Origin of the sequence: Acinetobacter gandensis, from assembly GCF_001678755.1 — a bacterium.
GTDB classification, from domain to species: Bacteria; Pseudomonadota; Gammaproteobacteria; order Pseudomonadales; family Moraxellaceae; genus Acinetobacter; species Acinetobacter gandensis.
Map to the genome: position 1 here is coordinate 115,344 of NZ_LZDS01000023.1, position 57,671 is coordinate 173,014.

At 40.3% G+C, this 57,671-nt stretch carries 59 protein-coding genes (2 of these 59 cut by a window edge); 38 read left to right on the top strand and 21 right to left on the bottom strand.

Translation table 11 applies throughout. The features are described from left to right. Positions 1-655: the 3' portion of a beta-N-acetylhexosaminidase gene (gene nagZ, locus A9J31_RS07675; RefSeq protein WP_067763628.1), read on the top strand. It extends 368 nt beyond the left edge of the window; only the last 655 of its 1,023 coding nucleotides appear in the window; its start codon lies off the left edge, out of view; its stop codon occupies positions 653-655. Between the two features lie 140 nt (positions 656-795). Next, the gene (locus A9J31_RS07680; RefSeq protein ID WP_067763631.1) at positions 796-1,665 is read left to right on the top strand and encodes a class I SAM-dependent methyltransferase; all 870 of its coding nucleotides are present in this window, start codon (positions 796-798) and stop codon (positions 1,663-1,665) included. Between the two features lie 30 nt (positions 1,666-1,695). Here the strand turns inward: A9J31_RS07680 and A9J31_RS07685 are convergent, their stop codons facing one another. Next, positions 1,696-3,024, bottom strand: coding sequence for an alpha/beta fold hydrolase (locus tag A9J31_RS07685; protein WP_067763634.1), 1,329 nt, complete (start codon positions 3,022-3,024; stop codon positions 1,696-1,698). A gap of 304 nt (positions 3,025-3,328) precedes the next feature. On the opposite strand from A9J31_RS07685, the gene A9J31_RS07690 reads away from it, so the two are divergent. From A9J31_RS07690 to A9J31_RS07720, 7 genes are all read left to right on the top strand, one after another. Then, positions 3,329-4,594 carry a glutamate-5-semialdehyde dehydrogenase gene (locus tag A9J31_RS07690; RefSeq protein WP_067764134.1) on the top strand — a complete coding sequence of 422 codons (1,266 nt, stop codon included), beginning with the start codon at positions 3,329-3,331 and terminating at the stop codon, positions 4,592-4,594. Between the two features lie 591 nt (positions 4,595-5,185). Continuing rightward, positions 5,186-6,400, top strand: coding sequence for an acetate/propionate family kinase (locus A9J31_RS07695; RefSeq protein ID WP_067763638.1), 1,215 nt, complete (start codon positions 5,186-5,188; stop codon positions 6,398-6,400). Positions 6,401-6,460: 60 nt separating this feature from the next. Continuing rightward, positions 6,461-8,602, top strand: a complete 2,142-nt coding sequence (gene pta / locus A9J31_RS07700) for a phosphate acetyltransferase (protein WP_067763641.1) — start codon at positions 6,461-6,463, stop codon at positions 8,600-8,602. A gap of 197 nt (positions 8,603-8,799) precedes the next feature. Then, a complete protein-coding gene (locus A9J31_RS07705) occupies positions 8,800-9,273 on the top strand; it encodes a hypothetical protein (protein ID WP_067763644.1) in 474 nt (157 codons plus the stop codon). Positions 9,274-9,278: 5 nt separating this feature from the next. After that, the gene (locus A9J31_RS07710; RefSeq protein WP_067763647.1) at positions 9,279-10,145 is read left to right on the top strand and encodes a hypothetical protein; all 867 of its coding nucleotides are present in this window, start codon (positions 9,279-9,281) and stop codon (positions 10,143-10,145) included. 13 nt (positions 10,146-10,158) lie between these two features. Then, a complete protein-coding gene (locus A9J31_RS07715) occupies positions 10,159-10,536 on the top strand; it encodes a surface-adhesin E family protein (RefSeq protein ID WP_067763650.1) in 378 nt (125 codons plus the stop codon). A gap of 487 nt (positions 10,537-11,023) precedes the next feature. Next, positions 11,024-12,550 (top strand): fumarate hydratase, encoded by a 1,527-nt coding sequence (locus A9J31_RS07720; protein ID WP_067763653.1) that lies wholly within the window; start codon positions 11,024-11,026, stop codon positions 12,548-12,550. Positions 12,551-12,655: 105 nt separating this feature from the next. Here the strand turns inward: A9J31_RS07720 and A9J31_RS07725 are convergent, their stop codons facing one another. From A9J31_RS07725 to tig, 4 genes are all read right to left on the bottom strand, one after another. Then, on the bottom strand, positions 12,656-13,372 hold the full coding sequence (locus A9J31_RS07725; RefSeq protein WP_067763656.1) for a DUF2846 domain-containing protein: 717 nt from the start codon (positions 13,370-13,372) through the stop codon (positions 12,656-12,658). Between the two features lie 161 nt (positions 13,373-13,533). Further along, a complete protein-coding gene (gene clpX, locus A9J31_RS07730; RefSeq protein WP_067763659.1) occupies positions 13,534-14,844 on the bottom strand; it encodes an ATP-dependent protease ATP-binding subunit ClpX in 1,311 nt (436 codons plus the stop codon). Between the two features lie 29 nt (positions 14,845-14,873). Then, positions 14,874-15,479, bottom strand: a complete 606-nt coding sequence (gene clpP / locus A9J31_RS07735) for an ATP-dependent Clp endopeptidase proteolytic subunit ClpP (protein WP_067763662.1) — start codon at positions 15,477-15,479, stop codon at positions 14,874-14,876. 195 nt (positions 15,480-15,674) lie between these two features. Continuing rightward, entirely contained in the window at positions 15,675-17,006 is a 1,332-nt protein-coding gene (gene tig / locus A9J31_RS07740) for a trigger factor (RefSeq protein ID WP_067763665.1), read from the bottom strand. Between the two features lie 267 nt (positions 17,007-17,273). Here tig and A9J31_RS07745 point away from each other — a divergent pair, with 267 nt between their 5' ends. From A9J31_RS07745 to A9J31_RS07790, 10 genes are all read left to right on the top strand, one after another. Next, positions 17,274-19,448, top strand: coding sequence for a TonB-dependent receptor domain-containing protein (locus tag A9J31_RS07745; RefSeq protein WP_067763668.1), 2,175 nt, complete (start codon positions 17,274-17,276; stop codon positions 19,446-19,448). Between the two features lie 328 nt (positions 19,449-19,776). Next, positions 19,777-22,089 (top strand): TonB-dependent receptor, encoded by a 2,313-nt coding sequence (locus A9J31_RS07750; protein WP_067764137.1) that lies wholly within the window; start codon positions 19,777-19,779, stop codon positions 22,087-22,089. 130 nt (positions 22,090-22,219) lie between these two features. Continuing rightward, positions 22,220-22,903, top strand: coding sequence for a Fe2+-dependent dioxygenase (locus A9J31_RS07755; RefSeq protein ID WP_067763671.1), 684 nt, complete (start codon positions 22,220-22,222; stop codon positions 22,901-22,903). 74 nt (positions 22,904-22,977) lie between these two features. Further along, positions 22,978-24,081: an alpha-hydroxy acid oxidase gene (locus A9J31_RS07760; RefSeq protein WP_067763674.1), complete on the top strand. Its 1,104-nt coding sequence runs from the start codon at positions 22,978-22,980 to the stop codon at positions 24,079-24,081. 268 nt (positions 24,082-24,349) lie between these two features. Next, the gene (leuA, locus tag A9J31_RS07765) at positions 24,350-26,047 is read left to right on the top strand and encodes a 2-isopropylmalate synthase (RefSeq protein ID WP_067763677.1); all 1,698 of its coding nucleotides are present in this window, start codon (positions 24,350-24,352) and stop codon (positions 26,045-26,047) included. A 100-nt stretch (positions 26,048-26,147) separates the two neighbouring features. Next, positions 26,148-27,308 (top strand): homoserine O-succinyltransferase MetX, encoded by a 1,161-nt coding sequence (metX, locus tag A9J31_RS07770; protein WP_067763680.1) that lies wholly within the window; start codon positions 26,148-26,150, stop codon positions 27,306-27,308. Continuing rightward, entirely contained in the window at positions 27,308-27,901 is a 594-nt protein-coding gene (gene metW, locus A9J31_RS07775) for a methionine biosynthesis protein MetW (RefSeq protein ID WP_067763682.1), read from the top strand. Before metX ends, metW begins: the two co-directional genes overlap by 1 nt. Further along, entirely contained in the window at positions 27,898-28,488 is a 591-nt protein-coding gene (locus A9J31_RS07780) for a tetratricopeptide repeat protein (protein ID WP_067763685.1), read from the top strand. The genes metW and A9J31_RS07780 overlap by 4 nt, the downstream gene beginning before the upstream one ends. A 103-nt stretch (positions 28,489-28,591) precedes the next feature. Further along, the gene (gene rdgB / locus A9J31_RS07785) at positions 28,592-29,215 is read left to right on the top strand and encodes an RdgB/HAM1 family non-canonical purine NTP pyrophosphatase (RefSeq protein ID WP_067763688.1); all 624 of its coding nucleotides are present in this window, start codon (positions 28,592-28,594) and stop codon (positions 29,213-29,215) included. 65 nt (positions 29,216-29,280) lie between these two features. Beyond that, positions 29,281-29,580 (top strand): hypothetical protein, encoded by a 300-nt coding sequence (locus A9J31_RS07790; RefSeq protein WP_067763691.1) that lies wholly within the window; start codon positions 29,281-29,283, stop codon positions 29,578-29,580. Positions 29,581-29,644: 64 nt separating this feature from the next. Here A9J31_RS07790 and A9J31_RS07795 read toward each other — a convergent pair whose 3' ends face one another. Continuing rightward, the gene (locus A9J31_RS07795; RefSeq protein WP_067763695.1) at positions 29,645-30,523 is read right to left on the bottom strand and encodes an AEC family transporter; all 879 of its coding nucleotides are present in this window, start codon (positions 30,521-30,523) and stop codon (positions 29,645-29,647) included. Positions 30,524-30,673: 150 nt separating this feature from the next. On the opposite strand from A9J31_RS07795, the gene tatA reads away from it, so the two are divergent. The 4 genes from tatA (at position 30,674) to A9J31_RS07815 (ending at position 34,556) form a co-directional block, all read left to right on the top strand. After that, positions 30,674-30,886, top strand: a complete 213-nt coding sequence (gene tatA / locus A9J31_RS07800) for a Sec-independent protein translocase subunit TatA (RefSeq protein WP_067763698.1) — start codon at positions 30,674-30,676, stop codon at positions 30,884-30,886. A gap of 17 nt (positions 30,887-30,903) precedes the next feature. After that, the gene (gene tatB, locus A9J31_RS07805; RefSeq protein ID WP_067763701.1) at positions 30,904-31,371 is read left to right on the top strand and encodes a Sec-independent protein translocase protein TatB; all 468 of its coding nucleotides are present in this window, start codon (positions 30,904-30,906) and stop codon (positions 31,369-31,371) included. Further along, complete coding sequence (gene tatC, locus A9J31_RS07810; RefSeq protein WP_067763704.1) at positions 31,368-32,156, top strand: twin-arginine translocase subunit TatC; 789 nt, start codon at positions 31,368-31,370, stop codon at positions 32,154-32,156. Before tatB ends, tatC begins: the two co-directional genes overlap by 4 nt. A gap of 195 nt (positions 32,157-32,351) precedes the next feature. Next, positions 32,352-34,556 (top strand): PhoX family protein, encoded by a 2,205-nt coding sequence (locus A9J31_RS07815; RefSeq protein ID WP_067763707.1) that lies wholly within the window; start codon positions 32,352-32,354, stop codon positions 34,554-34,556. A gap of 48 nt (positions 34,557-34,604) precedes the next feature. Here the strand turns inward: A9J31_RS07815 and A9J31_RS07820 are convergent, their stop codons facing one another. Beyond that, positions 34,605-35,384, bottom strand: a complete 780-nt coding sequence (locus A9J31_RS07820) for an NRDE family protein (RefSeq protein ID WP_067763710.1) — start codon at positions 35,382-35,384, stop codon at positions 34,605-34,607. Between the two features lie 93 nt (positions 35,385-35,477). On the opposite strand from A9J31_RS07820, the gene lgt reads away from it, so the two are divergent. The 3 genes from lgt (at position 35,478) to A9J31_RS15405 (ending at position 37,175) form a co-directional block, all read left to right on the top strand. Then, entirely contained in the window at positions 35,478-36,287 is an 810-nt protein-coding gene (gene lgt, locus A9J31_RS07825; protein ID WP_067763713.1) for a prolipoprotein diacylglyceryl transferase, read from the top strand. 129 nt (positions 36,288-36,416) lie between these two features. Beyond that, the gene (locus A9J31_RS07830) at positions 36,417-36,809 is read left to right on the top strand and encodes a hypothetical protein (RefSeq protein ID WP_067763716.1); all 393 of its coding nucleotides are present in this window, start codon (positions 36,417-36,419) and stop codon (positions 36,807-36,809) included. Then, positions 36,810-37,175, top strand: coding sequence for a hypothetical protein (locus A9J31_RS15405; RefSeq protein WP_081410294.1), 366 nt, complete (start codon positions 36,810-36,812; stop codon positions 37,173-37,175). A 77-nt stretch (positions 37,176-37,252) separates the two neighbouring features. On the opposite strand, the gene A9J31_RS07835 is transcribed toward A9J31_RS15405, so the two are convergent. Beyond that, positions 37,253-37,771 (bottom strand): peptidoglycan amidohydrolase family protein, encoded by a 519-nt coding sequence (locus A9J31_RS07835; RefSeq protein WP_067763719.1) that lies wholly within the window; start codon positions 37,769-37,771, stop codon positions 37,253-37,255. Between the two features lie 550 nt (positions 37,772-38,321). Here A9J31_RS07835 and thyA point away from each other — a divergent pair. The 5 genes from thyA (at position 38,322) to msrA (ending at position 42,095) form a co-directional block, all read left to right on the top strand. After that, complete coding sequence (gene thyA, locus A9J31_RS07840; protein WP_067763722.1) at positions 38,322-39,164, top strand: thymidylate synthase; 843 nt, start codon at positions 38,322-38,324, stop codon at positions 39,162-39,164. A 96-nt stretch (positions 39,165-39,260) separates the two neighbouring features. Next, on the top strand, positions 39,261-39,773 hold the full coding sequence (locus A9J31_RS07845) for a dihydrofolate reductase (protein ID WP_067764140.1): 513 nt from the start codon (positions 39,261-39,263) through the stop codon (positions 39,771-39,773). A 25-nt stretch (positions 39,774-39,798) separates the two neighbouring features. Then, positions 39,799-40,869 (top strand): Lnb N-terminal periplasmic domain-containing protein, encoded by a 1,071-nt coding sequence (locus tag A9J31_RS07850; RefSeq protein WP_067763741.1) that lies wholly within the window; start codon positions 39,799-39,801, stop codon positions 40,867-40,869. 84 nt (positions 40,870-40,953) lie between these two features. Continuing rightward, positions 40,954-41,409: an META domain-containing protein gene (locus A9J31_RS07855; protein WP_067763744.1), complete on the top strand. Its 456-nt coding sequence runs from the start codon at positions 40,954-40,956 to the stop codon at positions 41,407-41,409. Between the two features lie 161 nt (positions 41,410-41,570). Continuing rightward, positions 41,571-42,095: a peptide-methionine (S)-S-oxide reductase MsrA gene (gene msrA, locus A9J31_RS07860; protein ID WP_067763747.1), complete on the top strand. Its 525-nt coding sequence runs from the start codon at positions 41,571-41,573 to the stop codon at positions 42,093-42,095. Between the two features lie 53 nt (positions 42,096-42,148). Here the strand turns inward: msrA and A9J31_RS07865 are convergent, their stop codons facing one another. From A9J31_RS07865 to A9J31_RS07885, 5 genes are all read right to left on the bottom strand, one after another. Further along, entirely contained in the window at positions 42,149-42,553 is a 405-nt protein-coding gene (locus A9J31_RS07865; RefSeq protein WP_067763750.1) for an ExbD/TolR family protein, read from the bottom strand. Further along, positions 42,553-43,176: a MotA/TolQ/ExbB proton channel family protein gene (locus tag A9J31_RS07870; RefSeq protein WP_067763754.1), complete on the bottom strand. Its 624-nt coding sequence runs from the start codon at positions 43,174-43,176 to the stop codon at positions 42,553-42,555. Before A9J31_RS07870 ends, A9J31_RS07865 begins: the two co-directional genes overlap by 1 nt. A gap of 30 nt (positions 43,177-43,206) precedes the next feature. Beyond that, positions 43,207-43,971 carry a TonB family protein gene (locus A9J31_RS07875; RefSeq protein WP_067763757.1) on the bottom strand — a complete coding sequence of 255 codons (765 nt, stop codon included), beginning with the start codon at positions 43,969-43,971 and terminating at the stop codon, positions 43,207-43,209. Positions 43,972-44,182: 211 nt separating this feature from the next. Then, positions 44,183-45,049, bottom strand: a complete 867-nt coding sequence (gene purU / locus A9J31_RS07880; protein ID WP_067763760.1) for a formyltetrahydrofolate deformylase — start codon at positions 45,047-45,049, stop codon at positions 44,183-44,185. A gap of 79 nt (positions 45,050-45,128) precedes the next feature. Beyond that, positions 45,129-45,830 (bottom strand): TetR/AcrR family transcriptional regulator, encoded by a 702-nt coding sequence (locus A9J31_RS07885; protein WP_067763763.1) that lies wholly within the window; start codon positions 45,828-45,830, stop codon positions 45,129-45,131. Between the two features lie 117 nt (positions 45,831-45,947). Between A9J31_RS07885 and A9J31_RS07890 the strand changes: the two genes are divergently transcribed. The 5 genes from A9J31_RS07890 to A9J31_RS07910 all read left to right on the top strand — a co-directional run bounded on the left by A9J31_RS07890 (position 45,948) and on the right by A9J31_RS07910 (position 50,316). Further along, complete coding sequence (locus A9J31_RS07890; RefSeq protein WP_067763766.1) at positions 45,948-47,396, top strand: coniferyl aldehyde dehydrogenase; 1,449 nt, start codon at positions 45,948-45,950, stop codon at positions 47,394-47,396. A gap of 162 nt (positions 47,397-47,558) precedes the next feature. Beyond that, the gene (gene rpmB / locus A9J31_RS07895) at positions 47,559-47,795 is read left to right on the top strand and encodes a 50S ribosomal protein L28 (RefSeq protein WP_000048256.1); all 237 of its coding nucleotides are present in this window, start codon (positions 47,559-47,561) and stop codon (positions 47,793-47,795) included. Positions 47,796-47,807: 12 nt separating this feature from the next. After that, positions 47,808-47,963: a 50S ribosomal protein L33 gene (gene rpmG / locus A9J31_RS07900; protein ID WP_001205031.1), complete on the top strand. Its 156-nt coding sequence runs from the start codon at positions 47,808-47,810 to the stop codon at positions 47,961-47,963. A 142-nt stretch (positions 47,964-48,105) separates the two neighbouring features. Then, a complete protein-coding gene (locus A9J31_RS07905; protein WP_067763769.1) occupies positions 48,106-49,824 on the top strand; it encodes a cation:proton antiporter in 1,719 nt (572 codons plus the stop codon). 264 nt (positions 49,825-50,088) lie between these two features. Beyond that, the gene (locus A9J31_RS07910; RefSeq protein WP_067763772.1) at positions 50,089-50,316 is read left to right on the top strand and encodes a hypothetical protein; all 228 of its coding nucleotides are present in this window, start codon (positions 50,089-50,091) and stop codon (positions 50,314-50,316) included. Positions 50,317-50,385: 69 nt separating this feature from the next. On the opposite strand, the gene A9J31_RS07915 is transcribed toward A9J31_RS07910, so the two are convergent. The 4 genes from A9J31_RS07915 to A9J31_RS07930 form a co-directional block, all read right to left on the bottom strand. After that, positions 50,386-50,664, bottom strand: a complete 279-nt coding sequence (locus A9J31_RS07915) for a hypothetical protein (RefSeq protein ID WP_067763775.1) — start codon at positions 50,662-50,664, stop codon at positions 50,386-50,388. A 104-nt stretch (positions 50,665-50,768) separates the two neighbouring features. Beyond that, a complete protein-coding gene (locus A9J31_RS07920; RefSeq protein ID WP_067763778.1) occupies positions 50,769-51,272 on the bottom strand; it encodes a DUF6586 family protein in 504 nt (167 codons plus the stop codon). Between the two features lie 123 nt (positions 51,273-51,395). Next, on the bottom strand, positions 51,396-51,650 hold the full coding sequence (locus tag A9J31_RS07925; RefSeq protein ID WP_067764143.1) for an RNA recognition motif domain-containing protein: 255 nt from the start codon (positions 51,648-51,650) through the stop codon (positions 51,396-51,398). Between the two features lie 85 nt (positions 51,651-51,735). Further along, positions 51,736-53,724: an ATP-dependent helicase gene (locus A9J31_RS07930; protein ID WP_067763781.1), complete on the bottom strand. Its 1,989-nt coding sequence runs from the start codon at positions 53,722-53,724 to the stop codon at positions 51,736-51,738. Between the two features lie 97 nt (positions 53,725-53,821). Here A9J31_RS07930 and A9J31_RS07935 point away from each other — a divergent pair, with 97 nt between their 5' ends. After that, entirely contained in the window at positions 53,822-54,205 is a 384-nt protein-coding gene (locus tag A9J31_RS07935) for a hypothetical protein (protein WP_067763784.1), read from the top strand. Positions 54,206-54,270: 65 nt separating this feature from the next. On the opposite strand, the gene A9J31_RS07940 is transcribed toward A9J31_RS07935, so the two are convergent. Beyond that, entirely contained in the window at positions 54,271-55,401 is a 1,131-nt protein-coding gene (locus A9J31_RS07940; RefSeq protein ID WP_067763787.1) for a glycerate kinase family protein, read from the bottom strand. 83 nt (positions 55,402-55,484) lie between these two features. Between A9J31_RS07940 and A9J31_RS07945 the strand changes: the two genes are divergently transcribed. Beyond that, positions 55,485-55,934 carry a carboxymuconolactone decarboxylase family protein gene (locus A9J31_RS07945; protein WP_067763790.1) on the top strand — a complete coding sequence of 150 codons (450 nt, stop codon included), beginning with the start codon at positions 55,485-55,487 and terminating at the stop codon, positions 55,932-55,934. Positions 55,935-56,008: 74 nt separating this feature from the next. Here A9J31_RS07945 and A9J31_RS07950 read toward each other — a convergent pair whose 3' ends face one another. The 3 genes from A9J31_RS07950 to A9J31_RS07960 form a co-directional block, all read right to left on the bottom strand. Further along, on the bottom strand, positions 56,009-56,581 hold the full coding sequence (locus A9J31_RS07950; RefSeq protein ID WP_067763793.1) for an HdeD family acid-resistance protein: 573 nt from the start codon (positions 56,579-56,581) through the stop codon (positions 56,009-56,011). A 126-nt stretch (positions 56,582-56,707) separates the two neighbouring features. Then, a complete protein-coding gene (locus A9J31_RS07955; protein WP_067763796.1) occupies positions 56,708-57,466 on the bottom strand; it encodes a hypothetical protein in 759 nt (252 codons plus the stop codon). 3 nt (positions 57,467-57,469) lie between these two features. Further along, positions 57,470-57,671, bottom strand: partial view of an NYN domain-containing protein gene (locus A9J31_RS07960; protein ID WP_067763799.1) — the 3' portion only. 593 nt of this gene lie beyond the right edge of the window; the window shows 202 of its 795 coding nt (coding positions 594-795); the start codon falls outside the window, past its right edge — the gene reads right to left on this strand; it ends in the stop codon at positions 57,470-57,472.

Here is a 57,671-nt window from a genome sequence, read left to right on the forward strand (position 1 = left end):
GGATCTTAATGATGTTAGCGATGTCATTGGTGATCGTGGCTTTGCAAAAAATATGCAAGACATTATTCCATTAGCAAGTGCCTTCTTAAAAGGCATGAAACGTGCGGGTATGGCCTCGACCGGAAAGCATTTCCCAGGCCACGGTTCGGTGAAAGCGGATTCTCATGTCGCAGCTGCAATTGACCATCGCAGCTATGATGAAATCTACCAAAAAGACATGCAAAGTTTTATTCAACTGCAACCACAACTTGATGCCTTAATGCCCGCGCATGTGATTTATGAACAAGTCGATCCAAATCCTGCTGGTTTCTCACCGTATTGGATTCAAAAAGTGTTACGTGAGCAATTACAATTTGATGGCGTGTTATTTTCTGACGATTTAAGTATGCAAGCCGCATGCGTGGCTGGTGACGCTGACGCTCGTATTCAAGCCGCTTTAAATGCAGGTTGTGACATGGGCTTAGTATGCAATAGCCGTGAATCTGCATGTGTTGCACTCGATGGCATTCAAAATCTAGCCTTGCCAAACCAAGAGCGTTTGGAACGCATGCGCGGTAAAATCCCTCAAATTGCGATGGGGCAAGCTATAGAACTTGGCACTGATTGGCAGACTGTTCGAAACCGCATTGTCGATTTTAAAAATCAATATTGCTAAGGTTTAAGCTGAATTGATCGATCACAAAAGGAACACGACAAGGTGTTCCTTTTTTTATATGATAAAAACAAACAAATACAGCTTGCCGCTATCAATTCGGTTAAGCCTAAACAATTAAAACAACATTAGGTCAGGATGACATGACAGACAGTTTATCGGAACATCGCCATATTTCATTTACCGCCCATTACACTGGATATATTTGGTATAGCATGGGCATTTCACATCCAGTCTTTGCCACCAGCAAAGGTAAATTTTTAGCACGCATGGTACACCCACTCGAAAGTTGGGCAGAAAAAAATGTTGGCGGCAGCATGCGTTCCACCTTAAAACAGCGTCATGCCATGATTGATCAACATCTTGATCAACTCATTGCAAAATTTCCAAATTTACAAGTACTTGAAATAGCCTGTGGACTATCGCCACGAGGCTGGAATTTCCGTAGTAAACATCCACAAATTGATTATCGTGAACTTGATTTGCCTGATATGGCAAAAATTAAGACCCAAGCCTTACAGAAAATTGATCAACAATCGCCTGAAGTTTTAACAGCAGATATTTTTAGTCAAGACTTTGAACGCGCCTTTAATGTTTTTGATCCCGAGCGTCCATTGGTAGTCATAAGTGAAGGTCTCATTAATTATTTTGATCAAAACTTATTAAACCAATTACTTGAAGGAATTTGCAAATATGGTGCTTCATTTCAAGAACTACATTACCTAACAGACATCTATCCTGAACCGGTTAAAAATCGTCTTGCACGCTTTATTTGGGGCAGCAGCAAACTGCTTAAAGTCATGTCACGTAGTGCATTTACCTTCCACTTTCAAAACCCAGAAGAATTGCAGCAGTTTTTTAGCAAGGCTGGATTTAGCGCAGTCGATGTCATTCAACCTACCTTCTATTTTTCACAAGAAACCGCCGAACAAGTGATCCCCTTTCAGAATGCAGATGAGCATTTGGGGGATTTGGTTTGGATGGTGCATACAAGCATAAAAAAACAGCGTTAATACGCTGTTTTTTTTCAAATATTCAAAGTTTTATCCTACTGCTTCTAACAACATCATCTCTTCTTTTTGACGTGCGACAAAACGCAATAAACGTTCTGCAATATCAAAACTGCCATGCTTAAACAGCGCGCGAATTTGTTGATTTTCAATTTCAAAGATGAGGCATTCAATTTTAAATTCGCCTTCATCATCCTCTAAATGCAAGGCTAAATCACGCGGGTACTGTGCTGCTACGTCAGCCATCCCCTCAGAAATATCGAGCAGTACACCAAAGTAATTCAAATCTACAATACCGACCTCCATACACAATTCTGAGTGTCGATACGATAGATGCGTAAATGGTTGATGAACCTGTATACGCTCCTCACCACGGCGCTCAATTTTTTGCATTTGCTCACGGCTCATTGGAATGATGCCATCTAAGTGCTGAATGGACTCACCTCTGAGATAAGTCGCAAATAAGTTCATGGTTTCTTTACGACGTTGTAATTGAGGTAAATGATCAGCATTGGCAATCATGGCAAATTGCATATTTGGGCATTGCAACGCAAACCCGGCATTTTCATGTGGCAAAGTAAAGCTGTCATACTGCCCACAGGACACTAAAACATCACATTGTGGAATGGGCACATCTTGCAAACGGAGTAAGCGATTACAGTTAATGTCGTAACGCTCTTGTTCAGTATTGGTAAATTCAGCCATTTGCCTAAAGAATAAACGCTTTGCTGTCGGTGACATACGCGTTACATCCAATTTGGCATGATTTACCAAGTACAAAATCACCGCTTGGCCAAACTCATCCATGCGCTGCTCTTTCATCAAATGCAGCGACTCTTCGAGTAACATACGCCAGCTTTTACGGGTTTTCTGCATCACACCCATTAAAATCATGCGATCGATCAGTTCAGGACGTTGATCCGCCAAACCCGCTGCCACGACAGAACCGAGCGACATTCCCATCACAGAGACTTTTTCTAGGCCAACAATATCCATCCACACACCGAGCATTTTGGCTAAATCACCGAGTTCCAATGTACCAGCTGAAATACCACTATCGACATTGGTAATCTGCTGATTTGAACCCATCGATGGCATATCAATTAGAATGATCGGCCCAGCTGCAAAGAGTTGTTCAACACAATATTTGTAGGAATTAAAGTTTTGAAATGCACCACCAATAATCACAATCGGCGTACGGTGAATGGTTTCAGGCTGTGCGATTGCCATATATTCAACTTTCCAGCCATCAATCCATGTTGTTCTGGCTGGCTGCTTAAAGCTTTGTTTGTCATAAAGATCAAAAAAACTGTAATGCGTACTTTCCTGTACTTCTGGATCCATTTGGATAATGGAATTCATATTCCTTTCCTCCATTCCTGCCTTATTTTTATTGTCAGGAATTCATTCAGAGAACTCTGCTCGACTCAGCATCCTGCTCTTTAATCATTATTTGTACGACTTCAATGTCGCTATTGTTTCATTCTATACAGAGGTTCATTTTACAAGCAACCAATATCCATGCCGCTTATCTACTTTTAACTATAAAATAATTTCAAAATGTTAATTCGCGCAGTGATCAATTACTTAAACTCAGTATTGGTGCTTCATTGTTCAGGCGCAGGCTGTTAATATCAAGATGAAATTTCTAAGTGATCAAACCGCTATGCAAGAGTCGATTGAACAATATATGCAAACGGTAGGACTACAAGCACGCAAAGCATCTCGTGTGCTTGCTGGCGCTTCTACCCAGACCAAAAACAATGCCTTATCAGCAATCTACACTGCGTTACAGAACAGTGAGACTGCGATTTTGGCCGCTAACCAAGTGGATATGACAAAAGCGCATAACAACAACTTGGATAGTGCTCTACTTGATCGCTTAGAACTTACCCCCACACGCTTTAAAGGCATGTTACAAGGCCTAAAAGATGTCATTGGTCTCACTGACCCGATTGGTGAAATTACAGATATGGCATTCCGCCCTTCTGGCATTCAACTGGGCAAAATGCGTGTTCCTTTAGGTGTCGTGGGCATGATTTACGAATCACGTCCAAACGTAACGCTTGAAGCTGCATCGTTGGCATTAAAATCAGGCAATGCGATTATTTTGCGTGGCGGTTCTGAAGCCTTGGAATCGAATCAAGCAATTGCTGAAGCGATTCAACATGGTTTAAAAGCTGCTGGTGTACCAGAACATGCTGTACAAGTGATTAATACGGCTGATCGTGCAGCTGTCGGTCAGTTAATTACCATGTCTGAATATGTCGATGTGATCGTTCCGCGTGGTGGTAAAGGCCTGATTGAACGTATTACCAATGATGCACGCGTTCCTGTGATTAAACATTTAGATGGTAATTGCCATGTTTTTGTTGAAGCACAAGCAGATCTACAAAAAGCATTACCGATTGCACTAAATGCGAAAACCCATCGTTATGGCGTATGTAATGCCATGGAAACCTTATTGGTTGACGACAATGTCGCGGAAGAGTTCTTACCGCGCATCGCAGAACTCTATGCAGAGAAAAAAGTGGAATTACGTGGCTGTGCAGTAACGCAACGCATTTTGGGTTCATCTGTGATTGCTGCAACTGAAGAAGATTGGTACACCGAGTATTTAGGTCCAATTTTGGCTGTGAAAGTCGTGTCTGGTCTAGATGAAGCCATTGAACATATCAACAAATATGGTTCACATCATACTGACTCCATTATTACCGAAAACTTCAGCCTTGCACGTCAGTTCTTAGCACGCGTAGATTCAAGCTCAGTGATGATTAATGCATCGACTCGTTTTGCTGATGGTTTTGAATATGGTCTAGGTGCGGAAATTGGAATTTCAACCGATAAAATTCATGCCCGCGGCCCAGTTGGACTTGAAGGCTTGACCTCTCAAAAATGGGTGGTTTTCGGTGATGGTCAAATTCGTCAATAAAACTTGGCTAGCTTGAACTATTCATACGTTCAAATAAAACTTCAAATTAAAGCTGTGCTATGACTTAAATAGCACAGCTTTTTTTTTTGGGGGGGGGATGGATCCATTCATTTAAGCCGTTCAAACAATATAGAACGGCTATTAAAAATAACTAGACTCTGCGTTCACAAGTCATAGCGATAAAAATTCAATAGGACTCAAATAAAAAATTAAACGATTCAGTAACCGTTAAAAGCTCGGTGAGTAGAAAGCCCTTACCGATTTATCTACAATTAAGTGAAAAATTAGAAATTTAGCTACAAATTAGCCAATACAAGATAGATTGGACATGTTATGTTCAAAAGAATGGAAATAAAGGATATGCGTTTTAAGTACTATTTTATTAATAAATGAAAACTATGAACTGATAAATTTTAATTATTATTGGTTTCATGGTCGATAGTGCTTAAGTCTAATCTCCTAAAGTCTATCTAGGACGATAAAAAAACCCATGTTAAAACATCATCACAGATCTAAATTGCACCAATATAAAACACTGCATTCAGATCAAAATTATGGATAAGTATTTCAATTAGAATCGGGTATTTAATCGTGTCTACATCAGTATTAGTAATTAACTGCGGATCTTCTTCTATCAAATATGCGTTAGTTTCTGAGCGCCGTGAAGATCGTATTTTTGGTCTTGCCGAAAATCTGGGCTCTGCTGATGCACGTATTAAAGGAGTCACTACCGGTGGTGAAGCACTTGAGCTTTCAATTCCACATGCTGACCATGAAAAAGCCCTTGAAACTATTCTTGAGCGTTTATCTCACCATAACCCTCAAGCAATTGGTCACCGTGTTGTACACGGCGGTACTTTGACTAAAGCCGAATTATTAACACCTGAAATTATTGAACGTATTCGTGAAGCAACCCCTCTTGCACCGCTTCACAACCCAGCACACTTGGTAGGTATCGACGCAACAATGCGTTTGTTCCCAGAACTTCCACAAGTGGCTGTATTTGATACGGCATTCCACCAAACTATGCCGTCTCACGCATACCGTTACGCATTACCAAAATTCTTATATACACACCACAACGTTCGCCGTTACGGTTTCCATGGTACAAGCCATGCTTATGTATCTGAACGTGGCTCAATGTTGGCAGGCAGCTTCAAACAAGGTGGCTGGCTAACAGCACATCTTGGTAATGGTAGTTCGACTTGTGCTATTTGGAATGGTCAATCTGTAGATACATCAATGGGTTTAACTCCACTTGAAGGTGTCGTGATGGGTACACGTAGTGGTGATGTTGACCCAAGTATCCATAGTTTCCTTGCTTCAAACTTAGGTTGGGATATCTACAAAATCGACAAAATGCTCAACAGCCAATCAGGCCTACTTGGTTTATCTGACTTGTCTAATGACATGCGTACGTTGATTGAAGCCTCAGAACAAGGCAATGAAGATGCAGCGCTTGCTATTGAAGTTTTCTGCTACCGTTTAGCAAAATCTTTAGCAGGTTTAAGCTGTGGTCTACCACGTATTGATGGTCTATTCTTCACTGGTGGTATCGGCGAAAACTCAGCTTACATTCGTGAAAAAACGGTTTCTTACTTACCGCATTTTGGCTTTAATTTAAGTAAAGACCTTAACAATAACTTAAAGCGTGGTACTGAAGGTCGTATTGACCACGGTACAGGTCCACAAATTTGGGTTGTACCGACTGATGAAGAAGGTCGTATCGCAAAAGAAACTGAACACGTTGTAGACGAGGTAAAAGCCGCTGCAAAAAAGTCTGATGCTTACGCTGCGATTGCATAAGCAATCGCATCAGCCCTAATGCCTTAAATATTTCATTTTTAGATTTGATTTAGACACTGTATGAAAACAATTTTGCTCGTGCCAACTGGGGAAGGTGTAGGTTTAACATCTGCATGCTTAGGCTTAATTTATGCATTGGAATGCCAAGGTGTCAAAGCTGGCTTTCTCAAACCATTTTCACAAGAAAGCGATGCAGGCTCACTCGATCGTACCACTGCCCTGTATCGTCATCTTTTTAACAGTGAAACTGTTGAACCAATACGCCATGCGACTGTTGTTCAACAACTCAATTTAGGTGAAAGTGATGAATTGCTTGAAGAAGCTGTTCGCTTACACCGTGAAATTGCCAAAAAGCACGACCTGATCATTGTTGAAGGTTTATTACCAAGCAGCCGTGATACTTTCGCTTCAGAGTTAAATGCAACACTCGCTAAAGCCCTTGATGCCAAAGTGATTATTGTTGGGACAGCAGACATTAATAATCCTGCAAAAACAGCCGATAAAATTGATAACTTAGTCCGTCAATTTGGTGGTGCTGCATCTGAACGTACCGCTGGTGTATTGTTTATGCGTACTCGTGGCCTACCAGAAGACTCTGCACAGATTCCTGTTACCATTGATCCAAGTTTACGTTTAATCAGTGATACAGAAAAATTTGTTGCGTCAATTCAAAGCACACATCCACAAATTGGTAGCATACAATTACCTGTAATTGGTTTAGTTCCGTTCAGCAATACACTGAGCGTGCCACGCATGTCAGATTTGGCTGTACACATTCAAGCAGATTGGATTAATCAAGGCGATGCGGCTCACCGTCGTGTATTGCATAGCAGTCTGATTGCATCAAATATTGAACATGAATTACATAAATTCGTCGCAGGTGAGCTCATCATCAGTGCATCTGATCGTATTGATGTATTGTTGGCGTCTAGCTTAGCAAGCAGCAACGGTATTCCTTTGGCTGGTTTAGTGTTAACTGAACATCATCAACCAAATCCACAAGTTTTGGACTTCTGCCAAACAGCAATCAAACAAGGGCTGCCAATTTTACACACGCCTTTAAGTACCTTTGAAACGGCGCAGCAGCTTTCAAACTTAGGCAATGAAATTCCAGTGGATGATGTTGAACGTGGCGAGCAAGTAACACGTTTTGTTTCAAGCCACATCAATGCAGATTGGATTACTGAAATACTCAATGGTTCTTATCAACCTCGTCTTTCTCCATCTGCATTCCGCCATGAATTGGTACAAAAATCGATTGCAGCGAAAAAGCGCATTGTACTGCCTGAAGGTGATGAGCCACGTACCATTCAAGCGGCTGCAATTTGCCAATCACGTGGTATTGCGCATTGTATTCTTTTGGCAAAACCAGAAGTTGTCGTTGAAGTTGCTAAAGCACGTAACATTGAATTGCCACATGATTTAGAAATTATTGATCCAGATCTAATTCGCGACAACTATGTTGAGAAAATGGTTGAGCTGCGTAAAGGCAAGTTAAACGAACTTCAAGCGAAGGATCAACTACAAGATACCGTCGTACTCGGCACCATGATGTTAGCGCTGGATCAAGTGGATGGTTTGGTGTCAGGTGCTGTTCATACCACAGCCAATACGGTTCGCCCTGCTTTCCAGCTGATTAAAACTGCACCAGATTATTCGTTGGTATCTTCAGTATTCTTCATGTTGTTACCTGATGAAGTATATGTCTATGGAGACTGTGCAATTAACCCAGATCCAGATGCAGAACAACTCGCGGAGATTGCGATTCAGTCTGCAGATTCAGCAAAAGCTTTTGGTATTGATCCACGCATCGCCATGATTTCCTACTCCACAGGAACATCAGGTGCAGGTGCCGAAGTGGAAAAAGTCGCTGAAGCAACACGTATTGCCAAAGAACGTCGTCCTGACTTATTAATTGATGGCCCACTTCAATACGATGCTGCATCGGTAGAAAGTGTCGGTCGTTCAAAAGCCCCTGATTCAGAGGTTGCAGGACGCGCCAATGTGTTTATTTTCCCTGATTTGAACACTGGTAATACGACCTATAAAGCCGTACAACGTGCAGCGAATGTCGTAAGTGTTGGTCCGATGCTGCAAGGTTTGAATAAACCTGTGAATGACTTATCTCGTGGTGCATTGGTTGATGATATTGTCTTTACTATTGCATTGACCGCAATTCAGGCAGAACAACAGTCGAGCTAATCAAATATCTGCCTGATATTCAAATCAGACCATTCAATGATGTAAAAATTGAATGGTCTATTTGTATCTGAACTATGTTTACTGTATCTTTTAGATTCGTTATTTTATGTATACGACTCATTGATATATAAAGTAATTTTTAACTAAAACTTTAAAAATAAAATAATTTCTAACTTATTTTTTAGAGGGAATAAAACATGATTCGTCAACTCATGCTACTTGGCTGTTTCACCTTGACTAGCACCTTTACTCAAGCTGGCTGGCTCACCAAAGCCATTGACAAATGGAACTCGTCAAGCGACCTAAATGAAAATATTTTCGTTCAATATCCAACAGTTCAAGAGTATTTTCACGATAAATTTAAAAGTCCACGTCAAATTGCATTGAATAATGTTTCATACAAGGCTGGTGTGGTGATGTATGAACGCGCTCAACAATATTGTGAAAAAGACTTAGGACAACTGGTTCAAATTGAACAACATCCTAAATCTTTATATCCATATCGTGGGGCAGAAATTTTAGATACACCAAACTTACAAAAATATTATGGTTTATTTGAATGTCAAAATATTGCCAACCCTTGGAAAGTCTATTTTGATCATCAAAATCAACGCATTATTCAAAGCCTAACGCCAATCTTGTCTGTCGATGTCAGTTATGTATTTGAGTAATTATCATGAATAAGAAAATTTTAATCTTCACATCAAGTCTGTTGTTACTCACAGGCTGCCAAGTGACAGGCGAACAAAATAATCTTTATCAAAAAGTTTTAAGCTATTCAGGTCAATCTACCAAAAGCGAACCCTTAAATGGCGCACAAAATCGTTTTAGTATTATTGTGCCAAAAAGTAGTGTCAATGAAACCACACGTTTTAAGGGATTGGTGTCAAACCAAAACTACTTCTCTAGTTTAGCGCGTAGTCAATATTTTGATCATATTTGGAAACGTTATTATTCAACTTTAAGATCACTCTCTGATACCACGACAAAGCTTCGTATTTGTAACAGTACTTTTGCTGAAGATCGAAGACAGCCTTCTTCTGTCTCTAACTCATGCAGTGAAGTCACTTTAAAAACCCATGTCAAAGACATTGGTTCAGCCTATCAGATTAATTTTGAGGGTATTAACGTCGACCAGCATCAGCAAAGTTTTGCACTCTCAAAAATTGAGGTTCCCAATGTCTATAGCTCCGTTGGCGTGCTAGATCAAAACCTTTTGAAATCCACCTTCGGATATTATGATCGTATTGAATTTAAGTCGAAACTCAAAACTGAACAATTAGCACAAAAACTTGGGCATCAATTTGGTTCAGTCCAAATCTATAAAGATAATGGTGAAATATATCTTCAAGTCAATTTTGACCATGAATATAGAGTCGATCAAGCTGTCTCACCGATTAACTGCAAAACCAACCCTACAAAGCCAAATGTTGCACCGATAATCAGATGTGATTATGCAATTTTTTCTGCCAAAGGGATTTCAGACTACCGTCAAAATAAAATACAAACAGAAAATTTTATCAAAAAAGTCTTTTTAAATTAGGATGAAAATAAAAATGAAAAAACTACTTCTTATACTAATGAGTATCATCGCGATCCAAAGTGTATATGCTGAAAACTTTAAAACCATGCTGAGAAATAATGGAATTACTTTCCAGATTGATTTAGATAGCATTAAGAAACAAGGGCAATATCACCATGTCGTTGTGGCGCAAAAATTTAATAACACCAAAACAGAAGGCGCTCTCAAATATAATGAATTACGCTCAGATTTCATTTTGGACTGCGCTTCAAACCGTGAATACATTTCACGCTTAAGCCGTTACCAAAATGGCACCATGGTCTGGGAAATGGCCAATCCAGAAAGCTTTAAATTGGAGAAAAATGACTCAGGAATGATTGAATATATTTGTGAAAATGAAATTAAATCTTAAAAATTAATTTTTTGTGATTTTAAATATTCGATTATTTTTATGATCAATACTAAAGACATAAAAAAGAAGATGAAGCTTAGGCTTGATCTTCTTGTTGACCGTAGAACCAAGTAGCTGCGATAAACACAGAAAAACCAATAACTGATGCAACGACTGTAATCATAAAAACATACTCAAGTTTCGATGAGTGCATTATGCGAAAGTTTTATGACAGTTATATGACAATATAAAATTCATTGTAATATTTAATATAAATATAATTTTCAATAACTTAATGATAATTTAAATGAAAAATCAACCTGTAATAAATGAAATATGACAGCGAAGATGACGCTTTTCTTGTCATATATGACAGTTTTTAACATAAATATGACACATAGATGGCCTATTAAACTTTCGCCCAAAGATTAAGCGAAATACCCACAAAAGCGCCTTTTTGTCTTATAATTTAGCCCGCTAGCTATCAGCCCGCTCAAGAGATATTTGTATGACAACTATTATCAAGCAAGATGACTTGATCACATCGGTAAAAGATGCGCTTCAGTTTATTTCTTACTATCACCCGCAAGACTTCATCCAAGCGATGAGCCGTGCATATGACCGTGAAGAAAACAAAGCCGCTAAAGACGCAATTGCACAAATTTTAATTAACTCTCGTATGTGTGCAGAAGGCCACCGTCCTATCTGTCAAGATACGGGTATTGTGAACGTATTTCTTGAAGTGGGCTTAGACGTTAAATTTGATTTAACCATGAGCCTAGACGATGCGATCAACGAAGGTGTACGTCAAGGTTATCTTGAAAACTCAAACATTCTTCGTGCATCAGTTTTAGCTGATCCTGCTTTCGGTCGTAAAAATACCAAAGACAACACTCCTGCAGTAATCCACTACAAACTTGTTCCAGGTAACAAAGTCGATATCACTGTTGCTGCGAAGGGTGGTGGTTCAGAAAACAAGTCTAAACTTGCGATGTTGAATCCATCTGACTCGATCGTAGATTGGGTACTTAAAACTGTTCCAACAATGGGTGCAGGTTGGTGTCCTCCTGGCATGCTCGGTATTGGTATTGGTGGTACTGCTGAAAAAGCCATGATGCTTGCAAAAGAAGCATTAATGGAAGAAATCAACATGGACGAACTCCTTCGTCGTGGCCCACAAAACAAAATGGAAGAACTCCGTATTGAGATCTTCGAAAAAGTTAATGCTTTAGGTATTGGTGCGCAAGGTCTTGGTGGTTTAACCACTGTTCTTGATATCAAAATCAAAGATTACCCATGTCATGCTGCGGGTAAACCAGTGGGTATGATCCCGAACTGTGCAGCGACTCGTCACGCACACTTCCAATTAGATGGCTCAGGCGTTGCGCACATTCAAGCGCCAAGCCTTGAAGACTACCCTGCGGTAACTTGGGATTCATCAACATCTAAACGTGTTGACCTAGACAACATCACACAAGAAGAAATGAACGCTTGGCAACCAGGTGATACATTGCTTCTTAACGGTACAATCTATACAGGTCGTGATGCTGCGCACAAACGCATGGTTGACATGCTCAACAATGGTGAAGAACTTCCTGTTGATTTGAAAGGCAAGTTCATCTACTACGTAGGTCCTGTAGATCCAGTTGGTGATGAAGTAGTTGGTCCTGCAGGCCCAACAACTGCAACACGTATGGATAAATTTACACGTCAAGTACTTGAAGCAACTGGCTTGTACGGCATGATCGGTAAAGCTGACCGTGGTCCTGCTGCTGTTGAAGCAATTAAAGACAACAAAGCGACTTACTTAATGGCTGTGGGCGGTGCTGCTTACTTAGTATCTAAAGCAATTCGTGAAGCTGAAGTTGTTGCTTTTGCTGACCTAGGTATGGAAGCAATCTACAAATTTGTCGTGAAAGATATGCCTGTATCTGTTGCTGTAGACGTAAATGGTACATCTGTACATGCGACTGCACCAAAAATCTGGCAAGCAAAAATTGGTAAAATTCCGGTAGTTGATGCTGCTGCAAACTAATTTGCCAAAATAAAAAAAGCACCCTCAATGGGTGCTTTTTTTATGCTCAGGATTTAGTTCATGCTAATTAAAACGAATTGATCTTAATCACTTAAAATCACAGAACTACCAAGTACGTGGATCCCAAATTTTAAACGGCTTTGTCAACTGTACGTCTTCCGCTGGATCATAATGAGGTGCTTTAATTTTTTGTGCACTACGGCGAACTTTTCCTGAATTTTGATCTTCAGCCACAAAGTTAAAACTGTTTGATTTTAATTCGGTATAAGCAATTTCATTACGCCCAACTTTTTCAGGCATTAATAAAATTGGGCCTGATACCGTTCGCTTTGAAGATAAATTTTCTTCATCGTATTTAATAAAATAAGATTGCCCTGCTTCAACTGTAAAGTCTAAATATTTAGGTTTCTGAAAATGGTTAATCCCTAAAGGACGGCTTGAAGACAGTCGATAATTTCCTGCTGGCAATTCCACCCAGTAGTAATGATTATTCAATAAACTTGGAATGCGTTCACTATTTAGAAATAAGCTTGTCGCGACAATTTCTTGACGATTCCACTTCGTATCTGGACGGTACAAATATACTACCGCAGCTTGATCATGCTGTGGTTTTACGTCCTGAAAATGTCTACCTTGCTTCTGATTGACCCAACCGCCAATCGTGAACATCCCCAGACGATATTGTTCAATATGGCCTATTGCTTGGTCTGGATTTACAGGTTTAAGGGTTGAGGCTAAAGCTGTGTTTTGTTCGACAGCAGATTTTCCATGACAACCTAACAAAGCTAGGCTGCTTAAAAGAATAATGGTTACAATACGCATGATTATCCCTCACTGCGTGCTTTTTATTTTACATATCTTGTTTTAAATTTTGATAGTCAGGCATCCACGCCTTCTCGCTGAGATTAACATTGCCCTTTTATTTTTGGAAATAAAAAACGTGTGCAAATCTGAGATTTACACACGTTTCAGACGAATAGCGATTAAGCTGATTTAGTATTTACAACTTTTAAATCTGACTTCGGTGCTACTTCTTCGGTTTTCTTAGGTTGACGCTCTGCTTTAAATTCAGGCGCAGCCTCACCATTAATTACCGCTTCATTAACAACAACAGTGCCTACATCACTACGGCTTGGTAAATCATACATGGTTTCAAGCAATGAATTTTCCAAGATAGAACGTAGACCACGTGCACCTGTATTACGATCCAATGCTTTTTTCGCCACAGCACGAAGTGCTGAATCCTCAAAAACCAAATCTACATTTTCCATGTCGAATAGGTATTGATATTGACGAGTTAAAGCATTTTTTGGCTCTGTTAGAATTTGCATCAATGCGTCTTCATCTAACTCATCCAAAGTTGCAATGACAGGCAAACGACCAATAAATTCTGGAATTAAACCAAATTTTACCAAGTCAGTCGCTTCAACTTGACGGAACAAATCAGATAACTTCTTCGTTTCATCTTTTTTACGCACTTCAGCAGTAAAGCCGATACCACCTTTTTCTTGACGCTGTTGCACAATTTTCTCAAGACCTGAGAATGCACCACCACAAATAAACAAGATGTTCGAGGTATCAATCTGAATGAATTCTTGCTGCGGATGCTTACGACCACCTTGAGGAGGAATTGAGGCAACCGTGCCTTCAATCATTTTCAGCAATGCTTGCTGTACGCCTTCACCTGACACATCACGTGTGATCGATGGGTTTTCAGACTTACGGGTAATTTTGTCGATTTCATCGATATAGATGATGCCTTTTTGGGCTTTTTCTACATCGTAATCAGCTTTTTGGAGAAGCTTTTGAACAATGTTCTCAACATCTTCACCCACATAACCTGCTTCAGTTAATGTTGTTGCATCTGCCATAGCAAATGGAACATCAAGAAGACGCGCAAGCGTTTGAGCAAGTAATGTCTTCCCTGAACCTGTCGGTCCAACCAACATGATGTTACTTTTTGAAATCTCAACACCATCTTCTGGTTTCTTGCCACTTGTACCGACTTTGAGACGTTTATAGTGGTTATAAACCGCAACAGACAAAGTCTTTTTCGCAACATCTTGACCAATCACATATTGATCGAGCGCAGCACGAATCTCATGCGGCTTTGGAAGCGGTCGAGTCGCCCAGTCATTGGTTTCAACTTGTTGACTGGTTTGAACCAGGTCAAGACATACGTCCACACACTCATTACAGATGTACGCGTCCTCACCTGCAATCAGTTTCCCGACTTCAGACTGCGTTTTACCGCAAAATGAACAATGTTTTTGTCCTTGAGGATGTTCGGACATATTCACTCCAATAATTAATTCTTTAAAACTTATGGACGTTTAGATAAAACTTCATCCACTAGACCATATTCTTTAGCAGCTTGTGCTGTCATAAAGTTGTCACGGTCAGTATCGCGAGCAACAGTTTCATAGTCTTGACCACTGTGCTCAGCCATTAAACGATTTAAACGTTCTTTAATAAATAGAATTTCACGTGCGTGAATTTCAATATCCGATGCCTGACCACGGAAACCACCGAGCGGTTGGTGAATCATGACACGGGCATTTTCAAGACAGTAACGCTTACCTTTGGTTCCAGCATTCAGCAGGAAAGCACCCATTGATGCAGCTTGACCCATACAGTAAGTCACAACATCCGGTTTAATAAATTGCATAGTATCGTAAATTGCCATACCTGCAGTCACCGAACCACCTGGTGAATTGATATATAAATGAATATCTTTGTCTGGGTTTTCAGCTTCTAAAAACAACATTTGCGCAACAATTAAGTTCGCCATGTTATCTTCTACTTCACCGGTTAAAAAAATCACACGTTCACGCAAAAGGCGTGAGTAAATATCAAAAGAACGCTCACCACGAGAAGATTGCTCAACTACCATTGGCACTAGTGCGTTTTCAATTGTTGGAACATACATACGTTATTTATTCCTAAATTTTTCTGACTCAACCCATAAATCACAATATGAGGGATATTTGTCGAAATTGCAAAAGATTCCCAATTAAATAACAGATATTTTTTTCATATGCATTGTGAAATTAGGACAACTTATGTAAGGGCTTGCAGCGATAAAAAAAGGCGCATAATGCGCCTTTTTTTACAGAGCTAGTAATTAGCCTTGTTGACGAGCTTGTTGCTCTTTCAATAAGTCTTCATAGCTAACTTTAGTGTCAGTTACTTTAGCAGAAGCTAAGATGTAATCTACAACTTGGTCTTCTAAAATTACTGATTCGATTTGAGCGCGTTGCTGTTTATCGTTGTTGAAGTATTCGATTACTTCTTTAGGATCTTCATAAGAAGAAGCCATATCTTCGATATAAGCATCAACACGTGCAGCATCTACTTCAAGTTTAGCATCAGCCAATACTTTGCTTACTAATACGCCAAGTTTTACTGCTTTTTCAGCTTGTTCTTTGAACAATTCATCTGGAAGCATGCTTGAGTCAAATGCTTTCGCACCTTGAGCACCAAACTGTTGAGTGAATTGCTGGATCATTTGTTGACGTTGACGGTCAATTTCTTGAGCAAGCATAGATTCTGGAATTTCAACTTCGTTCGCAGCTACAAGCGCATCAAAAGTTGCACCTTTCACTTGGTTACGAAGACCATTTTTCACTTCACGTTCCATGTTTTTACGAACGTCAGCTTTAAGTTTTTCAACGCCTTCTTCTTCAGTTAAACCGAAGATTTTAAGGAATTCAGCATCAATTTCTGGAAGTTTTTGTTTTTCAACAAGCTTAACAGTGATTTTGAATTGAGCAGCTTTACCAGCAAGATTTTCAGCTTGGTAATCTTCTGGGAAAGTTACGTCGATAACTTTCTCTTCGCCTTTCTTCATACCAACGATGCCGTCTTCGAAGCCAGGGATCATACGACCTGAACCCAATACAAGTTTAAAGTCTTCAGCAGCGCCGCCTTCAAACTTCTCACCATCAACAGTACCTTCAAAGTCGAAAGTTACTTGCATGTCTTTCTTAGCCATGCCTTTAGTTTCAGCCCATGAAGCACGTTGCTTTTGAAGATTTTCAAGCATTGTGTCAACGTCTTTGTCGCTTACGTCAGTTGCTTTACGTTCAACTTCAAGACCTTCGAATTTCACTTCAACTTCTGGATAAACTTCAACAGTTGCTTCAAAAACTAAAGCGTCGTCTTTCATTTCAGTTTTGTCGATGTTTGGCATACCAACAGCGTTGATTTTTTCTTGTTGGATTGCTTCAAAAACTGTGTCACGAATAACGTCGTTCACAACTTCTTGATAGATACCAGCACCGTATTCACGACGTACAACGTTTACAGGCACTTTACCTGGACGGAAGCCGTTGATCTTCACAGTTTTGGCAGTGCGTTTCAAGCGAGCTTCAAATTGCTCGTTAACACGGCTCGTCGGTACAGATACAGTTAAACGACGGGCAACGCCCGAAACCGCTTCAGAAGTTACTTGCATGGCTTCCTCGATATTTTGTTAATTAACAGTTTAAAAAAAAGTGCCACATTATATGACAACATTTAAATATATACAAAAATCGATTATAGCACTATATACCCTATCGATGCGCTCCCTTCTTTTCGTACGTCTGATAGCTTTTTAAAGAATAATATTGATGTTTTTTTGATTAATTATTGAAAATGAGAAACTTTCTCACTATTATTCTTGATGTTTGATTTATATTCATTTTCATATTTTTATCTCGTCCATTTTTGGAATTCTATTATGAGTAACTTTAATCTCAATCCTATTTCAGCGGCTTTACTTGGGGTAGTGGCTGCGACATCCGCACTTAGTCATGCTCAAAACACCGAAACAACAACACAGCAAATGGAAACAATTGTCGTGTCTGCAGCAGGTTTTGAGCAAAAAATTAAGAATGCACCTGCTTCTATAAGTGTTGTAACTAAAGAAGATATTGAGAAGAAAAATGCGTCTAGTATTGCCGATTTATTGGCTGATGTTCCCGGTATAGACATTCGCGATGGCATAGGTAAAACATCAGGGCTAAACGTAAAAATGCGTGGTCTAGGTAATGACTATAGCTTAGTTTTAATTGATGGACGTCGCCAAACAACGTCATCAGACGTAACACCAAACGGTTTTGGTGAATCATCAAATGGTTATTTACCACCACTTGCTGCAATTGAGCGTATTGAAGTGATTCGTGGTCCAATGGCTACTCGCTATGGTTCAGAGGCAATGGGTGGTGTAATCAATATCATTACCAAAAAAGTTTCTGACACATGGTCAGGTAACGTTACAGTAAGTGGTAATGTTATGGAAAATAGTGAAGAAGCTGATTCTGCAAAAACTAGTTTTGTATTGAATGGCCCATTAATTAATGAACGATTAGGTTTACAAATTCGTGGTTCTTACTTAGATCGTCAAAAGTCAGAACGTATTCCTGGGACTTCTGGCCGTGACCCACGTCCAAGCGAATCAGATATTTATGACTTTGGCGGTAAATTATCATTTAACTTAAATGATAGTAATAGTTTTTGGATTGATGGTTTCCACTCAAGCCAAAATTATAAAAATGATGATAACCGTTTAGGTACACAAGATATTCCTGGCCGTGCCAATGGTTATAAAGATGAATTAGAGTTTAACCGTGACCAAATTTCTGCTGGCCATGAAGGCAACTACGAGTTTGGCAAATGGTCTTCGTATGTTAGCCACACAACTACAGAAACTGTAGGTCGTACTATTCCACGTAATACCTTCCCTTCTAATGCAAATGGTGGCGCAGATCGTACTTTAGAAAATACTGATTTTGTTGCTGATACACATATTGTCATGCCTATTGCTGATCATAAAATCACTGTAGGTGCCGAATATAAAGAAGCAGAAATTGCTGATGATATTGCTGGAATGGGTTCAAAATTCAAAAAGGATTCTTTGTCATTTTATGCTGAAGATGAATGGCGCCTACTGGACAGCCTTGCTTTAACCTTGGGTGGCCGTTTTGAAGATCACTCTGGTTTTGGTGGTCAATTTAGCCCCCGTGCATATTTAGTATGGAACACCAATGAAAATCTAACCCTGAAAGGTGGTGTGAGTACAGGTTACAAAGCCCCATCAGCTAAAGCCTTACATGATGGAGTAATAAGTGTGAGCGGGCAAGGCGCTATCTTTGGTGTAGGCTCTCCTAATCTCAAACCTGAAGAATCAACCAACTATGAATTAGGTTTTAATTTTAACAAAGGCAGTTTTGATCTAACAACAACAGCTTTCTACAATAAAATTGAAAACCTAATTACTGATGGCCCAGATATTTGGAACTGCTTCTCTGAAAATAATCCAAACCAAGCAGGTTGTGTTAGCTACGGTTCTCACATCACACAAGATAGCTTTTCTCAAAGTATCAATGCAAATGAAGCTGAAACAAAGGGAATTGAGCTAAGTTTGAAATACAGTATAATTCCAGAATGGGATATTAAAGCCGCATATACCTATATGGAAAGTGAAATTACTAAAGGTGAAAATAAAGGCTCGTACCTAAATAACGTACCCAAAAATGCTTTTAATATGACATCTACTTGGCATATTAATCCTTCACTCGATGTTTGGTTACAGCATGAGTATAAATCAGATCGTAAACGTTATAGTACAGTCCAAACTGCTGGTGATGCTGGTATCATTTACGCTGCAACTGGCAATAAGTTGAAGGGGTATAATTTATTTAACCTCGGTACAAGTTATAGCCTTAATGACAACATTCGTATCAATGGTTCTGTAAATAACTTATTAGATAAAGACTTCACAAGCAATGGAACTTATATCAATAGCCAAAATGTAGAGACGTCGTACTATGACTACATGACTATAGGTTCTTCAATGGCTGGAACTTACTTAGCTGGTCGTAACTACTGGCTATCAATTTCTTACGATTTCTAACTTTCAGTACTGATAAAAAATGAAACTAAAAAACCTGCTTCGGCAGGTTTTTTTTATTTATAAATAAAAATACAAATTATTCATATTTAATTCACGAAGTAGCGCTTTTTTTAGAAAATTTAAAATCTCAATAAAAAAGCAACGCAATCATTATTTTATCAATATCAAATAAAAACATAACCTTAATATGTACTTGTTATATCATTACATTAAGTAGGACTATCACAATATGATTATCTATCGTGATTTACAATTACATAAAGATGTAAGACAAAATAAGAATCATTATTATTCGCATACAAATTCACTATTCGAAATTGGGTTCGAAATGGCCTTCATTAAAACACGTAAGAAAATTGTTTCTTCAGCAATTGCATCTTCTTTATCTGCAATTGCAGCAAATGCAATTGCACAAGAACAAACAACTCAACTTCCAACCATTAACCAAGAAGTTGTCGCTGAAAAAGCACCGAGCTTAAAAGTTGATAAATCAGCGAATACTAAATTTGTTGCTCCTCTACTTGATACACCAAAATCAGTTTCTGTTATTTCTAAGCAATTGATGGAAGATACTCAAGTTACAACTTTAAGCGATGCTTTACGTAATGTACCTGGTATTACCCTAGGTGCTGGTGAAGGTGGCAACCCAAATGGAGACCGTCCATTTATTCGTGGTTATACCTCTGAAAACTCTATTTACGTAGATGGCGTACGTGGTGGAACATCACAGAACCGAGAAATGTTTGCAATCGAACAAGTTGAAGTCACTAAAGGTTCCGCTTCTACTCTTGGCGGTGGCGGTTCAGTTGGTGGTAGCATTAACATGATCTCTAAAGTCGCTAAAAAAGGTGATTCTTTAGAAGGTTCTGTTGGTGCAGGTACTGATGATTATCAACGTATTACTTTAGACGGAAATAAAGATTTTGGTAATGGCATTGCTGCTCGCGTTGCAGTAATGGGTCACCACAACAATAAAGCTGGGCAAGGTGATGACGGCGCAGAATATAAGCGTGCAGGTATCGCACCAAGTATTACTTTTGGCCTAGATACACCAACACGTGCAACTTTAAGCTATTACTATTTAAAAACTGATGATCTTCCTGACTCAGGTGTTCCATATAACAATCCATTTGGATCTACTAATCCGAACTTTAATTTAAATGGCAATGGAAAACCAATTGATGTACCTCAAGGTGTTTATTACGGTTGGAAAGACCGCGATTTTCAAAAGCAAGAAAACCAAATTGGTACAATTAAACTAGAGCATGATCTAACTGATGATCTAACAATTTCAAATGTAACGACGTATTCAAAATCTAAAAATGATTATCTCTGGACTCAACCAGATGACTCTCAAGGTAACTTCATTGATACAACTACTGGTCAGCTGAAAGATAAAGGCATTTGGCGTCGTGCGAACTCACGTATTACCGATAGTAATACATGGGGCGATCAACTGTACTTGGCAGGCAAATTCAACACTGGATCTTTGAGTCATCGTTTTAATTTAGGTGCAGAATATAGCAACCAAGAAACAGATGTTGGCGGCTATGATATAACTGATCCGAATACCGCACAAATTGGCGGAAGTATCGCTTCAGGTGCTTGTACAATTACCAACCCAAACGGCTGGTGCACTTCAACCAACAATCCAAACTCTAAAGATGCTTGGTTAGGTTCAATTGCTGCGAATAAAGCAAAAACGACTCAAACGACAAAAACTACAGGTATTTACTTTATAGATAACATTGAAATTAACCCTCAATGGTTATTAGATCTTGGCGCTCGTTGGGATAAATTTGATACTGAGCTACTGTATAATAAAGAAGGCACCTCAGGCCGTGGTGCTTCTGCAGTTAAAATTCCTGCAGGCACTAAATATGAAAGCAACACCGATTTCTGGAGTTGGAATGCAGGTCTGACCTTCAAACCAACTGAAAATGGTGCAATTTATGCAAGTTATGCGACTTCAGCAAGCCCAGTCGGGATCAATGCAGGCGATGGCGACGGTAATGATTCTATTGGTTCTGGTAACTCAGCATCAATCAATGATCTAGACCCAGAAAAAGCACGTACTTATGAGATTGGCACAAAATGGGACATTTTTAATAAACGTGCAAATGTGACTGCGGCAATTTTCCGTACTGAAAAACAAAATACACGTGTTGCAATTGATGCAAATACTTCTGCCAATGTCGGTGAAAGTAAAGTTGATGGTTTTGAATTGGGCTTAAACGGTAATATTACGGATAAATGGGCTGTAGCGGCAGGCTATAGCTATTTAGATAGTGAGTTAACAGAAGTTGCTTACAACAGCAGCGATAAAGGCAATAAGTTACCGCAAATGGCTAAAAACAGTGCGACATTGTGGACTACTTATAAAGTATTACCACAGTTGACGATTGGTGGTGGCGCTATAGCTTCTGATAAAGTCTATGGCAATACTGCTAATACTAAGTTTGTACCCGGCTATGTACGCTATGATGCTATGGCTCGCTATGAAATCGACAAAAATGTTAACTTACAGTTGAATGTAAATAACCTTTCTGACAAACGTTATTTCAGCAAAGCATATTCTTCTCACTATGCTGCAGAAGCTGAAGGCCGTAGTGCAGTACTTTCTTTAAACTTTAAATACTAAGTTTAAATACTGGTTTTAAAATAAAATCCCATAAATATTTTATGGGATTTATCCTAAATAGCCTCTTCATAGAGGCTATTTTTGTATATGATCAAAGCATAAAAACATTACATTTTCAAAAGGTCAGGCTGTGATTCACCATATCCCAAATGTATTGAGCAAAGAACAAGTCACATACTTCCGCACTGAAATGGCAAAGGTGGAATGGATTGATGGGCAAAATACCACCGGTTCGCTCTCAAAAAATGTAAAAAATAATCAGCAACTCGATGTTGAACATCCGCTCACCCAGCATTTGGGCGATATCATTTTGCATGAACTATCACACCATGCCCTGTTCACTTCGGCGGCCCTCCCTTTAAACATTTTATCTCCCTATTTTAATCGTTATGAAAATGGCGAGACTTTTGGTTTTCATGTCGATAACGCAATTCGCTGGATACACGGCAGCAATAAACGCATTCGCACTGATCTATCTTGCACGATTTTTTTAAGTGAACCTGAGGAATATGAAGGCGGTGAACTCGTCGTTGAGGATACCTATGGTTATCACGAAGTTAAACTGCCTGCAGGCGATATGATTTTATATCCATCGACCAGTGTGCATGAAGTGACACCTGTGACTGCGGGTTGCCGCATCGCTTCATTTTTTTGGCTACAAAGTATGATTCGAGATGATGCAGATCGCCATATGCTGTTCAATCTTGACCAAAGCATTCAAAATTTGCGTATGGAGTTGGGAGATGCACATGCAGAAGTGGTCAAACTAACCAGTCTGTATCACAACCTACTTCGTAAATGGGCTGAAATTTAAATTAGCATTTTCATAAATTTACCTTTAAGACTTCTTAACTTTTAAGACATTTTGCTATTAAGAATAGAAAAACTATGCACACTGAAACCGTTCTAGCTCCATTGACTCAAATTCCAGCGCATTTGCAAACGATTGCAGATTATGAAGTCGAGGCTGAAAAACACCTTTCCAACATGGTGTGGCAGTACTTGCAAGGCGGTTCGATGGATGAACATAGTGTGCTTGGAAATTTGTCTCAATTTGAACACATTCAACTACTGCCGCGCATGCTTAAGGACTTAACCCAAGGCCATACAGCGTGTGAAATTTTAGGGCAACAGTTTCCGCATCCAATTTTTGTCGCACCCATCGGACACCAGCAACAATTCCACCCGGAAGCAGAGGCAGCAACTGCACTCGCCGCAGAGGTTTTGGGGAGCAATATGATTCTCAGTACTTTCACCAATACTGATATGCGGACTTTAAAACAAGACAATCCGTACAAATGGTTTCAGTTGTATTGGCAAGGTGAACGTGAAAAATCCTTAGTCCTCGTTAAAATGGCTGAAGCTCAGCAGTTTAAAGCCATCGTGGTGACGGTAGACTCTCCACATACCGGTATTCGCGATCGTGAACGCCGCGTTTTTTTCCATTTGCCTGAAGGTATGCAGCATCCGCATACGCCTGCCCATATTCCCCTACCCGAATTAAAAGACGGTGATCATCCCGTTTTTAATGGCTTGATGAAAATCGCACCAACATGGGCGGATATCCTTTGGCTCAGTCAAAACACCTCATTACCAATTATTTTAAAAGGCATTGTTAGTCCTCACGATGCCAAGTTAGCACTACAACATGGCGTGCAAGGGATTATTGTGTCGAATCATGGTGGTCGCGTTTTAGATGGCTGTATTGCTCCACTCACGGCCTTACAACTCATTAAAAAAGTCGTGCCTGCCGATTTTCCAGTTTTATATGATGGCGGTATTCGCCGTGGTTCTGATGTATTTAAAGCCATTGCTTTAGGTGCAGCTGCAGTATTGGTGGGGCGCCCATGCATTTACGGTTTGGCTACGGCCGGTGCTTTAGGCGTGGCGCATGTGCTGAAAATATTAAAAGAAGAATTTGAAATTACCATGGCGTTGATGGGAACAGCTACCATCGATGAGATCAATGAAGATTATATTTTTCAAAAATAGTGTTTTTATAGAAAAATATTTTCCCGTTATGCGTGACTGACGCAAATTTAGGAAATTATTTCCGGAATATATAGACTAATATTTAGTTATACATTTACAAGCTCTGCGGTAAAGCTAAGTCATGCGAATCCTAAAGGATTTTTCAGACTTTCGACTAATGACTCCGAAATTAAACTTGTAAATTGCTAGAATAGACACAATCTATATAAGTAGTACCTGCCGTTTATCCACGACATTTTGCTCACGGTACTATCTAAGGAGTTTTCACATGATGTTGGCAGATCCAAGCAAAAAATACCGTCGCATGTACCAACGTGTTGACTTACCAGACCGTCAATGGCCAAACAACGAAATCAATAAAGCGCCGATCTGGATGAGTACCGACCTACGTGACGGTAATCAAGCGATCTTTGAGCCAATGAACATTGAACAAAAGTTCAAAATGTTCCAAATGCTTGTGAAAATTGGTTTCAAACATATTGAAATCGGCTTCCCTTCTGCATCTCAAATCGACTTCGATTTTACCCGTTTGTTGATTGAAGGTGGTCATATTCCTGATGATGTTTACATCGAAGTATTGGTTCAAGCACGTGATCATTTGATTCAACGTACTTTTGAATCGCTACAAGGTGCAAAACGTGCAATCGTGCATATATATAACTCAAACTCGCCAACATTCCGCAATAAAGTGTTGAATGTGGACGTTGAGGGCGCTAAACAATTGGCGATCAATGCTGCAACTAAAGTCAAAGAATATGCAGCAAAACAGCCTGAAACTGAATTTGTATTCCAATACAGTCCAGAGTGTTTTACTGCAACAGAATTAGAAGTTGCGAAAGATGTCTGTGATGCTGTCACTGAAATTTGGGAAGCATCTCCTGAGAACAAAGTGATCTTGAATTTACCAGCAACCGTTGAAGTGTCAGGTCCAAATGTCTATGCCGACCAAGTCGAATGGATGCACCGTAATTTACAACGTCGTGACGGGGTAATTATTTCTGTGCACTGTCATAATGACCGAGGCTGTGGTATTGCAGCATCTGAATTGGCGATCATGGCAGGTGCTGACCGTGTTGAAGGTTGTGTCTTCGGTAACGGTGAGCGTACAGGTAACGTAGACGTCGCAGCAATTGCATTAAACATGTATACCCAAGGCGTTGCACCTAACTTAGATTTTTCTAACATTAACGAAATTATCTCAACAATTGAAGAATGCACAGGTTTGCCTGTACACCCTCGCCACCCATATGCTGGTGACTTGGTCTTCACCGCATTCTCTGGTTCGCATCAAGATGCCATCAAAAAAGGTTTCGAGTTCCAAAAGAACGAAGAAATGTGGGATATGCCTTACTTACCAATCGACCCTAAAGACTTGGGCCGCGATTATGACGCTGTAATTCGTGTCAATTCACAATCTGGTAAAGGTGGTATTGCGTATTTGTTAGAATCGAATTACAACGTTGTGTTGCCACGCCGTATTCAAATTGAATTCTCGCAAATTGTGCAACAAAAAACGGATGAACAAGGTACTGAGATTTCAGCGCAAGCAATTTGGTCTTTATTCAAAGAAACCTATGTTGCTGCAAAAGACTCACATTACGCAGCGAAAAATTATCGTTTACACGATGAAAATGGCAAACAAGTCATTGAATTAGACATCGAAGTAAATGGTGAAACGCAACAATTGCGCGGTGAAGGCAATGGTCCAATCTCTGCTATTTTGAATGCACTTCAGTTACCAATTGATGTTTTAAGCTATGAAGAACGTAGCATTAGCTCTGGTGCACATGCAAAAGCATTGGCATTGGTTGAGATTCAAGTGAAAGGCACTGGTAAATCAGCATTTGGTGCTGGGGTACATGACAACATTGTCACTGCATCGATTGAAGCAATTATTGCTAGTACTAACCGTTTGATCGAGCAAGGTGTTTTGAGCACTGAGCAAGTGATGGCTGCTGCGGTATAAGCAATAGCAATAATAAATAGCACTAAAATGACTTTAGAAGGATACCCTCAAGTGGTATCCTTTTATTATTCATACTAAAGATTTAAGGCGAATATTTCCTGTGTCTTTTCCAAACGACTCAGTGGGCTTAGTTACCCCACAAAAGTTCATTTTCGAAGAGCCGTTAGAGCTCGAATGTGATCGCATTCTCCCGCGTTTTGAACTCATGGTTGAAACTTATGGCGAACTCAATGCAGATAAATCCAACGCGATTTTGATTTGTCATGCGCTTTCAGGCCATCACCATGCCGCAGGTTATCATCATGAAGATGATAAAAAACCAGGTTGGTGGGATTCATGTATTGGCCCAGGCAAAGCCATTGATACTTCAAAATTCTTTGTGGTTGCGCTAAATAATATTGGTGGCTGTAGCGGTTCTACAGGTCCAACATCACCAAACCCTGAAAATGACAACCGCCCTTATGGCCCTGATTTTCCACTGGTGACAGTTCGTGACTGGGTCAAAACCCAAGCCATGTTGTCTGACCGTTTAGGAATTGATGTTTGGTATTCGATTATTGGTGGCTCACTGGGTGGCATGCAAGCGTTACAATGGTCTGTGGACTACCCAGAGCGCTTGCATAAATGTGTAATCATTGCCAGTGCCCCAAAATTATCTGCACAGAACATTGCCTTCAACGAAGTGGCGCGTCAGTCAATTTTATCTGATCCAGATTTCCATGATGGTCGCTATTTAGAAAATGATAGCTATCCAAAACGTGGGTTGATTTTGGCACGTATGGTCGGTCATATCACCTACCTGTCTGAAGAAGCGATGAAACAAAAATTTGGTCGTGACTTAAAGTCGGGCAAATTTATGTATGGTTTCGATGTTGAGTTCCAAGTTGAAAGCTATTTGCGTTATCAAGGTGAACAATTTAGCCGTAACTTTGATGCCAACACCTATCTCATTATGACCAAAGCATTGGATTACTTTGATCCATCTCGTGAATACGAACAGTCTTTGAAAAAGGCCATGGCCAATACCAAATGTAAATTCCTGTTGGTGTCTTTTACAACAGACTGGCGCTTTACTCCGCAACGTTCGCAAGAAATTGTGGATGCATTAATCAGCAATCATAAACCTGTAAGTTATGTGGATATTGAAGCAGAACAAGGTCATGACTCTTTCTTATTCCCTATTCCTTTGTATGTGAAAACTTTACGTGCCTTCCTGGGCGGTGAAGAACATCTCAAAACAACTGCGAAGGAGAGCAACTAATGCGTATTGATCATCAACTTGCTGAACGTTGGATTAAGCCGGATTCAAGCGTCCTCGACTTGGGTTGTGGTGATGGTGAACTGCTTGCTCATATGAGTAAAAAGCACAATATTCGTGCATATGGATTAGAAATTGATCAAGAAAAGATTGCAATTGCGGTCAGTCGCGGGTTAAATATCATCCAGCAGGACTTAAATTTAGGTTTAAGTCGTTTTGCCGACCAGTCTTTCGACTATGTGGTTATGGCACAAGCCTTGCAAGCTGTAGATGCACCTGACGTTCTTTTACGTGATATGGTGCGTGTGGGGAAACAAGCGATCATTACTTTTCCGAACTTTGCGCATTGGAAGACGCGATCTTTCCTTGCTTTGAAAGGAATGATGCCGGTTTCGGACGCGTTACCTTATATGTGGTATAACACGCCCAACATTCATTTATGTACTTTCCGCGATTTTGAAGCGCTGTGTGCTGAAAATAACATCCGGATTATTAACCGACTTGCCGTGAATGGGGATCAACAAGACAGTTTACTGAGTAAACGTCTCCCAAATCTATTTGGTGAAGTCGCAATTTATCGAGTGAGCGCTCTATGAAAAAATTATTATTAAGCACGACACTACTGATTGGACTTTTTAGCATACAAGCCCATGCGGATTATGTTGCTCCATCATCTTCAGTTTCTAGCCAAGCTGCACAATATTCAATTATGGATATCAATAGCCTAACTAAAGCTGCGAAATCAGGCCAAGCAGGTGCACAGTTTTACTTAGGCACCAAGTACCAACAAGGTAAAGACGTTAGCAAAGATGAGCGCCAAGCATTTGCTTGGTACAAAGCTGCTGCGGACCAAGGCCTTTCTGCGGCTCAATTAAATGTTGGCCGTATGTTGGCGGATGGTATTGGCACAAAAAAAGATGAAACTTTGGCGCGTCAATACTTTGAAAAAGCGGCTAGCCGTGGTGATAACCGTGCGAGCTTCAACTTAGCCATGATGGAAGAGCAAAAGAAAAACTATATGGGTGCGTACCAATGGTATGAGCTATCTACCCGTGATGGCATGCTCGACAACAAAGTAATTAGCTTATCGGAAGGTAAGAAAACCGCTTTGGCTGCCAACTTAAGCCAAGACCAAATTCGTCAAGCACGTGACCGTGCCGACAAATGGATTCAAGCTCAATAAGTTTTGAATCTATAAAAAGCACCTTCGGGTGCTTTTTTATTGCCTGCCTGAATCTACATCTTGCTAAAATAGTCCTAAATTTCGTTTTAAGGTACATTTTCACATGGCTTCAACTGATTGGTTATCACAAGGAACTTTGGTTCTGGCGAGCAACAACAAAGGCAAAATCGCAGAATTCGAAAAAATGTTTGCGGAACTGAATCTGCCTGTTGAAGTCGTGCCACAAGGCAAACTTAATATTGAAGATGCCATTGAAGACGGTTTAAGCTTTGTCGAAAATGCCATTATTAAAGCCCGTCATGCTTCTAAAATTTCGGGTAAACCTGCGATTGCTGATGATTCAGGGATTTGCGTACCAGTATTGGGCGGTGCACCAGGCATATACTCTGCACGCTATGCAGGTGAACATGGCAATGATGCAGCCAATAACAGTAAATTACTCGCAGACCTCAAACCACTTCGTAAAGAAGGCGAAGTCATCGAAGGCATGTTCGTTTGTGTTTTAGCATTGGTACAACATGCAGAAGACCCACTCCCACAAATTTTCCAAGGTATTTGGACTGGTGAAGTGATGGAGGCAGCACGTGGTGAAAATGGTTTTGGCTATGACCCGCTGTTTTGGTTACCAGAACTCAATGTATCAAGTGCTGAATTATCGAAAGAACAAAAAAATAAAATTAGTCACCGTGGTCAAGCAATGAAACTGTTCAAAGACAGCTTGAAATAATTTAATTTGGAGGTAATCTATTGCTCAATAATTACCTCCATTTATATAAAAATAATAGGTCTTTCATGGCACTTCAAGCAATACATGTTCAATGCACACATTGTCAGCATCAATTTAAAGAAATCCCTGAGCGCTCTTTTTTAGGTTTTCAAAAACTTGATTTTCCCCATTGCCATGAAAAAGTTATATACCCTTTAACTTCAGGCTTTCGTACCACATATTTCATTATTGCCGCTGTGATTGCCCTCTCAATTATCGTCAATTTGTCACAGGGACAAATTGGCTTTCCAGGCCTGATCGGACTTGCCATCATTTATGCGCTCATTCGTGATTGGCAAATTCGTAAAAGCATCAATTCAATCTAATTCTGAAAAGATTGAAATTCGCATGACCAAAACGCAATCCATTGCAAAAGCTTTAGCTAAACTATTATTTTAGTAGATGTAAGATCAATCCATAAATGCTAATCAGACAGACACTTAGAATTGTCCCTGAAGCAATATATCGTGCCGAAACACCCGTGCCTTGGTAATGTGTCTCTAAAGCTACGATGTTTGCCGCAGGTGGTAAACAGAACAGCATAAACATCACACCAATGTTTTGCTCAATATTGGGTATAGGAAGATAAAAATAGCTGATACTGCAAATCACAATTCCAACAAAGATTTTCATCAAATAAATTTGGCTACTATGTTTTAAGTCGATCCATTGCACACGTGTAATTCGAAGCCACATACCCAAGACACACATTCCCGTGAAGCTCATCCCCACTTTAGCAATTTGATGAATCACATCTAGAAATTGATGTTCTGATACATGTTGTAAGCCTGCTAAACGACAAAGCCCAGCGATGATCAACGCAAAAACGGGTGGCGACATCGCAACTTTTTTTACAATATTTTGCCAAGGCAACTGTGCTGAACTCACAGCAGTCACTGCCCACATATTGCCAAAGATTGAACCACCGACATAAAGTGCAACCATCGCTGCACTAATTTCTGGACCAAACAATGCCAGTGCAAAAGGAAACCCTAGCCAAGCTAAGTTTAAGTAACTGACACATAATGCACGCAAACTGTCTTTGAGTAACCATCGAAATAAATAAAACATAATGATGGCAACACTAAAACTAAAGAGCATTAATGCCAAACTACCGGCCTGATAAAACACCATGTTGTAAATAATAACGATTGGAATAAAACAGCGTGCTAATACACTTGAAAATATCGTTTTAAGAGAAGATGTTCCAGAGATTGAGGCTAATCCTAGTCCGCATAAAAAACCAAATATCGGGAGTAGAAATGCCACCGCACCAACCTCATGCTTTATCAATGATTCAAAGCATCTTAACACTGAATGCCAAACCGTGCCGCCTGTCTTTAAACTGCAATATTCTAGTCACAGCCCTGTCACATCAAACTGCTGAAATGTGCTGAAGATGAATAAGAGGATAATAAGATGGCTGGATTATCAATTTGGCATGTACTGATTTTCGCGATTGTAGTGATTTTATTATTTGGTACATCAAAACTCAAAAACCTAGGTAAAGATGTTGGCGGGGCAGTGAAAGATTTTAAAAAATCTGTACGCGATGATGAAACAGAAACCGCTTTAAAAGAACCGCGTACCATTGATGCCCAAGTTAAAACTGAAAGCTCGGTTAAAAGCTAACTGTCGAGAGCTGACACATGCTAAATATTGGAATGACCGAGCTGCTGTGTTTTGCCATTATTGCATTACTGGTACTCGGTCCGGAAAAACTGCCTGAAGGTGCGCGTTTTGCAGCCAAATGGTATGGCAAAATCAAACGCTTGATTAGTAATGTACAAACCGATATCGATCGCGAATTACGCATGTCGGAATTGCGAGAAGAAATGCAAAAAGAAATGCAGCGTATTCAGCAACTTGAAGCACGTATGCAAGCGCAAATGAATGAGTTTCAACAATCGCAACACCCCATAGAACTGACTGCAGTAAAACAACAAGTAGCAGTCGCACCTGAGAATAAAAATACATCCCCTCGTTATCATTATATTGAGCAGGTTCAAGGGCATCATTTAATGATACGCCAAGCACAGTTTCAATATTCTTATGTGGATTCACGTTCTAGATTAACGACACGCAATACAATACAAGACTTTAAGGTGGCAGTATGACGGATCTATCGCTGAATAACTCGGGCAACAATCACAGCAATAGCATTCCTGATTTAGAAGAAATGCCGATCACGCGTCATTTGGTCATTTTACGTCGTCATTTGATGAAAATTACTGCCCTGATCTTATTGCTCTTCTTTTGCCTTTTACCCTTTGCAAATCAAACTTATCAATGGATGTCAGCGCCACTACGTGCGCAACTTCCTGTCAGTTCATCCATGATTGCAACGGATGTCACAGCAACATTTATGGCGCCATTTAAGCTAAATTTTTTCGTCGCTTTAATGCTAGCCATGCCTTTTGTGATTTATCAGCTGTGGGCCTTTGTAAAGCCTGCGCTATACGAAAAAGAACAACATCTCGCCATACCCTTGTTGGTTGGCAGCATTAGTCTATTTTATTTAGGCATTAGCTTTGCTTATCTCGTCGCGCTGCCATCCATCTTACATTTCTTTATAAGTGTTTCGCCTGATACCGTCGCGCCCATGACAGACATCAACAGTTACCTGAGTTTCTGCTTAAAGCTGTTTTTAGTTTTTGGCCTGACTTTTGAGATTCCAATAATTACCTTAATTTTAATTTTAATAGGTGTGGTCTCAACACAAACCTTAGTCGAAAAACGCCGTTTTATTATTGTGGGCTGCTTTTTTGTTGCAATGTTCGCTACCCCACCCGATGCACTTTCAATGATTATGTTGGCTGTGCCCATGTGGATGCTATTTGAACTAGGGCTATTTTTTGGAAAAATTTTAGAAAAGCGCCGAAGCAATACGACGAGTACTTAATAATCACTATCGTATTTTAATCGATTACAACTCAAGGCAGCTGACACTGCCTTTTTCTTTTTAAACCATAAATCAGCTTTGCTCTGTAAGCGAGTTTCATCTGTTTGCAATATAAACTTCAAGACCCTGTCATATTTGCTCGATAGTTTGTTTAGAACTTCTATTCACCCAGCAAAATTTTGCCAGGATTTTTTCATGACAAACATGCCTTATAACGAAGATCAAGAACTTGATAACAACACGTCGAACAATATTCATTTCCGTGACATTTTAGAACAACGTATTAGCCGCCGTAGCCTAATTGCAAAAACTGCAAGCGGCGCAGTTGCCTTAGCGCTTGCTTCGTCACTCAGCGGCTGTAATGATGACAATGACTCAAACAATAACAACACGACCCCGCCTACCGTCGATCCAAATCAAAAGCCAAGCACATTTAACTTTAAACCAGTGAATAAAAATTTAGACGACATTGTGACTGTGCCAGAAGGTTATCAGGCCAATGTACTGTATGCTTTGGGGGATTCAATTAATCCAGCCTATCCAGCTTGGGATGACAATAACATTCCTTCAGGTCCAAGTTTTCAGTTCCGTTCGGGCGACTGTCATGATGGTATGAGTTTTTTTGGACTCAACACCAGCTCTGGACGTTATGATCCAAAGCAATCTGAACATGGCTTATTGGTCATGAACCATGAGTACATCAACCCAACGTTCCTACACCCACAAGGTCCAACAAAGCCTGAAGGCCGACGCCCTGAAGACGAAGTAATCCGTGAAATGAATGCACACGGTGTATCCATCATTCAACTAAAAAAAGATAAAACATCACAAGCTGTTGCATTGGTACAAAATTCGGTCTTTAACCGTCGTATCACAGCATCAACACTCATGGATTTTAAAGGTCCTGTTGCAGGTTCAACATTAGTCAGCACCAAGTTTTCAAGTAATGGACTACAGACACGTGGCACACATAACAACTGTGGTAATGGCTACACTCCTTGGGGCACGTACTTAACGACCGAGGAAAACTTTATTGGTTACTTTGCTCGAAGCAAAGAAGATGATGCAAAACGTAAGCCTGAGGAAATCATCGCTTTGAACCGTTATGGTTTAAAAGCAGGTGCAAATTCACGCTACGGTTGGGAAACAGCGATTGCAAATACTGAATCACAGGATTTATTTGACCGTTGGTCTGCCAATGCTCTTGCTACACAAAGCAGCGAAGATTACCGAAATGGGCCAAATACCTTTGGCTGGATTGTAGAAATCGACCCATTTGACCGTCGTGAAAATCCAGTAAAACGTACAGCACTTGGACGTTTTGCCCACGAAGATTGCCGTGCAAGCCGTTTACGTGAAGATGACAACCTCGCTTTTTACATGGGCGATGATTCACGTGGTGAATACATCTACAAATTTGTATCAGATCAAAAGTGGAGCAATAAAGACATCAATGGCGGTTACACCGCTGGTGATAAATACATGAACAATGGCAAGCTTTATGTTGCCAAGTTCAGCAATGATGGTAAGGGTCAATGGATCGAGTTAAGCTACAACGTGAATGGGTTGAATCAAACTAATTCTGTATATCCATTTAGCTCACAAGCTGATGTACTAACATTTGCTCGCTTAGCTGCTGATGCTGTTGGTGCAACAAAAATGGATCGTCCAGAATGGGTAGCCGTTAACCCTGAAAATGGCGAAGTCTATGTGACCTTAACCAATAACTCGAATCGCGGCACGACTCATGCGCTAGATGCTGCCAATCCACGAAACTATACCGACCCAGAAGGTGGTAAAGGTAATGTCAATGGGCATATTATCCGTTTCCGTGAAGATGGTGATACCACCACTGCAAGCAGCTTCACTTGGGATATCTACCTATTTGGTGCTGAAGCAAAAATGGCCAGCAACATTAACCTGTCTGGTCTGAATGATAACAATGATCTATCTTCACCTGATGGCATGTGGTTCGACCCTCGTGGCGTACTTTGGATTCAAACGGATGACGGTGCTTACACCGATACCACCAACTGCATGATGCTAGCTGCACTTCCTGGTCAAGTTGGTGATGGTGCGAAAGCAACAACTTCGTCTGGCCAAGAAACCATTGTGGGTGCTCAAATCAATGATGAAAAATTACGCCGCTTCCTTACAGGTCCAAAGGAATGTGAAATCACAGGTGTAACCATGACACCCGATTACAAGGCGATTTTCATTAATGTACAGCATCCTGGTGAGGATTCAGTATCTTATGCCGAGCCAAGCAGCCATTGGCCTGCTTCACAGACGAATCCATCTGCGAAGTCGCGTCCACGTTCTGCAACAGTGGTTATTACACGTAAGGATGGTGGCGTGATTGTAGGTGAAACCGTTCAAGAAAAACCAAAAGCCAGCTAAATAGACCTAAAGCCTAACAACCAATGCCGACAAATTGTTGGCATTTTTTTATGGCTGTAGCTCTAGTCCAATTTGAGTAATCTGTCCTTGTTGTACGCCTTGCTGCTGCTTTTCCTGCCAGTGCCACTGTGAAGTTCCCATACAGAGTAAATTGGAGCAACGCGTACCGTACACTGGACTTTGTATAAAGGTAGACGATAGCAAATGTTCCATTTCCGGCTGAATGCCCGTATTAGGTAAAAGCTCAGGAATGATTTTTCGCTCATCTTCCAAAATATCCCAAGCTGCCGCATCGATATCGTACTTCGGTTGCTGACTTTGCAGCATCGGCAATAATTCTTGCGTAAAGCGCTTACGCAAATGGCGGGTCTTTTCCCAATGTTCGGTCATTAATCCATTGGAAGTGACATAGACCCCTTTAGCCAACACTTGCGGTGCTTCTCCGCGGTTGCTCATATACACCGCTTGCTGACGATCACCGACAAATAAATTGAAGCCGGCATAGTCACATTGCTTTTTTTCTAAGTCTTGGGCAAAACGAATCGGTGTTTGTGTAGATTCTAAATACTGTTGAATCAGCTCGCCACGCGAAGTCGGATACGTCTTCTTATCCTGTCCATCTCGAAAATTAGTTACGATGGCCCACCGACCGCTTGCCGTAATCCCCATCCAAGTACCACCTGACTGCAAATCTTGTCCCGCAATAATTGGACTATCCGCCCATTGTTGCAAACTTGCAGTGGGGCGCTGGTAAAACTCATCTCGGTTTGAAATCAGACAAAGTGGTGTGTCATCCAACACCTGCCAAGCAAAAGCCACGATGCACATAATAGACTCTCAAAATCTTTACACATTGAATGTACAACATTTTTCCAAGCTTTCAGCTAAAATCTGTGCAAAACATAATGACAAGGAACAGCAATGCTGACTTATCCAAATATCGACCCTGTGGCGATATCACTGGGCCCTTTACAGGTGCACTGGTATGGCCTGATGTACTTATTGGCATTTTTATTTGCTTGGGGGCTTGCGACTTACCGCGCTAAACAGCGTGGTTGGACAGCAGAAATGGTCTCTGATCTGATTTTTTACGGTGCTTTGGGTGTGGTTGTTGGTGGTCGTATTGGCTATGTATTCTTTTACGGCTTTGAGCAATTCCTTGCCAATCCCCTCTGGCTCTTCCAAGTCTGGACTGGTGGTATGAGTTTCCATGGTGGTTTCTTGGGTGTGATGATCGCCATGCTGCTGTGGTGTAAGAAATACAAAATGACGTGGTTTCAAACCCTCGATTTTATTGCACCCTGTGTCCCTACAGGCTTAATGTTTGGTCGAATTGGTAACTTTATTGGTGGTGAACTCTATGGCCGTGCGGTAAGCGACCCAAACTTTGCATTCGGCATGATATTTCCGACAGATCCGCTGCAATTGGTACGCCACCCCTCTCAACTTTACCAAGCGTTGTGTGAAGGCTTAATTCTATTTATTGTGTTGTGGTGGTTTAGTTCTAAACCGCGCCCACGCTTTGCGGTTTCAGCATTGTTCCTGATTGGTTATGGTATTGCACGCTTTACCGTGGAATTCTTCCGTGAACCGGACAATGGTCAACTATTCATTGGTTGGATGAGTAAGGGACAATTCTTAACAATTCCAATGATTCTGATTGGTCTATGGATGATGTGGTATGCCTACCAGAAAAAAATATATGACTGGGGCCCACAAAAAAATAGTTAATTAAAAGCAAATTTAGCGAGGCAATGCCTCGCTTTTTTATGTGCTGTATTTTCTCTTCAATACAGTCACTGAACTCAATGCTCGAACTATGCTAAAGTTTAGTTTGCTTATTTCAATAAACATACACTTATGCTTGAATTTTGGTTCGATCCGACGGTTGCTGTAGTAAAGAAAGTCTTATTTTTTATTGCAATGGTGGTACTTACAGGTGTGCTGTATTGGATGGAGCCATTAAAACTCGATGCCATACTTATGTTCTTAGGCACTGGTGTGATTTTTTTGATTTGCCGTTATTGCAAAATTCATTTTGCCTCAAAAAATCCGACTGGCTTACTCTACCGCCTACTCACTTGGATTCCGATTGCGCTGTTACTTGCCTTGGTCTTTATCAACATGAATAATGGTGAAATTCTAATTCCAGGTGCACAAGGTATTGGCTTTATGGCATTGGCAATTTGCTTACTTTCCCCCATTGCCCTGCTCAATAAAAATAATCTAACGCATGACGACGGAAAGGCATAAATGCTAGATTTTTGGTATTCCGAACGTTGCACACGCCAAATTAAACTCATATTGTGCATAGGCACGTGTATTCTCATTTTTATCTGCTCAGAACAAGCACAATTAGCGCCCATTTTTGTGGGACTCTGCCTCGTCATTGGTTTAATGATTGATGTGCTTTATACACTAAGAATAAATCAACTCAAAGCGCTTCCACAGGCATTGAAATGGTGTTTGGCTATTCTGCCTATTCTATGTTTATTGTGCTTAATCTATTTTTTACCCAATGAAATGCACGGCCTATTGGTACTGCAATGTATCAGTTTTACTTTAATTGGATTTTTTCTTGTCTCGATATATAGCCATCGTGCGAAACGTTTTGATTAAAATCTTGATTCGCATACCACTTCGCATTGAATATTAATCTCATGAAGTGAAAGCAATTGAAACTGAAATTGGGGGGATTACTGCTGCAAACGGTAATAGGTATATTTGACATTTGGATTACGGTAAACCGCATAACCAGACTGACGATAATCTGACACCCAGCCATTGCCTGAATATGCTGCAATGTGCCCATAACGGCTGCTTTGATTACGGTCAATAATATAAATGTCGCCTTTCTTTGGACGATCAAAAGACAAGTTAATTTTCTGATAACCAATTTTTTGAAGTGTACTACCCCAATCTGCTGCAGCAACAGGATGCCCATTAAAACGAGCACCCGCAGACTCTAATGCCAAACGCACACTGCGTGCACATTTTTGCGTACTCGATTGGCGGGTAATGCCCTGTAAAAATCCTGTAAGACGATCGATATCGATACGCTGACCATTTTTAGAAATCACATTGGAGGATGATTTTTGTTCAGCTTTTGTGCTGTTCGGTCTTCCCGCATTTTTGCCAGACTGAGAACGAATTATGATGTTTGCTTGAACTGGAGCATGCACTTCACTCAAGTTTACGTTGTGATCATAAGCCATTCTAAAACCCACACTCCTGCCTTATTTTGAGGCACTTCAAATTTGATAACGGCAGTGATAGTAACCCCTAAAGAATGTTTTTTCATGTAAAAAATGTAAGATTTCTTAAACAAATAGCTTAAAAGTGCCTTAATTGCTTACTAAGCCAACAAGGTCAAACATTAGTTAAATTCTTAATTTATAAATCTTATTTTCAATCTTAAAATTGTCATTACAAAAAATAAAACATGTTTAATTTTTAATCAAATCTACATAGCATTTGCAGTAATTCTTTGCTGATAAAATGCAAAATCCATCACAATGTTATTCTTTGTACAGCATCATTAATGCCATCAAAAGTCGTCTTCCGCTCTCATTTAAATGATCAACTTTATAATGCACCATTAGAAAAAAACAGCCTGATCGAGCATCAATTTAAAGTCATCACTTTAGACTTATTTGAGAACGACCTATCAAAGATCTGTCATTTTTGCATGCTTGCGAGTTGTTTCATCAACATCAAAAACACGCTAATATGTGCCTCAAGAAATTCACCCACTATGAGAGAGACATGCGCCAATATTTAGACCTTTTACAACACATTCTCGACAACGGCGGCGATAAAGGCGACCGTACAGGTACGGGGACTCGTTCTGTATTTGGTCATCAAATGCGTTTTGATCTTTCTAAAGGTTTCCCTTTACTGACCACTAAAAAGGTTCATTTCCGCTCAATTGTGATTGAACTGTTGTGGTTTTTAAAAGGTGACACTAACGTTAAATACCTACAGGACAACAAAGTTTCAATCTGGGATGAATGGTCAACGGCGGAACAAACTGCACGTTTTGGTCGTCCTGAAGGCGAACTGGGTCCTGTCTATGGTCATCAATGGCGTAATTTTGGCGCAACCAAAAAAGTGGATGGTTTATACGAGCAAGATGGGTTTGACCAAATTAAATGGCTTGTGAATGAAATTAAAACCAATCCAAACTCACGCCGCTTAATTGTGTCGGGTTGGAATCCAAATGAAGCGGGCAATGTTGCCTTACCGCCATGCCATACATTGTTCCAATTCTTTGTACAAAATGGAAAACTGTCTTGTCAGCTTTACCAACGCAGTGCAGATGTATTTTTAGGCGTACCATTTAACATTGCAAGCTATGCGTTATTAACCCATATGATTGCACAAGTTTGTGGTCTAGGTGTCGGTGACTTCGTGTGGACAGGTGGCGATACCCATTTATATGCCAACCACTTCGAACAAGCGCAACTCCAATTAAGTCGTGACCCGTTAGAACTGTGCCAATTAAAATTAAATCCTGAAATTACAGATCTCTTTGATTTCAAATTTGAAGACATTGAAATTGTAGACTATGAATCACATCCTGCGATTAAGGCACCAGTTGCGGTTTAAAACATAATTTCAGAATGAAAAATGAAATCCCGCTTTGCGAAAAGCGGGATTTTGCATTTTAATAGAGACACTTTTTATGTGTGTTTGAGTTTAGGTATGTCATTCCAAAATTTAGAAGTGGTTCATGTGGTTGCAATGGATCAACAACACTGTATCGGCAAGGGTAATGACTTACCTTGGCACATCTCCGCTGACTTAAAACATTTTAAAGAAATCACCCAAGGTGGCGTTGTAGTGATGGGACGCAAGACTTTAGAGTCGATGGGACGTACCTTACCAAAACGTGTCAATTGGGTGATTACCCGTGATACATCTTGGTCTTTTGAGGGCACTAAAGTTGCTTACAGTATTGAAGATGCCTTAACTCAGGCCGTTGCTGATGTAGCCACATCTGACAAACCAACCAGTATTTTCATTATCGGTGGTGGTGAAATTTTTAAACAAACGTTGGATATTGCCGACCGTCTTGAACTGACGCATGTTGAATTGGATGTGCAAGGCGATGCACACTATCCAGAAATACCTTCAAACTTTAAAAAAGTCGCTTCAGAACAACATATTGACGACAAAACCAATATTGCTTTTGAGTTCGCAACTTACCGAAAATAAAGCAAAATCCCAAGAAAAAATAACTATGCAGCAGTATGACAAAAGCTACATTTTAAAAAGAATAGGCAGCAGTACCCTGCATGCTTTATTTAGTTTGTTTGTCATCTGCTCATCCATTTGGCTGTGCTTGGCCTTATGGATTCAACTACCTGCTGGCTGGCTCGGTAGTCGTATCATTATTGGTATTTGGATTGCCTTCGCATTAAGTATTCTTGGCATTTATATCACCCAACATTTCTTTAGTCGCCGTAAAGACGTTCTGATTTATATTATTGGCTTTGTTTGTAGCTTATTTTGGTATTTTGGCATGGCACCACGCCAAGACCGTGACTGGAATCCAGAAGTTGCTGAAATACTACATTATGAAAAGCAAGGCGACCTGATCACCTTACACAATGTACGAAACTTTGATTGGCACGCCGATGGCTCCTATAGTGCACGTTGGGAAACACGACAGTTTGATCTCAGTAAAATCAATGGGGTCAATATTGTGACTTCTTACTGGATGGGGCCTCAAATTGCCCACACTTTGGTGAGTTTTGATTTTAGTGACCGTAAACCACTGACCTTTTCGATTGAAATTCGTAAAGAAAAGAATGAAGAATTTTCAGCGATTGGCGGTTTCTTTCGCAAATATGAACTTAGCCTGATTGCATCGGATGAAAAAGATTTAATTTATACGCGGAGCAACACTCGTGGTGAACAAGTTTATTTCTTTCCCGTTGATATGCCTAAAGCTGAAATGCAGGCTTTATTTGTTGAATATTTACATAAAGCTGATGAGCTACAAAAGCAACCTAAATGGTATAACACCCTAACTTCGAACTGCACCACATTGGTTTTTGACATGGTGCAAGCCGTTTCAAAGCACGAATTACCAACCGATTATCGCTTATTTGCTTCAGGTTATTTACCTAATTATTTACATGACTTACAAGCGATCAATCCGCAATGGGATATGAAAACTTGGTACCAAAAAGCCCACGTCAATCCACGCGTATCTCAACTCAAGCATTTAAGTAGCCAAGAATATTCCGAAAAAATTCGGATGGGATTGCCACATAGTAATAGTGAAAATAACGTCAATCATTTTTAAATTTTTAAAATTGATACAATTTTTACTGGCTGTCATGCACATTATTTGTTTATATAGAACAAGTGCATTCTAAAGAGAATTTCCATGTTAAAACAATTATTTGTCATTGCAGCACTGTCTTCTTCTCTTGTTATTTCAGGCTGTGAAACTGTTCCGCCACAAGACAATGTCACCACCAATCTTAACCAACTCCAAAACCGCACATGGATTGCGACTTACATCGGCAATCAAGAAATCAAAACTGCACCAAGTGCCCACAATATTCCAAGCCTTCAATTTGATGCCGCAACAAAACGGGTATCAGGTGCGGATGGTTGTAATCGCATCATGGGTAGTTATAACGCAGGTAAAGATACTTTAACTTTCGGCCCACTTGCAGGTACACAAATGGCATGCCTCAATAATAATGGGCTAGATCGAAAGTACAATGAAGCACTTGCCAAAGTGACGCACTATCAAGTGTTTGGTAAAACACTCAAATTGTTAGATCGTTATGGTAACCCACTGATTCAATATGAAAGCGCAGTACAACCACGCTAAACTCATTTATAAAAAGCCTGCATTTGCAGGCTTTTTTATTACTGATCCGTCAATAAAAGTGCTTTTTTGACACAGAAATTTGCTTTAAATATACAGACGTATATTGCAGTAATTGGTTATAACCCCCATATAAAATTCAGAAATGAATAATAGGTATAGATATGCAACAGGCTGTTTTTGGTGGTGGCTGCTTTTGGTGTGTAGAGGCAGTCTTTCTACAACTCCTTGGTGTGGAAAAAGTCGTGAGTGGTTATGCCGGTGGTCTCACTGTTAACCCGACCTATGAGCAAATTTGCGATGGCGACACACAACATGCAGAAGTAATTCAAATACATTTTAATGAGAGTCAGATTAGCTTTAGTCAATTGCTTGATGTTTTTTTTGCGACGCATGATCCAACGACACTGAACCGCCAAGGCAATGATGTTGGCACACAATATCGCTCAGTAATTTATTATCAAAATGAATTACAACAGCAAGAAGCACAACAACGTATAGATGAACTCAAGGCTGAAGGACTCAACATTGTGACTGAACTCAGTCCAATGCCAAGCTTCTATCCTGCCGAAGACTATCATCAGAACTTCTTCGCACGTAATCCGAATCAGGGTTACTGCAATTTCTCAATTCCACCCAAACTAATGAAGCTCCGTAGTAAATTCCAAGATTTACTCAAGTCAGAGTAATTATTTTATAAAAAAAAGCGACCTTTTAAGGTCGCTTTTTTTTTATTAGAAACTTAGTTATCACTGGCAAATGCAATATCGCTGAGTCCGGCTCCACTCGCACGAGACATCACTTGCGCTACAGTGTCATAACGTGATTCTTTATCTGCTTTTAGCACTAACGCAGGTTTACGCTCTTGTTGACCCGCTGCATTTAAGCGGCTTTCTAGGTCTTGAAGGCTGACGATATCGCCATTCCAAGCAATATCCCCTGCTGAGTTAATGCTGATCGTCACACTTTCAGGTGGCAGATCAATCACTTCCGCAGTCGTTTGTGGCAAGGTTAATGGAATTGATGGGTTAGCAACAGTTGCTGTCACCAAAAAGATGATCATCAATACCAACATAATATCGATGAGCGGAATGAGGTTCATCTCATTCATGCCAGCATCGTTGTCTTCACCCAATTGAAAAGCCATTAAGCTTGACCTCCAGCTAAACTTTGCTGAGTTGCTTTAACGTCATCTTTCTTTACAGCAGATTCTTGTTGCAACATGGTGTCAATTAATAGGCCATGTGCTTGATCTTGCAATTCATTTGAAAGTGTACGGTTAAAACGAACACAGATGTTATATGCCAATACAGCAGGAATTGCGACAGCTAGACCTAAGCCCGTCATGATCAGTGCTTCACCTACAGGTGTTGCCACTTGCGCTAAGCCCGCTTGACCACTTTTACCTACTGCAACAAGTGCATGGAAAATACCCCAAACTGTACCAAACAAACCTACGAATGGTGCAATTGAAGCAATCGTACCTAAGACTGAAACGCCCTTTTCTGCATTGGCTTTTTCAACTGAGATTTGACGTAACAATGCTTGTTCAGCTACAGCTTTGCGTTGCTCAAAACCAAGAGGAGTAAGTTTTGCTTTCAGTTTAGTTAGTGCATCTGCAAGGTGATCATACGCTACTTGCTTTAACTGACGAGTGCCCATAATGCGCAGGACAAAAACGGTCCAAGTCGCAATCGACATTGCGAGTAACACGAAATACAGTGTTTTGCTGACTGCATCTGCATGTTGCCAATAAACTGAAAAGTTCATATTCGAACTCCTAATGGGTTAGCCGGAATCTTATTTAAGTTTAAAGTTAAATGGTTGATCTACACGCGTCGGCGTAGCCACACCATTATCTATATATTTGGACAAACGTGCACGCTTCACGGCAGCCGTTACTTTACGGTTTACCGCAGCGCCACAAGTTGAGTTTTTCACTGTTGCAGATTCAATCTTACCTTCTGCACTCGCTGAAATTGCCACTTCAACAGAGCAAGATGCTTTCAACTCACCATCTTCAAATTGTACATTTGGCGATTTGATCCAACTTACCCCATTACCAATACTCACTGTCTTAGGCGTTGGTGGCGCAGGCGGTGCTGGAGGTGCAGGTGGTGGTGAAACAGGTGCAGGCGGTTTTGGTTCAACACGCACGACTTTAGTTTCAGACACTACAGTTGAAACAACCGGTGTTGGAGGAACATTTTTGACCGCTTCAACTGTTGGTTTTGGCGCATCTTTCTTTTTCACCTGTTCTACTTTTTCCACTTTTTTCGGTGGAGGTGGTAGCGGTTTATCTACAATTTTGACTTCTTTTGGCTTCGGTGGCTCTTTCTTCGGTTCTGGTTTTGGTTTCGGAGGTTCAGGTTTCTTCTCCTCCTTAATTTTCACAAAACGCACCTTAATCGGGTCTTTATCAACCGGTTTCAGTTCAGGTGTTTTCATGTTGCCAACAGCCCACAATACCCCCACATGCCCAACCACAACGGCAACGAGTGCAGTAATGATTTTCTTTTTCATTGGGTTTGAAGATTGCATCATTGGAGCGGGAGATTGACTCATTAAAATCAGTTACCTTGAAGAAGCGACTACAGTTCAATTTTTGAAAATGCAATCATGCTCATCGGTTAGCACAATTAAAGTACCGCAATAATAAATGAGAAGTGTTTTCATTTGCAACTATTAATTCGGTCGTTTTTATGACTTTTTTTAATCACAAATAAAAAAAGGCATACCTATTGTATGCCTTTTTTTTGTTCGATGTGTATCCGAATTATTGGAATACCACCGTTTTATTACCATCTACAATGATACGGTCTTCTAGGTGCCACTTTACTGCACGTGCGAGTACATTACGTTCGACGTCTTGACCTAATTCACGTAATTGCTCAACCGTAAAGTCATGACTCACACGCTCTACGTCTTGTTCAATAATCGGACCTTGGTCTAGGTCAGCAGTCACATAATGCGCTGTTGCACCAATCAGTTTCACACCTTTTTCATGCGCTTGCTTATATGGATTTGCACCAACAAATGCAGGTAAGAAAGAATGGTGAATGTTGATGACTTTCATTTCCCATTTTTGAACGAATTCTTCATCCAAAATCTGCATATAACGTGCAAGTACAAGTAAATCATTACCTTGCATCAACTGATCAATTTGCTCATACGCTTCACGTTTGTTTTCTTTGCTCACAGGAACAACTTCAAACGGAATACCAAAGTTTTCTACCGACTCACGTAATGTTTCGTGATTTGAAACAACTTTGGTAATTTCACATGCCAAACCGCCACGTGCATGACGCCAAAGTAGCTCTAGCAAAGCATGGTCAACTTTAGATACTAAAATACCGACTTTCTTAACATCACTCACCAAAGCCAAACGCCAATGCATGCTGTAACGCTCTGCCACGTTTGATGCGAAGGTTTGGGTTAAGTTTTCTTTACGGCTTTGTAAGTTATCTAGCTCAAACTCAACACGCATGAAGTAACGCCCGCCCTGAGCTTCAGTGGCATATTGATCAAGTGCAGTAATATTTGCACCTTGATGATACAAAAAGCTCGATACAGCTTGCACAATACCCGGTTTATCTTCACAAGTAATGAGTAAGCGTGCTGTGTTAGCGGTCGACATATTCATGTTGGTTTATATCACTAATCAGTTAAATTGAAAAAAGAGCCGAGTATTCTAACCCTTTTTAAAGCCAGACTAAATAGTCTTATTCAGCTTCCGATTTTTTTGCACTAGAAAGACTGGCAAATAAATCTGATGGCCCTAGGGTTTCTAGCAGACGCTCATAGGTTTCACGGCTTTCACCACGTAAATACGCACCTTCCAAAAACACCATTTGACGCAATGCCTGCCAGACCCACTTTTCTTCTAAAGTATTTGAGTCGGTAATATGGCCAGACATATAAAGGAAGTTGGTCCAGTTGGTCAGTACAATCCATAAATTGATGGTCAAAGCCTCAATTTCAGATTCAGTCATTTGCATTAAACCAGCATCAACGAAGGCACGATAAATTTTTTGACCTTGCTGCATGACTTGGCCTGCAAAACGTGGGTACATTTTGCGGAAGTCTTCGTTATTTTCCACCAAATGATAAACATCACGGTGTAGGAAACGATAAGCCCATAATTGACTACTTAACACCTGAAAGTAACGAATCTTGTCATTGGCATCCAATGCACGATCGTCAGGTAAAGCTAACATTTCCAAGGTTTCTTGCTGATATTGCTCCATCAACTCCTTAATAATTTCACTTTTATTACGGAAGTGATAATACAAATTACCCGGGCTCATACCGAGTTCAGCTGCAATGTGATTGGTTGTGACTGAACGCTCTCCACGCTCATTAAACAACTGCAAACTCAGCTGCAAAATACGTTCTTTCGTTTTTAAAGTTTTGGTGTGAGACATCCTAAAACAACCATTTTTTCAATGTATTAGAACCCTAACACATAAAGTAACTTGACTATTTAGAGTATTTGCTCTAAAAATTTAATTAATCGCTAAATTTCGATATGGTCGTGCGACATGAACAGTCAGACAAAAACAACTTCAATGACACCACATTCTTTTGATAACCAACACTTAAATGACATGTTGGAACAGCAAAAACAGGCTTACTTACGTTACCCATTGCCAACGGCAAAAGAGCGTATTGACCGTTTGGCTCGGCTTAAGCGTATCTTAGTTAAGTATCAAGATCAATTTGCTGATGCAATTAATCAAGACTATGGTAATCGTTCTGTCGGTGAAACCAAGATTGGTGAGCTGCTCACCTGCCTTGAACACATCAAATATTATAGCAAGCATTTGACTGACTGGATGAAACCATCCAAACGTCATGTCGGCATTATTCATCAGCCAGCAAAAGCATGGGTACAATATCAACCACTTGGCGTGGTCGGTATCATTACTCCATGGAACTACCCACTGCTTTTGTCTATTGGGCCACTGATTTGTGCCTTGGCAGCGGGTAACCATGCCATGATTAAAATTTCAAGCTCATCTGCAGCATTTGGTGCCGTGCTTGAAAAAGCCTTAGCTGAAGCATTTCCACAAGAGCTGGTGGCTGTTGTAAATGGCGGCGGTAAAATTTCAGATGATTTTAGCCATTTGGCTTTCGACAAGATGATTTTTACGGGCTCAACTAACGTCGGTAAAACCGTGATGGCAGCAGCTGCAGAAAATCTCGTCCCTGTCATTTTAGAGCTTGGTGGTAAATCACCTGTACTGGTACATCCGTCTATTGATTTAGCAGATGTTGCCCAACGTCTTGCGGTTGGTAAATTATGGAATGCCGGTCAAACTTGTGTTGCACCTGACTACGTGTTCTTACCACGTGGTAAAACTGCTGACTTTTTAGATCACTACAAAGTTTGCGTTGAAGCGATGTATCCAAGTATTGCTCATAATCAGGACTATACTTCGATTATTAACGACAAGCAGTACAATCGCCTACAAGGCTATTTAGAAGATGCGCGTGATCAAGGTGCACAAATCATTAGTTTCAACCCGCAACAAGAAGATGTCGATGTTGTGCGCAAAATTGCACCAACTGTTTTGACGGGTGTCACACCAAATATGCAAATTATGCAACACGAAATCTTTGGTCCAATTCTTCCAATCATGGAATATGATCAAATAGATGAGGTTATTGCTTTTATTAATAGCCGTCCTCGTCCACTTGCATTATACTACTTCGACTTTGATCAGGCGCGTGCCGACTATGTCGCGCAACGTACCCATTCAGGACATTTCGGACAAAACACGGTATTGACTCATGTTGCTCAGGATGACCTACCATTTGGTGGGGTTGGTGCCTCGGGTATGGGTAAATATCATGGTCCAGAAGGTTTCTTCAGTTTGTCGCATGAACGCTCGGTAATGTCGAATCCAAAACTCTATAGTTTGAAATTCATTCTGCCACCGTTTAATAAGCCGATTCACAAACTGATTTCGAAGACACTTCTTCGATAAACGATCAAGGCATGAACGATCACACCAGTTGATGCTTCGTTTTGTGGAAAATCGCTTGTCTTTTAAGCGCATTTTTGGTATAAAACGCCCCTTGAATGAATTCAATGTTTTTTTTGACTGGCCATACAGATTTGCTGTTGGCTAAATCAATGGAGTTACACCATGTCTAAGGTTTGCCAAGTTACCGGCAAGCGTCCAGTCGTTGGTAACAACGTCTCACACGCCAACAACAAAACTAAACGCCGGTTCGAGCCGAACCTGCATCACCACCGTTTCTGGTTAGAAAGCGAAAAACGTTTTGTACGTCTTCGTCTAACTACAAAAGGTATGCGTATTATCGACAAATTGGGTATCGAAAAGGTTGTTGCTGACCTTCGTGCTCAAGGTCAAAAGATCTAAGGAGCTACGAACATGCGTGATAAAATTCGCCTAGTTTCTTCTGCTGGTACAGGTTATTTCTACACTACCACTAAGAACAAACGTACTATGCCGGAAAAAATGGAAATCAAAAAATTTGATCCAAAAATCCGTCAACACGTAATCTTCAAAGAAGCTAAAATCAAATAATTTTAGTTTTTTGAAAAAAACGGCCTTTCTGGGTCGTTTTTTTTTGCATTTTTTTTATTCGAATTGTTAAACTTTCAAGGTATTTTTTGGCATTTTTCGTGCTTGTAATTTTTACCCTTAACCTTGGCTTAAGGAGTTTTTAGTGCCTCATGATGTAGAACTCATAATATTACTCGCTGTAGGCTTTGGCTTTGCCCTCATTTTTGGCTATGTCGCCGCACGCCTACGACTTCCTCCCCTTATTGGCTACCTCATAGCCGGTATCATTATTAGCCCAAACACCCCGGGCGTCGTCGGTGACATTCACCTCGCCAATCAGCTTGCAGAACTTGGTGTTATGTTCCTGATGTTCGGCGTGGGTATGCATTTTTCACTGAATGACTTGATGCAGGTCCGACGGGTTGCATTACCTGGTGCCATATTACAAATTACCGTTGCAACCCTTTTAGGTATGGGTATTTCAATGCTTTGGGGCTGGAGTATGGGGTCAGCATTGGTCTTCGGCTTAAGCCTGTCCTGTGCGAGTACTGTAGTTCTACTCAAAGCCCTAGGCGACCGTGGTTTACTCAACTCAGTAAACGGTAAAATTGCCGTAGGTTGGCTCTTGGTCGAAGACCTTGTAATGGTTCTCGTATTGGTTTTATTGCCAGCAACAGCCGTTCTGTTAGGTGGCCAGCCACTAACTGAAGGCGGCTCAGATGAAAATATTTGGCTCACCCTAGGCATTACATTACTTAAAGTCGCAGGCTTTATTGCCTTCATGCTCATTATTGGCAAACGCCTCGTCCCAATGATTATGCAAGTCGTGGCGCGTTTAGGTTCTCGCGAATTATTCACGCTTACTGTTGTTGCGGCGGCTGTATCAATCGCATTTGGTGCTTACAAAGTTTTTGGCGTATCCATGGCGCTAGGCGCATTCTTCGCAGGTATGGTGGTAAAAGAGTCTGATTTCAGCCACCGCGCTGAAGAAGAAACCCTACCTTTGCGTGAAATTTTCTCCATCTTGTTTTTTGTTTCGGTGGGTATGCTCTTTGACCCACGAATCTTAGTTGAACAGCCCTTACACGTATTGGCAGTTGTTGCCATCATCATGATTGGTAAGACTATTGCTGCAATGGCGTTGGTATTGTTCTTCCGCTATCCAATCAATACTGCCCTAACCGTAGGCGCAAGTTTGGCGCAAATTGGGGAATTCTCTTTTATTCTAGCAACACTCGGTGTTTCGTTAAATTTACTGTCACTTGAAGGACAAAATTTAATTTTAGCCGGTGCATTAATTTCAATTACCCTAAACTCGTTTATATTTTCTGCTATTGAGCCTGTGCAAAAACTGATTCGTGAGCGCTCGAATTTGGCTCGTTTACTGGAACGTAGTGGTGACCCATTAGCGATGCTGCCAGATGAGGTTTCACAAGACTACCTACGCGATCAAGTGGTGTTGATTGGTCATGGTGAAGTCGGTCGTCGTATCACACGTGCACTCATGAATGAAGACATTAAAGTAGTCATAGCCGAAGAGAACCGTGAAATCGTTGAAAATCTGCGTGAAAAAGGTATTGCAGCTGTTTCAGGTGTAGCAACGGAACCTGGTGTATTGATCCAAGCTCATATCCAACATGCTCGCCTGTTGGTCATTTCACCGATGGATATTTTAGATATTCATAAAATTGTGGATATTGCGAAAACACTTAACCCTTCGATTCAAGTACTCGTTTGTGCAGAAAGTAAAGAAGAAGCCGAAGTGATTCGCCGTGAAAATATTGGTGAGGTGTACTACGCCAAAGAAGAAATGGCCAAAAATATGAGCAATCATATTTTGAACCAAATTCAAATTGCACACCATCAAACACCAACACATTAACATTCAATAATTTTGCATATTCGTGCATGAATGTTCGAAACATAAAAACCTGAGAAGGCGATACAGCATTGTGTCCCCTTCTTCATTTTTATCAACATTGAACAAAGATAAACTTCTTAAACAGATATAACGATTTGAATTTTAATAGTAGTTTTAATTTTATACAGGATAAAAATACGATAAGATGATGACTAAATAAGCTGCCTCAAGCAGTGTTATAGCATCTCTAAAACTGAACTTAAAAAATCAAATTGAGTAAATAAGATGTTCCTGATGTATTTAGGCTTTGCCATTATTTTTATCGGTGCCATTGGATTTTTAATTGCCGCATTTAGAACAAGTATTTTATGGGGAATAGGCTGTTTACTCTTTTATCCAATATCAATTGTATTTCTTATCCTGTATTGGTCTGATGCAAAAAATCCATTCTTCTTACAGCTGATCGGTATTTTTATCGTATTTTTAGGTTCAATGACGATTTCACCGACTTAAATCCATGACTTACTTAGGGTTAAATAAACAATAAAAAACGCACCGATGGGTGCGTTTCTTTATATACATTCAGCTCATATATTTAGGCTTTTCATCCACCACTTCAGCATGCCATTCATCAACTTGCTTTTCCAGCAAGCCATAAAGCGCGGCCTGAATCATTTGCTGGGCGATCACATTCATTTGCTCACCCAAAATCGAGCGTAATTCTTCATTAAACTGAATAGTTACCAAAGGTTCACTTTCAGAGCCTGCATTACGTAATGCCAGCTCACCACCTTCTAATTGGACCAATTCAAGAATCGCTTCCTGATTTCCAAATAACTCTTTCAATTGTTCTATCGACATACATCCTCCATGTACCACATGGTGACAAAGGCATGAGCGCTTTGCATTACCTAGATCATCTTATATCGGGTTGAATTTTATAAATTCAAGCGTCAATGGTCAGATTAAAACTCCACCATTTCATTACGAAAGCCATCAATCAGCTGTGTCAGATCACGATGCCATTCACGCAAAATTGCTGTATCTGGTAACCAAGCCTGTGGTGTTTGAGTCACTTTGATAATCAAATTAGATGAAGTCTCATCTTCTGGTTCAGGCGCTGTCGGCTCTGGTGCATACTGACAAAAACGATAGGCACGTTTTAATTCAGCAATAAAGCCCTGCTTAGCCAATTGCTGCATGACAGTAACTTCAGGTGAAACCTGTCCTTTATCTGCCATCAGGTTCTCAATGGACTTCAAGGTTGGTGCTAGATCATTTAAACGATAGTAACGAACCAGTTCTTGTAAGAAGGCTAAAACGGCGCCATGCAGATGAAATACAGCAGCCTCTCGATGTGCTTGTGCTTGTTGAACATGATCGGTCTGCTCTGCCTGTTGACACGATAAACGCGCAAAATAGAGTTTTTGATTGGTACGATCGGCATGAAAGCGAGCAACACGAGACATGAGGAAATATTCCTTAGTATTTAAAAAAATTTTGGCTTATATAACTTAAATGGCATATGCCATTTTCACAATCAAAATCATCAATTTTTACGCATAAAAAAAGGAGCGACTTGCTCCCTTTTTTTATTTTGCTTCAGGCTTATCTTCAGCTGCCTTAACGCGAATGCCCATACCTTTCACTTTTAAGGTATTCAGACCTTTGATCGCTTTAATCGCTTCACGGCCATTCGGCATATCTACAAAGCCAAAACCTTTAGACTTATTTGTGCCTGCATCCATAACAACTACAGCAGACTTTACAGTACCAAATGGTTTAAACAGTTCAACCAATTCAGCCTCAGTAATTGAACGCTCTAAGTTACGTACTAAAATATTCATTAAATTTCCCAAATAGACAGCATCATCAAAAAGCATGGTCTATTTTGCTTTTTAACTTGCGTGTAAATCACGACAAAGATCTATTTTAATCGAGATCGATGCCAAAATCTAAATTAATCGATTTTCTTTCGATTAACGCACTTTTTACCGTTTGTTGACGAGTTTTATAATGGGTTTCTAAGCTACATAAATTTCGGGTTAAATCATTTAAGAAATAACTTTCTACTTTCCGCCCTTGCTCATCTACAGTTTCACGTGCCCAATGATTTAAGTTTTGCTTGGTCAGAATCAATTCATTCTGCGCACGTGTGAGGGCCACGTATAACACACGACGCTCTTCTTCGACTTCATCAAAATTACCTTGCGCGCGCGCATGTGGATATTGCCCCGGCGTCACATTTGCCACATAGCAAACCTTTTGTTCTGTCCCTTTAGCAGAGTGAATGGTAATCAAAGTGACCACATCACTATCTGATTGCCGTTCAATTTCAGAAATAGACACAGGATCGAGCACATACTCTTCCAGAAACTCACTGAGCTGTGTATGCTTTGATGCCAGTTGCTTAACCAAATCAAAATCACCCTGACGGCGGTTCCAATCTTTTTTATAGTTTTCTGCCAATTGATCAGAAATCGCTTGAACAGCCAAGCTTACACATTCTTTGACCTGATCTTTCAACACCGACATTTGCTTCATCATCAAAATGGCTTGATCTGGGACTTTGCCAAATTTTTCTAGCTTTTCACTAATCGCCTGCGTTTCGGGATCAAGTAATATTTGCTGTGACAGTTTGCTCGCGCCGACATCACCCACGCCATTCCACAGCGTCAGAAAACGCATCCATGCAATATCATCTAATGGATTCGCCACCACACGCAGTACACTCAGTAAGTCTTTTACATGGGCTGTTTCTAGTAGTTTCATACCACCAATAAAGCGATATGGCACATTTGCAGCGATACACGCCGCTTCAATATGTCGTGCAGCAAAACTAGAGCGCACTAAGACCATGTGATCTGACCATTTACTACCTTCAAGGTAGTGTCGCTCTTTAATATCAATGGCAATCCATTTGGCTTCATCAAATTCATTTGGGAAAATGTGCATTTTCGGCTTCACACCCTCCCCTCGATAAGCATCGAGTCTTTTGTCGTATTTGATTTCGCTTTCATCTAGCAACCAATTGGACAGGTCTAAAATTCCTTGGGTTGAACGATAATTTTTTTCGAGTTTGAAAATCTGTGCGTCGGGTACACGCTCTTTGAAATGATGAATATTTTCAAAATCTGCACCACGGAAACCGTAAATGGACTGTGCATCATCGCCAACACAGAACAAACTGACACGTTCCTTTAATGGCTCAAGTAATGCCCATTGCAGTGGATTGGTATCCTGCATTTCATCGACCAACATGTGGCGACAAATCGAAGCCACATAATCCACCAAACCATCTGACTCAGCTAAGGCTTTCGCGACAATCGCCAAGATATCGTCATAATCTAAAAAACTACGCGCACGTTTACGGGCTTCGTATTCTTTCATGATATCCGCGATTTGATCTTTTAACGCAAAGTACTCAGGCATTTGCTTTTCCATGGCAATGCTGAGTTTCTGACGTGTATTCCGCGCAAAGGAATACAGATCACAAAGTTCTTTCGGCTTGGGCAAGTGATTGGGGTTTTTCTTATCATCACGACCACGAATCAGGCGGAACATCATGAGTTGATCATCACGATCAATAATCGAAAACTGTTCTAGACCAAAGGCTTTGGGAATGCGGCGTAATAGGTACATACAAAAGGTATGAAAAGTCGATGCTCTTAAACCTTTGGCCTGCTCACCAAGCGCAAGTTCAACACGCGCGACAATTTCACTGGCCGCACGGCGGGTAAAAGTCAAAATTTGAATTTGATTGGCAGGCATGCCTTGATCAATTAAATAGGCAGCACGCGCCACGATGGTTTTGGTTTTACCACAACCTGCTCCTGCCAAAACCAAGCTATGCTGTGCTTCTGTTGTTGCGGCTTGTTTTTGTTGAGGATTTAATTCATCAATCAGGTTGGCTAAACTCATATGTACTCATCATTTCATGGATAGGTATAGTTTAGCAGATTGAAAAAAAATACATGCTAATGTAGGATCAAAATTAAAACTAGAAAACGATAAGTTTATGAAAAATTTTAAGCTAATTAACCATTTCCTTCAGCCAGTTTTATTACTCATAATATTTACAAATCATCCATCTTATGCAAAAAAATTGACTCAAACTGAATTTGATCACTTGATAAGTAAAAATAATCAGAAAGGAATTCAACTCCATGATGATCTAGCTGTAGCTCTAATTTCTGGCAATCATAAGCTTATATCCGATAATTTATGTGCAGCTTATAAAATGAGTAAAGCACAATATGAAATTGCTTCAGAGAATTCTGAATTATTAAAAGCGAAACGGGCAAAAGAAAATGCAATAGAAAATATAAAAAACATTGAAAATATAATTCCAAAAAATCAAAAACCAATGGAAAAATATTGCAAAGATTTTCAACAAAATTAATCATATTTTCTAACTATGATTATCTTAAAACTCACTAGATGCATGCATAAATTTTACCTTGATTTTTATTTCAAACATCTCATCACATTTCTACAGCAATGTTCCAAATTTAGTTCCGCATATTTTAATGCATCCTCCAGCTTACAATCTGGTGGATTAATCCCAACAATCTGTGTGAAACCTAAATCATAGAGTTCTGCTATTTCCTCACCCACTAGACCAGTAAAGGCGATCACAGATTTATTATACTTTTTTGCAACTTGCGCCACACCAAATGGTGTTTTACCGAACTTGGTTTGATAATCAATTTTCCCTTCACCAGTGAGCACAAAATCTGCCTGTGCTATTTTTTCCTTCAACTGACTTTGTTCAATGACCAATTCCACACCTGATCGCATCGATGCACCTGCAAAAGCCATCAACCCAAAACCTAGTCCACCTGCAGCACCTGCACCTGCTGCATCACGTAAAGCACAATCCAGAGTCGCTTCAACGACATCGGCATAATGACTGAGCTTCTGATCTAACTGACACACCATCTCCTGCGTTGCGCCTTTTTGCGGGCCAAAGATATAGGATGCACCATTTTCACCACATAATGGATTAATGACGTCGCTGGCAATGATGATCTCTGTATGCGTTAAACGTGAGTCGAGCTGCGTCAAATCAAGACTTTTAATTTGATCTAGACAACCACCACAAACTGCTACTTCCAAGCCATTTTCATCTAAAAATTGTGCCCCCAAGGCCTGCGCCATACCTGCACCGCCATCATTGGTCATACTCCCGCCCAAGCCAATGATAATTTTACTTACTCCGACGTCTAGAGCAGCCAGGATCATTTCGCCCGTACCATAAGTGGACGTCAATAAAGGATTCCGCTGAGCAATATCCACAAGATGAATACCATTGGCTTTTGCCATTTCAATTACCGCAGTTTGCCCACCGTCAATCAAACCGAAATACGTCGTCACACGTTGATTGGGCAAAGGACCTGTAAGCGCTATCGCCACTTTTTCACCGTGGCAAGCACTGAGTAACGCATCTACAGTTCCCTCACCACCATCTGCCATTGGCACAGCGATGACATTTGCATCTGGTATGAGCTTTAAAATTGCACGCTGCATCGCGTCACAGGCTTGTTGAGCACTCATACTTTCTTTAAATGAATCGGGCGCAAGAACAAAAGTGGTCATCTAAATGCTCAAAATAAAACTTGTCCTCAACCATAACGGTTTTAAAATAGCAGGTATATCTAAAAACATCAGAAAGGCTCGAAATGTCACGAATCAATCTAGGTCAGTCTGCACCTGAGCTATATAAAAAAGTCGCAGAACTTGATGCACTGGCAATGCAAAAAATAAATGAAGCAGGCCTAAGTGAAGGACTAGCTCATTTACTCAAATTACGTGCATCCCAAATCAACGAATGTGCATTCTGTATTCGCATGCATGCGCAAGATGCACTTAAAACAGGTGAAAGCATTGAACGTATTAGCCTACTGAATGCATGGCGTGAAACAGCGTACTACGATGAAAAAGAACGTGCGGCTTTAAGCTTGATCGAAGCGATTACATTGATTGCCGAAGGCCAAGTTCCTGATGCAGTTTATGAAGATGCCTTGCCATTTTTAACGGATGATCAAATCAGTGCGATTGAATGGCTCGCAATTGTCATTAACACATGGAATCGTATCGCCATTAGTAGCCGCTATAGCGTGAAACCTTAACGGGTTGCACATTTCAAGTGAATAAAAAAAGAGTGCTGAGGCACTCTTTTTTATTTATAGGATCCGCAAGTAGTTTACTGCTCTGCCGAGCTTTTCGGTACTTCACGTCGAATATAAGAAGCCAAAGTAAGGTAGTTGACCCCTTGGAATAAAATATCAACCGCCAAGAATAATCCTAATACCCAAAATGGCGCATCAGGTGACATCAAAATAATAACACCTGTCACCAAAGTTAAAATGCCTGAAAAGAGTGTCCAACCCCAACCTTGAAAGGCACGGAATAACAGCGCATTAAAAATACGAATCACACCAGCGATGATTAATATAATGGCCAATATATTGGTGAGGACAATCGCTGTTTTAACCGGTGTACTAAAAGCATAATAGCCTGCAATGAGGTACAACACCCCAAACAAAGCCCAAAACCAACGATAACCACCTTCAAATATTTTAAATGCAGCTATGAAATGGATAATCCCACCAAGCATCATTAATGCACCGAAAATATAAATCACGGTGAGTGTCGCAAATGGCAAAGCTGCCAAAAGTACAATACCGAAAACCACCAACAAAGCTCCTAAACCGAGATACCACTTACGGTTTTCATGGAGCTGACTGCGAACTAAATCGTTGCCTACTGTTCTCATATTTATTCTCAAGTTGATTGTTATTCATTTGATTATGCAGACAAATGATGAAGAGAAATGTAAGAAAAGTGCAAATCTTATCCACATAAACACCCTCATCTGTGGATAAAATCGACGTTATCCACATTATTTTAGCCATCCCACCTCGAGCGCCGTCGCTTCATTAATAACGGTTTGCTTCAAAGAATCAGGCATCTTACTTTGTATTTTGGATGTCGGAATATGCCCTGCCATTAACTCTGCTTGTGCCTGAGGAAATAGGGGTTGTTGATTGGGTGCAGCATAACCAAGCGGAAAAATTGGTTGACCTGTCGCCAAATCATATTTATCCGTCGCACCGAAGGCATGCAGTAATTCATGCACCAATACAATTTTATTTTGCTCCGACTGCTTCGCTGAAGCAAACAAATTCACCGAGCCGATGCGACCATTTTCCAAAGCAGTTGAGTGCTTTAATTCTCTGGTTGATTTCGGATCGTAATAATTTAAAAACAATGTGACACTGGGTGCGCCATCGCCACTTTCATGCTGTTTCCACGCATAATAGCGAAACTTTAGACTCCATAAAATGACATCAAACATTCCAGCATGATCTGGAACTTTAGGCGCTAATGAGTAAATTTCACGGCCTAACTTGAAATAAAAATAGGTAGGTTTCCCACGGTATTGTTGTGCAGCTTGTTGCAAAAATTGTTGTGCTGAAAGTAGATCGCTTTCTTTTAAATTTCTAATATAGGTTTGGGTACTTTCCAATCCATCTGCATTGATCGGATGTAAAAGCACAAAGACTGGTTTGCTCCAATCTTGATTTTTATCACGATAGGCATTCACTGCTACAATCAATAAGATGATGAGTAAGCACAATACTCGAATTTTTTTCCACATAATTTAATTACTTTGTTTTTTGATTTTTCTTAAATACATTTGGCTAAATTCTATTTTTGTCTCAAATAAATTAAGCGTTTTGATTAAACCTGAAAGCTTAGCACGTCCATAGTTACGTGAATCAAAATCAGGTTTTACTGCACTAATATACTGCCCAACCATGCTCAAATTCGCCCAGCCATTTTCATCTGCATTATCTTTCACT

What these genes read in the sequence shown, in the direction of transcription:
- A9J31_RS07680 (WP_067763631.1), top strand. Translation starts at nt 796, where the DNA reads ATGACAGACAGTTTATCGGAACATCGCCATATTTCATTTACCGCCCAT.
- A9J31_RS07685 (WP_067763634.1), bottom strand. Translation starts at nt 3,024, where the DNA reads ATGAATTCCATTATCCAAATGGATCCAGAAGTACAGGAAAGTACGCAT.
- A9J31_RS07690 (WP_067764134.1), top strand. Translation starts at nt 3,329, where the DNA reads ATGCAAGAGTCGATTGAACAATATATGCAAACGGTAGGACTACAAGCA.
- pta (WP_067763641.1), top strand. Translation starts at nt 6,461, where the DNA reads ATGAAAACAATTTTGCTCGTGCCAACTGGGGAAGGTGTAGGTTTAACA.
- A9J31_RS07705 (WP_067763644.1), top strand. Translation starts at nt 8,800, where the DNA reads ATGATTCGTCAACTCATGCTACTTGGCTGTTTCACCTTGACTAGCACC.
- A9J31_RS07710 (WP_067763647.1), top strand. Translation starts at nt 9,279, where the DNA reads ATGAATAAGAAAATTTTAATCTTCACATCAAGTCTGTTGTTACTCACA.
- A9J31_RS07715 (WP_067763650.1), top strand. Translation starts at nt 10,159, where the DNA reads ATGAAAAAACTACTTCTTATACTAATGAGTATCATCGCGATCCAAAGT.
- A9J31_RS07720 (WP_067763653.1), top strand. Translation starts at nt 11,024, where the DNA reads ATGACAACTATTATCAAGCAAGATGACTTGATCACATCGGTAAAAGAT.
- A9J31_RS07725 (WP_067763656.1), bottom strand. Translation starts at nt 13,372, where the DNA reads ATGCGTATTGTAACCATTATTCTTTTAAGCAGCCTAGCTTTGTTAGGT.
- clpX (WP_067763659.1), bottom strand. Translation starts at nt 14,844, where the DNA reads ATGTCCGAACATCCTCAAGGACAAAAACATTGTTCATTTTGCGGTAAA.
- clpP (WP_067763662.1), bottom strand. Translation starts at nt 15,479, where the DNA reads ATGTATGTTCCAACAATTGAAAACGCACTAGTGCCAATGGTAGTTGAG.
- tig (WP_067763665.1), bottom strand. Translation starts at nt 17,006, where the DNA reads ATGCAAGTAACTTCTGAAGCGGTTTCGGGCGTTGCCCGTCGTTTAACT.
- A9J31_RS07745 (WP_067763668.1), top strand. Translation starts at nt 17,274, where the DNA reads ATGAGTAACTTTAATCTCAATCCTATTTCAGCGGCTTTACTTGGGGTA.
- A9J31_RS07750 (WP_067764137.1), top strand. Translation starts at nt 19,777, where the DNA reads ATGGCCTTCATTAAAACACGTAAGAAAATTGTTTCTTCAGCAATTGCA.
- A9J31_RS07760 (WP_067763674.1), top strand. Translation starts at nt 22,978, where the DNA reads ATGCACACTGAAACCGTTCTAGCTCCATTGACTCAAATTCCAGCGCAT.
- leuA (WP_067763677.1), top strand. Translation starts at nt 24,350, where the DNA reads ATGATGTTGGCAGATCCAAGCAAAAAATACCGTCGCATGTACCAACGT.
- metW (WP_067763682.1), top strand. Translation starts at nt 27,308, where the DNA reads ATGCGTATTGATCATCAACTTGCTGAACGTTGGATTAAGCCGGATTCA.
- A9J31_RS07780 (WP_067763685.1), top strand. Translation starts at nt 27,898, where the DNA reads ATGAAAAAATTATTATTAAGCACGACACTACTGATTGGACTTTTTAGC.
- rdgB (WP_067763688.1), top strand. Translation starts at nt 28,592, where the DNA reads ATGGCTTCAACTGATTGGTTATCACAAGGAACTTTGGTTCTGGCGAGC.
- A9J31_RS07790 (WP_067763691.1), top strand. Translation starts at nt 29,281, where the DNA reads ATGGCACTTCAAGCAATACATGTTCAATGCACACATTGTCAGCATCAA.
- tatA (WP_067763698.1), top strand. Translation starts at nt 30,674, where the DNA reads ATGGCTGGATTATCAATTTGGCATGTACTGATTTTCGCGATTGTAGTG.
- tatB (WP_067763701.1), top strand. Translation starts at nt 30,904, where the DNA reads ATGCTAAATATTGGAATGACCGAGCTGCTGTGTTTTGCCATTATTGCA.
- tatC (WP_067763704.1), top strand. Translation starts at nt 31,368, where the DNA reads ATGACGGATCTATCGCTGAATAACTCGGGCAACAATCACAGCAATAGC.
- A9J31_RS07815 (WP_067763707.1), top strand. Translation starts at nt 32,352, where the DNA reads ATGACAAACATGCCTTATAACGAAGATCAAGAACTTGATAACAACACG.
- A9J31_RS07820 (WP_067763710.1), bottom strand. Translation starts at nt 35,384, where the DNA reads ATGTGCATCGTGGCTTTTGCTTGGCAGGTGTTGGATGACACACCACTT.
- lgt (WP_067763713.1), top strand. Translation starts at nt 35,478, where the DNA reads ATGCTGACTTATCCAAATATCGACCCTGTGGCGATATCACTGGGCCCT.
- A9J31_RS07830 (WP_067763716.1), top strand. Translation starts at nt 36,417, where the DNA reads ATGCTTGAATTTTGGTTCGATCCGACGGTTGCTGTAGTAAAGAAAGTC.
- A9J31_RS15405 (WP_081410294.1), top strand. Translation starts at nt 36,810, where the DNA reads ATGCTAGATTTTTGGTATTCCGAACGTTGCACACGCCAAATTAAACTC.
- A9J31_RS07835 (WP_067763719.1), bottom strand. Translation starts at nt 37,771, where the DNA reads ATGGCTTATGATCACAACGTAAACTTGAGTGAAGTGCATGCTCCAGTT.
- thyA (WP_067763722.1), top strand. Translation starts at nt 38,322, where the DNA reads ATGCGCCAATATTTAGACCTTTTACAACACATTCTCGACAACGGCGGC.
- A9J31_RS07845 (WP_067764140.1), top strand. Translation starts at nt 39,261, where the DNA reads ATGTCATTCCAAAATTTAGAAGTGGTTCATGTGGTTGCAATGGATCAA.
- A9J31_RS07850 (WP_067763741.1), top strand. Translation starts at nt 39,799, where the DNA reads ATGCAGCAGTATGACAAAAGCTACATTTTAAAAAGAATAGGCAGCAGT.
- A9J31_RS07855 (WP_067763744.1), top strand. Translation starts at nt 40,954, where the DNA reads ATGTTAAAACAATTATTTGTCATTGCAGCACTGTCTTCTTCTCTTGTT.
- msrA (WP_067763747.1), top strand. Translation starts at nt 41,571, where the DNA reads ATGCAACAGGCTGTTTTTGGTGGTGGCTGCTTTTGGTGTGTAGAGGCA.
- A9J31_RS07865 (WP_067763750.1), bottom strand. Translation starts at nt 42,553, where the DNA reads ATGGCTTTTCAATTGGGTGAAGACAACGATGCTGGCATGAATGAGATG.
- A9J31_RS07870 (WP_067763754.1), bottom strand. Translation starts at nt 43,176, where the DNA reads ATGAACTTTTCAGTTTATTGGCAACATGCAGATGCAGTCAGCAAAACA.
- A9J31_RS07875 (WP_067763757.1), bottom strand. Translation starts at nt 43,971, where the DNA reads ATGAGTCAATCTCCCGCTCCAATGATGCAATCTTCAAACCCAATGAAA.
- purU (WP_067763760.1), bottom strand. Translation starts at nt 45,049, where the DNA reads ATGAATATGTCGACCGCTAACACAGCACGCTTACTCATTACTTGTGAA.
- A9J31_RS07885 (WP_067763763.1), bottom strand. Translation starts at nt 45,830, where the DNA reads ATGTCTCACACCAAAACTTTAAAAACGAAAGAACGTATTTTGCAGCTG.
- A9J31_RS07890 (WP_067763766.1), top strand. Translation starts at nt 45,948, where the DNA reads ATGAACAGTCAGACAAAAACAACTTCAATGACACCACATTCTTTTGAT.
- rpmB (WP_000048256.1), top strand. Translation starts at nt 47,559, where the DNA reads ATGTCTAAGGTTTGCCAAGTTACCGGCAAGCGTCCAGTCGTTGGTAAC.
- rpmG (WP_001205031.1), top strand. Translation starts at nt 47,808, where the DNA reads ATGCGTGATAAAATTCGCCTAGTTTCTTCTGCTGGTACAGGTTATTTC.
- A9J31_RS07910 (WP_067763772.1), top strand. Translation starts at nt 50,089, where the DNA reads ATGTTCCTGATGTATTTAGGCTTTGCCATTATTTTTATCGGTGCCATT.
- A9J31_RS07915 (WP_067763775.1), bottom strand. Translation starts at nt 50,664, where the DNA reads ATGTCGATAGAACAATTGAAAGAGTTATTTGGAAATCAGGAAGCGATT.
- A9J31_RS07920 (WP_067763778.1), bottom strand. Translation starts at nt 51,272, where the DNA reads ATGTCTCGTGTTGCTCGCTTTCATGCCGATCGTACCAATCAAAAACTC.
- A9J31_RS07925 (WP_067764143.1), bottom strand. Translation starts at nt 51,650, where the DNA reads ATGAATATTTTAGTACGTAACTTAGAGCGTTCAATTACTGAGGCTGAA.
- A9J31_RS07930 (WP_067763781.1), bottom strand. Translation starts at nt 53,724, where the DNA reads ATGAGTTTAGCCAACCTGATTGATGAATTAAATCCTCAACAAAAACAA.
- A9J31_RS07935 (WP_067763784.1), top strand. Translation starts at nt 53,822, where the DNA reads ATGAAAAATTTTAAGCTAATTAACCATTTCCTTCAGCCAGTTTTATTA.
- A9J31_RS07940 (WP_067763787.1), bottom strand. Translation starts at nt 55,401, where the DNA reads ATGACCACTTTTGTTCTTGCGCCCGATTCATTTAAAGAAAGTATGAGT.
- A9J31_RS07945 (WP_067763790.1), top strand. Translation starts at nt 55,485, where the DNA reads ATGTCACGAATCAATCTAGGTCAGTCTGCACCTGAGCTATATAAAAAA.
- A9J31_RS07950 (WP_067763793.1), bottom strand. Translation starts at nt 56,581, where the DNA reads ATGAGAACAGTAGGCAACGATTTAGTTCGCAGTCAGCTCCATGAAAAC.
- A9J31_RS07955 (WP_067763796.1), bottom strand. Translation starts at nt 57,466, where the DNA reads ATGTGGAAAAAAATTCGAGTATTGTGCTTACTCATCATCTTATTGATT.